This window comes from Faecalibacterium sp. IP-3-29 (genome assembly GCF_023347335.1).
Classification (GTDB): Bacteria; Bacillota; Clostridia; order Oscillospirales; family Ruminococcaceae; genus Faecalibacterium; species Faecalibacterium duncaniae.
Map to the genome: position 1 here is coordinate 975279 of NZ_CP094471.1, position 57671 is coordinate 1032949.

Below are 57671 nucleotides of genomic sequence, written 5' to 3' on the forward strand. Positions count from 1 at the left end.
TCCAGAAGCCCACGATGGTGCGGCTCTGGTCGTGGTAGTATTTCTCGAAGATCTCGCGGTAGAACAGGCTCTCCTTGGTAAAGGGCATACAGTGGGCCGAGTAGTTTGCCCGGCGGAGCTGGAACTCCTCATCGGTGTACAGGCTCTCGGCGTACTCCTTGATGTCGTCCACCATGCTGTGGCCCACGGCATGGCGTACTCCTTGATGTCGTCCACCATGCTGTGGCCCACGGCATCGGAGAAGGCGGCCTTTTCGCGCCAGAGGATCTCCGGGGGCAGCCAGTCGCCCTCAAAGGCCTTGCGCAGCAGGTACTTGCCCTTGCCGTAGCTGTTCAGCTTCTTTTCGGGGTCAATGGCCATGACGTAACGCACAAAATCCAGATCGCCAAAGGGCACGCGGGCCTCGATGCTGTTGGCGGAGATGCAGCGGTCGGCCCGGAGGACATCGTACATGTACAGCTCCCGGATGCGCTTCTGGCTCTCCTGCTGGAAGGCATCGGCGGTGGGGGCGTAGTCGGTGTACTTGTAACCGAACAGCTCATCGGAGATCTCGCCGGTCAGCAGCACGCGCACATCGGTCTGCTCGTGGATGGCCTTGCAGAGCAGGTACATGCCCATGCTGGCGCGGATGGTGGTGATATCCCAGGTGCCCAGCAGTCGGATGACCTCCTCCAGGCTCTGGATGACTATGTCCCGGTTGATGATGATCTCATGGTGTTCGCTGCCCAGATAATCGGCGGTCTGGCGGGCATATTTCAGGTCGATGGCATCGGTGTCCATGCCGATGGCAAAGGTGCGGATGGGCTTGCCCAGCTTCTTGGCTGCAATGGAGCAGACCAGCGAGGAATCCAGACCGCCCGAGAGCAGGAAGCCCACAGGGGCATCGGCATCCAGACGCTTTTCCACGCCTGCGATCAGCTTTTCGCGGATGTTCCGCAGGGTGGTCTCCATGTCATCCTCCATGGGGGCGGGCACGTCGGCAATGTCCTCATAGCGGACAAAGCGGCCATCGCAGTAGTAGCTGCCGATGGGGAAGGGGCGGATGTCGTCGCACCAGCCGATCAGGTTCTGCATCTCGGAGGCAAAGGCGATCTGGTGGCTGGACTTGGAATAACCGTAGAACAGCGGACGGATGCCGATGGGGTCGCGGGCTGCGATCAGCCGGTCCTTGCGGGAATCATATAGAATAAGCGCGAACTCGGAGTCCATGTGGCGGAACATATCCAGACCGTACTCGTAATACAGCGGCAGCAGGATCTCGCAGTCGCAGTCGGAGGCAAACTTGTAGCCCCGGCGCTTCAGGATCTCCTTCTCAAAGCGGAAGCCGTAGAGCTCACCGTTGCAGACTACGCAGTCGGCACCGCGGTAGAAGGGCTGCATCCCCTCCGGGGTCAGGCCCATGATGGCAAGGCGGCCAAAGCCCATCAGACCAAAAGGCCCTTCCACCACACGCTGGTCGTCCGGCCCGCGCATCACGGTGCGCAGCAGATACTCCTTGAATTTGGCGGCACTCAGGTCGTGCCCCGTGTAACCCATAACACAACACATATTTCTTACCCCTCTCTCTAAACCTCTCCGTCAATGCTTCGCATTGCCACCTCTCCTGATAGGAGAGGCAGGTTTCCCGGTGACTGAGAGGTTTTTGCAAATAAAAAAATACGGCAGCCTTCATCCCATTGCTAGGACGAATGCTGCCGTATCCGTGGTGCCACCTAAATTACCGGTGCGCGAACACACCAGTCACTTTTGTGTACTCTCCCCGTTGAAAGCACTGCCGCGATAACGAGCGGCTGCCGTCGGCCCCTACTAACTGCCCGAAGCAGGTTCAGGGGGAAGCTCACGGGGGTTCGTTCGGGGCTCATTCTCTGTGCGGCTTCCACCGGCCCGCACTCGCTGCAAAAGAACCTTGAGCACTTACTTTTCCCGATCAACGCTTTTCCTGCCTGCATTGTATCACGGCTCTTTGTCCGTGTCAACACAGTGTTCGCATTTTTGTGAGGTCTGCCCCGGTTGAGGAGGCTTTTGTGCGCAGCTGCGGCACAATCCGTACAAAACGCTGCCCTCGCACTGCAGGGTGAAGCCGTGCTCCGCCATCAGATGGGCACGCACCTCATCCATAAAGTGGCAGTCCAGGTGATAAATGCGCCCGCACTGCACGCACTTCAGGTGCAGGTGCTCGCGGCAGTGGCGGCCCTCGTCCACATACTGGAACACGGCCTTTTCGCCCTTATCGGCCACATATTTCATAATGCGCTGCTCGCCTGCCAGCTTGTCCAGATACCGGTACACCGTGGTGGGATTGGGGCTGGCCCCCTCCGCCTCCAGATGTTCCAGAATGTTGGATGCACTGACCGCGTGCTGGCGGTTGTTGATGAGATAATCCAGGATCAATTGCCGGGTTTTGGTGTTGTACCCCCCGCGACCTGCCATGGTATCAGCCTTCCTTTCTGGGTCAAGTGTACCACAATTTATCCTTCGATGCAAAACAAGAACGAAACACTGGCGACAAGCACAAAAAAACTGTTCAATTTATAGCAAAATAATGCATGACATCTGTTCAAAACGGAAAAGCTCCCAAAGTTTTCAAAAAAGCCTTGTAAACATTGTCCAGATATGTGATAATAATATTAATGATTACTTGGATTATTTAAGGGATACAAGCTGTCCGGCGGGCGACTGATTGCTGCCTGAATGGTCCTGCTTGCGAACTAGGAGATAGAACAATGAAAGAGATGGATTCCCAGTCAAAGACCAGCCTGAAGCTGCAGGCTTACCAGTACCTGAAAACGAAGATTCTGAACTGCGAGTACCGCCCCAACGAATTTCTGAACGAGCAGAAGCTCTGTGCCGAGATGGGCAACATCAGCCGCACCCCCATGCGTGACGCGCTGGGCCGCCTGGAGCAGGAGGGGCTGATCACCATCCTGCCCAAAAAGGGGCTGATGGTCTCCGGCATTACCGAAGAGGACGTGCACAGCATGTTCGAGATGCGCCTGCTGGTGGAGCCTTACGCCCTGCGCACCTACGGCAACCTGATCCCCCGGGAGCAGCTGGAGGCATACACTGAGCTGATGCACCACCCCGAGCGGATCGGTGACTTCTGCAAATCCGACGATGATTTCCATGAGCTGCTGATGAGCAGCCTGCCCAACAAATATCTGCGCTCTGGCTATGACCGCATCACCGGCCTGAACACCCGTTTCCGCATTATGACCGGCAAGGTGAGCATGATCAATCAGGATCAGACCTGTGAGGAGCATCTGGAAATTCTGAATGCCGCCCTGAGCGACAACTGGAACACCGCCGCCGATGCGCTGCAGCATCACCTTGAGCTGGCCCGCGATAAGGCCGAGGGAGTCATCAAGGTCATCCGGCTGTGGTAAATGAAACGATAAAAACGCTGTATCACTCCTTCCGGCATCGCTGATGCGATGCCACCTTCCTCTCAGAGGAAGGCTTTTGCGTTGGCCGCCGCGTTAAGGCTCCCTCCTGGAGGGAGCTGTCGAGCGAATGCGAGACTGAGGGAGTGGGACAGCGTTTTCTTTTGCTGGAAAGTGTAAAAAGTTCATAGAAATCAAAAGAAAAGTACATTGAATATTGTTTAACAATGTGGTATCCTTAACAACAGAGAGAGCCCGCTGGCAGGCGGGCAGAATGATTTTGGAGGAAAATAATTATGGCTGACCGCATTGTTCTGAATACCATTTCCTACCATGGCCACGGTGCCATTGAGAACATCGTTCCCGAGCTGACTGCCCGCGGCTACAAGAAGGCTTTTGTCTGCTCTGACCCCGACCTGATCAAGTTTGGCGTGACCAAGAAAGTCACCGACCTGCTGGATGCTGCAAACTTCGCCTACGCTGTTTACAGCGAGATCAAGCCCAACCCCACCATCGCCAACGTGCAGGACGGCGTGGCAGCCTTCAAGGCTGCTGAGGCAGACTGCATCGTGACCATCGGCGGCGGCTCCTCCATGGATACCGCAAAGGCCATCGGCATCATCATCAACAACCCCGAGTTCGCGGATGTGCGCTCTCTGGAAGGCGTGGCTCCCACCAAGAAGCACGCTGTGTTCACCATTGCCGTGCCCACCACCGCCGGTACTGCGGCCGAGGTCACCATCAACTACGTCATCACCGATGTGGAGAAGAAGCGCAAGTTCGTCTGCGTGGACACCAACGATATCCCCGAGATCGCTGTGGTCGATCCCGATATGATGTCCTCCATGCCCAAGGGCCTGACCGCCGCTACCGGTATGGATGCTCTGACCCACGCCATCGAGGGCTATATCACCAAGGGCCACTGCACCATCTCCGATATGTTCCATCTGGAAGCCATCAAGCTCATCAGCGAGAACCTGCGCGGTGCCGTGCAGAACACCCCGGAGGGCCGCGAGGGCATGGCTCTGGGCCAGTACATTGCCGGTATGGGCTTCTCCAATGTGGGTCTGGGCATCGTCCACTCCATGGCACACGGTCTGTCCGCTCTGTATGATACCCCCCACGGCGTGGCCTGCGCTATCCTGCTGCCGGTGGGTCTGGAGTACAACAAGACCGTTGCCGGGGAGCGCTACCGCGCGGTCGGCAAGGCCATGGGCGTGAAGGGCATCGACGAGATGAACGATGCCGAGGCCGCCGATGCCACCATCGCCGCTGTCAAGCAGCTGAGCGCAGATGTGGGCATCCCCGCAAACCTGCAGGGCATCCTGAAGGAGGAGGACATCCACTTCCTGGCTAAGTCTGCTTTTGCAGATGCCTGCTGCCCCGGCAACCCCCGCGATACCAGCGTGGAGGAGATCGAGGCACTGTATAAGAGCCAGCTGTAATTCGTAAACTGAACAAAGAGGGTCGGGAACGCCGCTTCCCGGCCCCTTTTTGTTCCGGGAAAGGAGCACTATGAACCTGAATTTCTATACTCTTTGTGTAATTTATCTGGTATATTCTTTTTTAGGCTGGGTAGGCGAGACCGTTGTTGCAACTGCAAAGGGCCGCCGGTTCACCAACCGCGGCGTAGCCTCCGGCCCCTTCTGCTTTGTGTACGGCACGGCAGGGGTGCTCATCACCATCGGCCTGAACGACCAGCGCGCCAGCCTGGCGGCACTGTTCTTCGGCAGCATGATCTATGCCACGGTGGTGGAGTGGCTGACCGCCAAACTGCTGGAACGGATCCACCACCGCCGCTGGTGGGACTACTCCGATAAAAAGTTCAATCTGGACGGCTATGTCTGCCTGCAATACTCCCTGCTGTGGGGTCTGCTGGGCATGGCGGCAGTCCGCTGGGGCAACGACCTGCTGTTCCGGCTCTGCGCCCACCTGCCGCCGCTGCTGTTCCACGCTGTGGTATGGGTTGGCATGGCGCTGGCCGTCCTTGACCAGATCTCTGCCATGGTGGCGGTCAGCCGGTATGCGAACCGCCACCCACGGCTCGAGCAGCTGAATCGGGAGCTGGGCAGGGGCTCGGAGAGGCTGCGGCAGAAAATTACCGCCAGCGTGGAAAAGCGGATCCAGCGGGCGTACCCTGCTGCGGCCCGTCCGGAGCCCACCACCAATGCCGAAAAGCAGCTCTCCCTTGCCGACCTGCTCTGGCTCTTTGTCATCGGGGCTTTCCTCGGAGATGTGGTGGAGACCATCTTCTGCCGCATCACCGCCGGGGTCTGGATGAGCCGTTCCAGCCTGGTCTGGGGCCCGTTCAGCGTGGTGTGGGGGCTGGCGCTGGTGCTGGCCGCCATCCTGCTGCGGGGCGGCGAACAGAAGAGCGAGAGCCGTATCTTCTGGTTCGGTGTGATCCTGGGCGGTGCGTATGAGTATGTGTGCAGCGCTGTGACAGAGCTGCTGTTCGGCACCGTGTTCTGGGATTACAGCGGCTTCAAGTTCAATCTGGGCGGGCGCATCAACCTGCTGTACTGCTTCTTCTGGGGCATTGCGGCCGTGACCTGGATCCGCTATGGCTACCCGCTGGTGGCAAAGGGGATGAAGGCGGTCAAGCGCAGGATCCGCCCCTGGATGACCGCTCTGCTGGCCGTGTTCATGGCCGTGAACCTTGTGACCAGTGCGTTGGCGCTGGCCCGCTACGATGCCCGCACCAGCGGCGCGGCTCCGGCCAATGCGGTGGATGTGCTGCTGGATGAGCATTTTGACAATGCCCGGATGGAGCGCATCTACCCCAACGCCAAAAAGGTGGAGAAGGCTGGGTAAAAATGCACGATTTTGCTTGCGTTTTGCAGGGAAAACAGGTATAATACTTTTTGGATTAAAAAGGAGAGATTTTATATGCTGATCCCTGTATTATTGTTTATCGTGGGCCTGCTCTGCCTCATCAAGGGCGGCGACTGGTTCGTGGACGGTGCAACCGGCATCGCCCGCCGCTTCAAGGTGCCGGAGCTGCTCATCGGTGCCACGGTGGTGTCCATCGGCACCACTCTGCCTGAGGTCATGGTCTCCACCACCTCGGCCATGACCGGCCACGGCGAGATCGCCTATGGCAACGCCATTGGCTCGGTCATCTGCAACGCGGCCCTGATCGCGGCCATCACCATTGCGGTCCGCCCGGGCAAGGTGGACCCCAAGAGCCTGCGGGTGCCGGTGCTGTTCTTCTTTGTGGCAGCGGCCCTGTATGCGGGCGTGGCCTACACCACCGGCTACTTCAGCCGCCCCATCGGCATTGTGCTGCTGGCAATGTTCGTGGCGTACATGGTCTGCAATGTGCTGGCTATGAAAAACGCCCCCGCCCCGGAAGATGATGAGGACGAGCCGGAAAAGGAAATGTCCTTTGCCAAGGAGATCGGCCTGCTCATCCTCGGCGCAGCCCTGATCGCTGTGGGCGCAAACCTGCTGGTGGACAACGGCACCCTGATTGCGCAGGCGCTGGGCGTGCCGGAATCCGTCATCGCCCTGACCTTTGTGGCGCTGGGCACCTCTCTGCCTGAGCTGGTCACGGCGATCACCTCGCTGGCAAAGGGCCACGGTTCCCTCTCGCTGGGCAATGTCATTGGTGCCAACGTGTTCAATCTGGTGCTGGTCAGCGGCATGTCCATCACGGTGTCGCCTTTCAGCATCCCGCAGAACTCCACCATCATGGGCATCAATTCCTCTCTGGTCATGGATCTGCCCGTGATGTTCGTGGTCATGCTCCTCCTGACTGTGCCCGCTCTGCTTAAGGGCAGGCTCTCCCGCTGGCAGGGCGTGCTGCTGCTCTGCATCTATGCAGCCTTCTGCGCCGTCCAGTTTGCAATGTAAGCCTCTGCGCCGGAGACCCGGCCCGGCTCCACGCCGGAGCGGGCGCTTTGGGGCAGAAAATCGTTTTGAGAAAGGCATCCTCGTTTGCGGGGATGCCTTTTTTTGTCCCCACAGCAGGGTCTGACCGGAAGAGGCGCTTTCTTAAGAAATCCTTAGAAAAATTTCATGGAAAATGCAGGAAACTGCTGTTATACTAGAACCGAGAACGACAAAAAGGGGAGAAGACCATGGCAGAGCAGACCATTCTGATCGCGGAGGACGATCCGGATATCCGGGACGGTGTGCTGGATGATGTGACCAACCTCATCAGCACCGCAGCCAGCTCCACCACGAACACCGGCTCTGGCTCGTCCACCTCCAACACCACCAGTTCCAGCACCTCTGACCTTGTGGCCGGTGCGGTGGAAAGCGTGATGCCCTCCACCAGCACCCTGCTGTATGGTTTGGTCGATGGCAGCATTGGCAGCACCCTGTGGGAGAGCGTGACCAGCAGCACCGCCAGCCTGGCAAGCTATCTGCTCAAGATCGGTGCCAACAGTACCACGGGCGTGGTCAGCTCGGTGCTGGATTACCTGAGCAGCGGCGCAAACTATGTCTGCTATGTCAACGGTGAGCAAACTACCTATAAGACCAGCGTGAAGTATCCCGTGCTGGCGGGCGGCATCTCGGTGCGCAAGACTGCTTCCGGCAGTGTGGGCACCATGGCCCAGCTGCTCCCGGTCACGGTGGATCAGCTGGGGGCCGCCTCCGTGCGGAGCGGCTCCACCCGTTATGAGACTGCCGATGACATGCAGGTGTATCTGTGGTACAAGGGCAAGTATTACGCCACCACCCTTTCCCAGATCAACGCCGAGGATTACAGCCTCATCGGCTGGTACGATGCCCACGGCAGCGCGGCGGGTGGAAAGATCCGCGTTCTTGTGGCCGTGAAAAAAGACTGACCGCGTCTCCGGCAGGCTGTGAAATGGGACGAAATCCGGTCATAAAAAGGCAGTTAGGCGACATTTTTCACGATTTATCCATTGAAATTCTCCCCCGGGGATGATATGATAGACCTGTTCCTGCGCGGCAAAAGTCCGGGAACGAAATCTGAAGTGGGAGAATTTTGTACCAGATGCAGAAAAAGAAGCTTTATCAGCTGGCTGCGGCCATCGTTTTTGTGGTGGCCGTGGCAGCTGCTTTGATCCTGACAGGGATGCGGAAAAGCACCCCTGTGTCCGAGGCGCAGGTCAGCTCTGTGCCGTCCTCCGCTCTGCCCGGCGGGGAAGCTGAGGGGCCCTCCAGCGCCGCAGCCTCCAGCGAGAGCGCCGTCAGCAGTGAGGTGACGGAAGAATCCCCGGTTTCGTCCTTTTTGGAACAGCTGGAAGAGGAACTTGGCATTTCCTCTTCGGAGACAGCTTCGTCCAGTGAAGCCTCCTCTGCCGCCAGCGCAGGCAAGGCGGACAGCGTGAGCTCCGCAGTGTCCGGTTCCAGTGCCGCACACTCGGTGCCTGCGTCCTCTGCGGCTTCCGGCAGCCATGCGGCCAGCAGTCAGGCCCCCGGCAGCAGCCATGCCTCCAGCAGCTCCGCTGCTTCGGAGAATGAGGTGGATGCCAAGATCGACAGCTACATCCGCCAGCTGCAGAACCTGAAGAGGCAGACGGAATCCAAGCTCTACGGCGTGATCTACGAGGCCTACAATGAGTATATCTCCCACCCGGTGGAGGAGCGCAATCTGGGGATGAAGGTCTCCATCGTGGTGTCCAAAACCGCCAAGCTGACCAGTGTTCAGGGCGAGTGTGACAAGGAGTTCAACGCCATCCTGAAAGAGCTGCGCCAGTACCTGCGGGACAATGGCCGTGACCAGAGCGTTGCGGATCAGGCAGAGCAGGAGTACAAAAAGATGAAGTCCGACCTGACCAGTGAGCTGACCGGCATTGTCTATAACAGTGCGGTGGGCAGCGGTGATGGCGGCAAATGGATCCAGGAACACATTGAGCATAAGCGCTGAAATAGATAAGAGCCGTGCAGTTCAAACGCTGCACGGCTCTGCTTTTTATGTTACTGCACACGCTTTAACGCTGTGTTGATGAGATCGGCAAACTGCTCCAGACGCTCCCGGAGCTGGACAATGGAATCGATGTCGCTGTCGGAAATGACACTGACGGGAGCCGAAAGGCTGTTGACACCGGCTTCCAGCGTGCCGCTCAGGGCTGCGTTGACACCGTGGGCGGGAATCTCCACATGCACATCCACGGGGATGGTGTCATCGAAGAGCAGGGACTTCAGCGGCAGGCCCACCACAAGGACAGCAGCGTCCTCCCCCTCAGACGGGAACTGATAGTAGGTGTAGTCCTTCTTGGCATAATCGGGGTGGACGATGCACTGGCGGCTGAGGGTCATGGTATAGCCGGACATCTCCTGCATGGCCACCTGCGTGTTGGGTACGCCAAGGACCTTTGCCAGCTGGGACTGCGTGATGTAGTTGGGCAGAGACCACTCCGGCAGGAACGCACCCACCAGCGGCGCGCTGTCCACGATGGAATCCCGCAGGGTGCGGTAGAGCCGCCCGGCATCGAAGTAGGTATCGTTGGCATCGATATAGAGGTCGGTGAAAAAGTCGGTGCCGCCGGTCTCCGCGCGGGTAAGCCCGCCGGAGGGGTACAGGTACAATTGCAGCTGCCCCGGCGAATACAGCCCGGCCACATCGCCGGAAGTTGCACCCACCTGTTTCAGAATATTGTACAGGGCCGGGGTACTGGCACTGTCCTGTGCGGTGATGTTATAGCTGAGCTCAAAGGCCGCCCCCTTTTGTAAGGCACGGACTTTGCTGTTGACCAGACTGAAAAGGACCAGCACAGCCACCAGACACACCGCCAGAATGCAGGCCACCACCGTGACCACGGCGCGGGAACGCTTTTTGGAAGATTTCATGGCAGAACCTCCTGTTCTCTTTATAAGGAATACGATCCAGAGCTTAAAAATCGTTCAAGATGGCTCTGATTTTTTTATAATTTATTTGCAGGCCGCCACAAAGGCATCAAAGATCCCCTGCATGGCGGGGTCGGCAGCGCTGAGCCATTCAGGGTGCCACTGCACGCCCAGGCAGAACTTCGCGTCCGGTTTCTCAATGCCCTCTACGATGCCGTCCTCGCTCAGGGCCGACAGCACAAGGCCGGGGGCGACCTTGTCCACCGCCTGATGGTGCTGGCTGTTGACCAGAACGGTATCATGCCCCAGAATGCGAGAGAGCAGGGTATCCCGCCGCACGGTGACGGTGTGGATCTTGCCCCAATGGTCGTTGTGGGGGACGTGCTCAAAGGGTTTGATGTCCTGATACAGATCGCCGCCCAGCGCAACATTCATCAGCTGGATGCCTCGGCAGATGGCCAGCACCGGCTTGTCGGCGGCAAGGAAGGCGCGCAGCAGCAGCGGTTCGGCGGTATCCCGCAGAACGTTGGGCTCGCCGCAGGCGGGGATGCGCTCCTGCCCGTAGAATTTTGGGTCGATGTCGCCGCCGCCCGGCAGCAGCAGGCCGTCACAGGCCAGTGCATCCTGCACGGCCTTTTCGGGGTCGTCCAGCTCGATCCAGCGCATCTCTGCCCCGGCCCGGGCAAGGCTTTCGGGATATTTTGCGTGGGCCTCTGCCAGCAGCTGGTTCGGCACCATGCGCGGCATTGCAATCGTAATAGCAGCAGACATTGTAGAAACTCCTTTTTACGTCAACAGAAAAACCCCGGAACATTCGTTCCGGGGTTTCTGGCGGAAAGATGGGGATTCGAACCCCAGAACGCTTTTGACACGTTACACGATTTCCAGTCGTGCGCCTTAGACCAACTCAGCCATCTTTCCACATCTTCAGTTTTCAGCGTTTCGGGCCGTGGCCCTCAGCGCTCCACTATAATACCTGAAAGGATGACTTTTGTCAAGGATTTTTTTGAAAAAATTTGAAAAATCTAAAAATCAACGGTTCTGCGCCATACGTTTTTTCGTTTAAAAAAGCAGAACCTGATAATCCCCTTGACGAACCCATAAAAACGGACTATGATGTGGGCAGAGAACGGTTGGAATTTGCAGGTTCCGCTCGAAAAAGAGAGCCTGAACAGGAGGATGCGATATGAATTACGCTGATGTTTTGAACAATGCCCGCCAGTGCATCGGGCAGTACTGCAAGGCCTGCCCCGTGTGCAACGGTGTGGCCTGCAAAAACCAGATCCCCGGCCCCGGTGCCAAGGGCGTGGGCGATACGGCCATCCGCAATTATAATAAGTGGGCGGAGATCCGGGTGAACATGGACACCCTGTGCGAGAACGGCACCCCCGACACCGGTGTGGAACTGTTTGGCAAAACCTTCAAGTATCCCTTCTTTGCAGGCCCTGTGGGTGCGGTGAACCTCCACTATTCCGACACCTACACCGATATGACCTACAATGACGTGCTGGTGCGCGCCTGTGCCGAAAACGGCATTGCCGCCTTTACGGGTGACGGCACCAACCCCGACGTGATGACTATGGCCACCAAGGCCATTGGTGCAGCAGGCGGCTGCGGCGTGCCCACCATCAAGCCCTGGAACATCGACACTGTCAAGGCCAAGATGGAGCAGGCCAAGGCCAGCGGCTGCTTTGCCGTGGCCATGGACGTGGATGCCGCCGGTCTGCCCTTCCTGAAGAATATGACCCCGCCCGCCGGCAGCAAGAGTGTCGCCGAGCTGGCCGAGATCGTCAAGCTGGCCGAGCGCCCCTTCATCGTCAAGGGTGTGATGACCGTCAAGGGTGCCCTCAAGGCCAAGGAGGCCGGTGCTGCTGCCATCGTGGTCTCCAACCACGGCGGCCGTGTGCTGGATCAGTGCCCCGCCACCGCCGAGGTCCTGCCGGAGATCGCTGAGGCCCTCAAGGGCAGCGGTGTGAAGATTCTGGTGGATGGCGGCATCCGCTCCGGCGTGGATGTGTTCAAGGCGTTGGCTCTGGGTGCTGACGCTGTGCTCATCTGCCGCCCCTTTGTCACCGCAGTCTATGGCGGCGGCGAGGAAGGCGTGAAGTGCTACATCGACAAGATCGCCGCCGAGCTGGCCGATACCATGCAGATGTGCGGCGCGCACTCTCTGGCCGAGATCACCCGGGATATGGTGAGGATCTGATGAACTAGCATAAGAAAAGCGGCATCTTTCCGTTTGCACGGAGAGGTGCCGCTTTTTGCTGCATATCAAGAAATTACTTCAACGTTCCATCCAGCACCTGCTGGTAATACCAGGGCTTCGGAGCGCGGAAGACTTTGCCGGAAAGGTCGACGAAGTCGGGGGAGGTGAAGCGGGGGAGGACCAGCTCCCAGGCGCAGAGAGCCTGATACTTGAGCTTGAGTTCCCGGTTGGCGGTGTTGTTGCCGTACTTGCTGTCGCCCAGGATGGGGCAGCCGATGCTTGCCATGTGGGCACGGATCTGGTGGGTGCGGCCGGTGATGAGCCGGACCTTGAGCAGGGCCAGACGGCCGGAGACGGCAACGGTCTCGTACTGGGTCTCCACGTCCTTGGCACCGGGCTGCTTGTCGGGCACGATCTTCACGATGCCGCGGTCTGCATCCTTGAGCAGGTAGCCGCCCAGGGTGCCGTCCGGCGGGGTGGGGCGGCCAAAGGTGACGCAGAGGTAGGTCTTTTTGACCTCGCGGTTCTTGATGACCTCAAGGAACAGCTGCTCGGCCTCGGGGGTCTTGGCAATGAGGACCAAGCCGCTGGTGCCGGTGTCCAGCCGGTGGCAGAGGGTCGGGGTGTACAGATCGTTCTCCTTGTACTCGCCCTGCTGGTTGAGGTAGAGCAGAGCACGGTTGAGCAGGGTGTCGTCCTCGGGGCCGTCCACGGCAAGGCCAGCAGGCTTGTTCACCACCAGGATCTGCGGGCAGTCGTAGATGACCTGTGCCGGGCCGCGGGCGTTCTTCCACGCCGGGCCTTCCACCCGCTTGCCGGCATCCAGCACCTCGTCCAGAATGAACAGCTTGATCTCGTCGCCCGCCATCACGCGGGTGGAAAGGGGCTGCTTTTTGCCGTTCAGCTTGATCTTGTTCTCCCGCAGAGCCTTGTTCAGGCGGCCCGGGTTCAGTGCCGGGAACTGCTGCATCAGATAGTTGTCGAGCCGGGTGGGGGCCAGACATTTTACTTTTAAGATTTTCACGGAAATTTTCCTCTCTATCTTGAAATAGAATGTGTCTTTGAATCGTTTTTATTGTAGCGGAACGGAAACGTTCCGTCAAGCAAGAGAAAGAAGGTTTTCGTATGAGATGGAACCATAAAATAGGAACATTTACGGTGCTTTTGGCGCTTGGGATCACCATGGCGGGCTGTGGGGCCTCCAGTTCCACGGCGGGAAGCACAGCGGCTTCCACGCCAAGCACGACCTCTTCGGAGGCGCAGGAGGCGCAAAAAACGGAAGTACAGCCCATGCAAGGCGTTTTACTGAGCGACCCCCTTTCGGATGGCACCTATCACATCAGCTTTGAAAGCGATAAAGTATGGGTCGGTGAACGCAAGAATACCATCAACGACGCGGTCGTATACGACTATGACCGGTACACAGCCCCAGAGATAGAAGCATTGAGCGAAGGCGATACCATTGTAACACATCTAAACGGGACAGAGGAAACTACAGCCCTGACCGTGGAGAGCATCGAGCGGGAAAACAACTATGTGACCATCAACGGCGGAATAGAAGAAGGCGGCATCGACTTATGCAAAGAGGAGGACCATTACCGGACTCTGACATGGGATGATTTTCCCGCTTATTATGAAGTTGGTGTGGTGAAGCAGCTTGTTATGGCAGACGATATCGAACTATCGGACGGCGCAGCAGACTTTGGAGCCGACCCAGTGATGGTCAAGGGAGACCGGGCGGTTTGCGATGCAATGAGCAGCGAAGAAGATGTTTATGGGTGGAATGCGGGAAACACGACCGTGACCATCCAAAACGGCGAGATGACCCATGTAGACCGCATCTGGGTGCCGTAAAATTTGTGGAAAACCCGTTGACAAACGCAGAGCCCATGCTATAATTTAAGTGTACGCAAGGGGCGAATATGCGCCTTTGCGGCAAAACGTGAATTATGACAGATGGCAATGATGGGGTCAGAAATGCACACCGCCGCCCAGAGAGAGCGCTCCCAGCTGCAAGGCGCTCCGGCAGGTCTCGTTTCGTGCCGCCCCGGAGCTTCCGGCGAAACAAGTCGGACGCAGCGCAGCGTTACCGCGCCGAAAGCGGCAGGGGACAAGCAGTTTTATCCTTTGCAATTTGGGTGGTACCACGGAGCAGTTTTACACAGCCTCGTCCCTTTTGGGATGGGGCTGTTTTTGTTTTTGCGCCTGCCCGCCCCTCTGCCATAACATCATAAAAACTGACGTGCAAACGCCAAGGACAATTGAGGAGAGAAAACCTATGCAATGGACCGGTTTGAATGAACTGCGTGAAAAGTACCTGAGCTTCTTTGAGAGCAAGGGCCACCTGCGTCTGGACAGCTTCCCGCTGGTGCCGAAGAACGACCCCAGCCTGCTGCTGATCAACAGCGGCATGGCCCCCATGAAAAAGTGGTTCCTGGCGCAGGAAGAGCCTCCCCGCCATCGTGTGACCACCTGCCAGAAGTGCATCCGTACTCCGGATATCGAGCGCGTGGGCATCACCGCCCGCCACGGCACCTTCTTTGAGATGCTGGGCAACTTCTCCTTCCAGGACTACTTCAAGGAAGAGGTCATTCCCTGGGCATGGGAGTTCCTGACCAGCGACGAGTGGATGGCTATCCCCAAGGATAAGCTGCACATCTCCGTCTACGAAGAGGACGACGAGGCTTACGATATCTGGACCAAGAAGGTGGGCATTGCTCCGGATCACATGGTGCGTCTGGGCAAGGAGGACAACTTCTGGGAGCACGGCTCCGGTCCCTGCGGCCCCTGCTCTGAGATCTACTTTGACCGCGGCCCCGAGTACGGCTGCGGCAAGCCGACCTGCGGCGTGGGCTGTGACTGCGACCGCTATATGGAGATCTGGAACCTGGTGTTCAGCCAGTTTGATGCCGACGGCAAGGGCCACTACGAGCGTCTGGCACGCCCCAACATCGATACTGGCATGGGCCTGGAGCGTCTGGCCTGCGTGATGCAGGGCGTGGGCAACCTGTTTGAGGTCGATACCGTTCAGAGCGTGCTGCACCATGTGGAGCACATTGCCGGTAAGACCTACGGTGAGAACGCCAAGGATGACATCTCCATCCGTGTCATCACCGACCACATCCGCAGCTGCACCTTCATGGTGTCTGACGGCATCCTGCCCTCCAACGAGGGCCGCGGCTACGTTCTGCGCCGTCTGCTCCGCCGCGCTGCCCGCCATGGCCGGATGCTGGGCATCTCCCGCCCCTTCCTGGTGGAACTGGTGGAGACGGTCATCCAGTCCAGCGAGAGCGCTTACCCCGAGCTGCGTGAGCACGATGCCTATATCAAGAAGGTCATCGGCACCGAGGAGGCAAACTTTGCCCGCACCATCGATGCCGGTATGAACATCCTGAACAACATGATCGACGGCCTGGAAAAGGCACACCAGCACCTGCTCAAGGGTCTGGACGTGTTCAAGCTGAACGATACCTTCGGCTTCCCCCTCGACCTGACCAAGGAGATCGCTGCCGAGCAGGGCATTGAGATCGACGAGGACGGCTTCCATGCTGAGATGAAGAAGCAGAAGGAGCGCGCCCGTGCCGAGCGCCTGAAGAAGAACATCTCCGGCTGGAGCGAGGACCTGTTCGGCGGCCTGACCGTTGAGCCCACTGTCTTTACCGGCTATGAGACCCTGAACGACACCGGCGTTGTGGTTGCCCTGAGCGACGAGGAGAACCTGACCGATGCCATTGCCACCGATGAGGAGGCAAAGGACGGCGTGCTGGTGGTTCTGGACAAGACCCCGTTCTACGCTGAGATGGGCGGTCAGGTGGCGGACAACGGCCTGCTGACCGGCCCCGAGTGCAGCCTGCGTGTGCTGGACGTGAAAAAGACCCCCAAGGGCTACTACGTCCACACCTGCGTGCTGGAGAGCGGCATCGTCAAGGTGGGCGACCACCTGAACGCTCAGGTGGACAAGGAATACCGGATGTCCGTCTGCCGCAATCACACCGCGACCCACCTGCTGCAGGCTGCCCTGCGCGAGGTGCTGGGCGACCATGTGCATCAGGCAGGCTCCTATCAGGACGCTTCCATCACCCACTTCGACTTTACCCACTTCAGCGCCGTCACGCCTGAGGAGCTGGCCCGGGTGCAGAAGATCGTGAACGATAAGATCTTCGACTCCATGAACGTTACCGTGCAGGAGATGCCGGTGGAAGAGGCCAAGAAGCTGGGCGCAATGGCTCTGTTTGGCGAAAAGTACGGCAAGGTGGTCCGCGTGGTGGATATCGAGGGCTGGTCTACCGAGTTCTGCGGCGGCACCCACGTCAAGAACACCGCCCAGATCGGCGGCTTCAAGATCGTCAGCGAGAGCTCTGTGGCTGCAGGCATCCGCCGCATCGAGGCTGTTACCGGCCGCAACCTGCTGATTCGTGCAAACCTGCAGGAGGCTATGCTGCATGATGTGGCAAACACCCTGAAGGCCAACAACGTCACCTCTCTGCCTGTTCGTGCTGAGGCTGTGATGGCTGAGAACAAGGCCATGAGCCGCGAGCTGGAGGAGCTGAAGGCTAAGATCGCCGCCTCCAAGGTGGACAGCCTGTTTGACAACGCCGAGGAAGCAGACGGCGTGAAGATCGCCTCTGCCTACTTCACCGGCACCACCGGCGAAACCCTGCGCGGCATGTGCGACAGCATCCGCGACAAGGCTGTGAACCCCGTGGTGGCTGTTCTGGTGGGCAAGGCTGAGGATAAGATCACCATGGCCGTTACCGTGAATAAGCTGGCACAGGAAAAGGGCCTCAAGGCTGGCGTGCTGGTCAAGGAGATCAGCGCCATTGCAGGCGGCAAGGGCGGCGGCAAGCCCGACTTTGCAATGGCCGGCCTGAAGGACGAGACCAAGATCGACGAGGCTCTGGCCGCTGTCAAGGGCATCGTTGAGAAGCAGCTGGGCTGAGTGAAAGGAGCAATTCCCATGGAAGATTGTCTGTTTTGCATGATCGCCGAGGGCAAGATCCCCTCTAAAAAGCTGTATGAGGACGATCAGGTCGTGGCGTTTTACGATATCAACCCTCAGGCCAAGGTGCACTTTCTTGTTGTGCCCAAAAAGCACATCCAGAGTGCCGCTGCCCTGACGGAGGAGGACGGTGCCCTGCTGGGCCATATCTTTGCCGTGATCGCCAAGCTGGCCAAGGAAGTCGGCCTGGACAACGGCTACCGCGTGATCTCCAATGTCGGCGAGGATGCCGGCCAGACCGTGAAGCACCTGCATTTCCATGTGCTGGGCGGCGAGAAGCTGCCTGTCTGAGCCGCGCGTAAAAATAACGGATCGAACAAAAGGAAGGGAATTGTTATGGCAAAGACCTATACCCTGAATGTTGCGGGCCTGACCCGTGAACTGACCATCTGCAAGGTGAACGACCACATGGACATTGCGGCCTTCATCATGCTGGGCGATGCAGAGCTGACCGTGGTTGCTGCCACCGAGCTGCTGAAAAAGTGCCCCGAGTTTGATATCCTGCTGACCGCTGAGGCCAAGGGCATCCCTCTGGCACACGAGATGAGCCGCCAGAGCGGCAAGCCCTACATCTGCGCACGCAAGGGCGAAAAGCTCTATATGGCCGACCCTGTCGTGGTGGAGGATCAGTCCATCACCACCGCAGGCAAGCAGAAGCTGGTTATCGACCGCAAGGAGCTGGACAAGATGAGCGGCAAGCGTGTGCTTGTGGTGGATGATGTCATCTCCACCGGCGGCTCCCTGAAGGCGCTGGACGCACTGGCAGAAAAGACCCAGTGCACCATCGTGGGCCAGGCCGCTGTTCTGGCCGAGGGCGATGCAGCCGAGCGCAAGGATATCATTTTCCTTGAGCCGCTGCCCCTGTTCTTCCACTAAGTAAGATGCGCCGCCCGCTCTGTGTTTTCTGCGCAGGAACGCTGGGGCTGGAGTTGGTGTGCGCCTTTTTGCCGCAAACGGGACGTTTTGTGCCGTTTGCGGCATTTTTTATTGCCGGTCTGCTGTGGGCGCTGGCGGGCCGTTTGCGCAAAAGTCCGGCCTGGGGCTATGGCATCTGCCTGATCCTGGGGGCCGCGCTGGGCCTTGTGCTGACCGGCTCCACGCAGGCAAAATGGGAAAAGCTCCAGAACGCTTACGATGGCCGCAGTGTCCTGCTGGAGGCGGAGGTGGAGAGCACAACCTCTTCCTATTTCCCCGGCAGGGTGTGGGCGGTCCTGCAGGTGAAAATGGTGGACCGGGAGGCGGCCTCCCTCCGGGTGGAGTGCACCAGCCTGCCCGCCTGCAGCCCCGGCGACCGGGTCAAGGGCCGCTTTGCGCTGGAATTGTCCGATGACACCGCCCGCCTGAATGCCCTGGCCGATGGCATTGCCCTGAACGCTGCTTATGAGAAAGGCTTTGCGCTGCTGGGGCAGAGCACCTCCTTCCGTGCCCGGACGGCCCGGCTCCAGAAGCGGCTGAGCGCCGCCCTGCGGCAGGGGATGGCCTCCGGCCCGGCGGGCGTGCTGGCCGCCATGGTTACAGGCGACCGCACCCATCTCTCGAAGGAGCTGCGCACAGCCTACCGGGGCGCGGGGCTTTCCCATGTGCTGGTGGTCAGCGGAATGCACGTTTCGATCCTGTGCGGCGATGTGCTGGGCAGGCTGCTGCCCAGCCGCAAAAAGCGACTGCGCGGCTATACCGGCCGCCGGGTCAGGGCGCTGTTCAGTGCGGTGCTGGCATTGCTGCTGGTGGGAGTGACGGGCTTTACGCCCTCTGTTCTGCGCGCGGCGGGGGCCGTCTGGCTCAGTGCGCTGGGGGTCTGGGTCTACGGCCCGCCGGATGCCCTGACCTCGCTGGGCGTAGCCGGTGTTCTGATGACGGCGGGCAACAGCTGCGCCGTCTGTGACGTGGGCTTTCAGCTCTCCTTTGCGGCGGTGGTGGGCACCCTGGCCGGTGGGGCCGTGGTGCGCCGCAGTCAGGAAGCCTGGGAAAAACAGCAGGCAAAGAAAAAGCACCCCCGCCTCCGGTTCTGGAAGCGGAAAGCGCTTGGACTTGCGGGAAGTCTGTGGGAAACGGTCTGCATCTCGGCCTGCGCCTCCATGGCCACCTTCCCGGTGCTGGTGCTGCGGGGGATGAGCACCAGCCTGTACGCGCTGGTGTCCGGCGCGGCGGTGCTCTGGCTGGTGGAACCCATCCTACTCACCGGTCTGGGGGCGGCCCTGCTGGGGCTGGTGCCTGCATTGGCCCCGGCCCAGCGGGTGTGCTCGTGCTGCGCGGAATTACTGGCAGAGGTGCTGGACCGCTGGGCGCTCTGGGTGTCCGGCTGGCCCGGGGCACAGATCTGGTTCGACACCGCCTATGCCGCTTTGGTCTGCCTGCTGCTGGCCGGGCTCTGCTGGCTGGCGTTCCATAACAGGGTGCGTCTGCGGGTGGCCCTGCCTGCCCTTCTGCTGACGGCGGGGCTTGCTGTTTTCACCGGCAATGCCCTGAACCGGGATGTTGTCCGGGTGGAGCTGGTGGGCAGCCGGAATGCCCCGGCGGTGGTCATCAGCCGGAACGAGAGCGCCGTCATCCTCTTCCGCGGCGGCGACGTGACCCGGTGCGCCGTGGAGACCACGCTGGAACGCCGGAATATCCGGACCGTGGAGTGCCTGATCGACCTGCGGCTCAGGCCCCGGAGCGCCCAGCGGATGGGGGCGGAACAGCGCATTGCCGTTGACCGGATGGCGCTCTATGCCACCCGCCGTGTCCGCTGCGGCCCGGCAGAGGTGGAGGTGCTCCGCACCCGGAACGGCTGTGTGGCCCGCATCCAGGCCGCCGGGCAGACCTTTGTTACCCTGAGCGGCAGTGCTGCGCTTGCGGCCCCTGTGCAGGCGGATACCCTGCTGGCCTCGCCTGCCCGGCCGGACTGCGTGAAGTATGATGCGATCCTGAGCCTGAGCAGCGATTATCGGTGGATGCCGGAGGCTCTTTCTTCGGGGCAGCTCTGCCACAGTTTTTCAAGGGCAGAGTAGGCTTTGAGAGAAAAAATTGGCTTTTTGTCAGGAGCTGTTATATAATAGGAGATATCAAAGTAAAATCCGGAAAGGAATCAAGAAATTTATGGGCATCGTAGTCATCGGCGCAGTGTTTGTGGACATCAAGGGATATCCGCTTTCTACCTATATCCCCGGCGGGCGCAACGCAGGCAGAATGGAGCAGGTCCACGGCGGCGTGAGCCGCAACGTGGCAGAGGATATCGCCAACGTGGAGCTCCGGCCCACCTTCGTGAGCCTTGTCGATGACAGCGGCATGGGTCAGGATGTCATTGACAAGCTGGAGAACCACAAGGTCAACACCCGGTTCATCAAAAAGGTACCGGACGGCATGGGCACCTGGCTGGCCATCTTTGACAACAGGGGTGATGTGACTGCCGCCATCTCCAAGCGGCCGGATACCACGCCGCTCATCGGCTTGCTGGCCGAGCAGGGGGATGAGATCTTTGCCGACTGCGACAGCATCGCGCTGGAGCTGGACCTTGAAAAGGAGACGGTCAAGCAGACCCTGAAATACGCCAAAAAGTACGGCAAAAAAGTGTATGCGGCCGTTTCCAACATGAGCATCGCCATGGAGCGCCGGGACTTTTTGCAGCAGATCGATTGCTTTGTCTGCAACCAGCAGGAGGCTGGGCTGCTCTTCTCGGACAATTACGACCATCTCGAGCCTGAGGAGATGTGCAGGGTGCTGGCGGGCAATGTGCACAGCGCCAACATCCCCTGCATGGTGGTGACCATGGGCAGCAAGGGGGCTGTGTTCGCCCGCGCCAACGGCGAGTGCGGCATCGTGCCCGCCAAAAAGGTGGATGTCATCGATACCACCGGCGCGGGGGATGCCTTCTTTGCCGGAACCGTCATCGGCCTGACCTACGGCAAGACTCTGGCTGAATCCTGCGAGATCGGCAGCCGCCTGGCCGCTTCGGTCATCTGCATCACAGAAAATGTCTGCCCCCGCTTCCGCCCCCTTGAGTTCGGGCTGGATATCCCGGTGGTGGATTGAGAGAACAAGTAAAAAGGGACGGCGTGGAGCACACGCCGTCCCTTTTGTGGTGTCAGGAAAATGGATGATCTTCAGCTTTGCTGTTCCAGTGTCTGGATCGCATCCGGAGATCAGATCGTGAAATGTGAGGATGAGAAACATTGACGCTGCGGTAAAATGGCGGGTCAGAACGTCTCCACCTTTTCCTGCGCGCGGTACTGCAATGCTTCCAGCAGGGCCTCTTCATCCAGCAGCTGTTTGCCTGCCAGGTCAGCCACGGTGCGGGCCACCCGGAGGATGCGGTCATGGGCGCGGGCGGAAAGGCCCAGTGTGTCGTAGGAGGCGCGGAGGAGCCGCTCGGCGGCGGGGGTCATCCGGCAGACACGCCGCACCTGCCCGGCTGTGAGCTGGGCATTGCAGCGCACGCCCTCATATCCGGGGGCGGCATAGCGCTTGGCCTGCACGGCCCGGGCGGCAAGCACCTGCTTGCGCAGGTCTGCACTGCTCTCGGCGGGGGTGCTGGTGTGAAGCTCGTCAAAGGCAACGGGGTCCATCTCCACACAGAGGTCGATGCGGTCCAGCAGGGGGCCGGATACCCGGCTGCGGTACTGCCGCACCGCACTGGGCGAACAGGTGCAGGGACGGGTGGGGTGGCCGTAGTAGCCGCACTTGCAGGGGTTCATGGCGGCCACCAGCTGGAACCGGCTGGGGTAGGTGGCACTGCCTGCCGCACGGCTCACGGTGATCTGGCCGTCCTCCAGCGGCTGGCGCAGAACTTCCAGACTGTCCCGGGAAAACTCCGGCAGCTCGTCCAGAAACAGCACGCCGCAGTCGGCAAGGCTGCACTCGCCGGGCCGGAAGGTGGTGCCGCCGCCCGCCAGCGCCGCCGCGCTGGCCGAGTGGTGCGGGCTGCGGAAGGGCCGGGCAGAGATCAGGCCCCGCCCCTTGGGCAGCTGGCCCGCAATGGAATAGATCTTGGTGGTCTCCACAGCTTCCTCCCGGGTCAGGGGCGGCAGGATGCCGGGCAGGCGCTTGGCCAGCATGGATTTGCCGGTGCCGGGCGCGCCGATGAGCAGTACGTTGTGCCCACCGGCTGCTGCCAGCACCATGGCCCGGCGGGCCAGCGGCTGGCCCATCACGTCCGCAAAATCCGGGGCGGCATTCCAGCCGGAAGCGGGGTCAAAGGGGATGGGGGCGGCAGGGGAAAGGGGCACAAGGCCCCGCAGCGCATCCACGACCTCCCGGGCTGTGCGGGCGGGATAGACCTGCATCGCGTCGCCGCCCGCCTCGGCGGCTTCGGCGGCGTTTTCGGCGGGCACATACAGGCTGCGGATGCCGTCTGCTGCCGCCGCCAGCGCCATGGGCAGTACGCCAGAAACCGGGCGCAGGCTGCCGTCCAGTGCCAGCTCCCCCAGAAAGGCCGCGTCGGCAGGCGGTTCTTCCATCTGGCCGGAGGATGCCAGCACCGCCAGCAGCAGGGGCAGGTCATACACCGGGCCGCTCTTGCGGATGTCCGCCGGGGCAAGGTTGACCGTGATGTGGCGGTCGGGCCATTTGTAGCCCAGATTCTTCATGGCAGAGCGGACACGGTCGCCGCTTTCCCGCACGGCGGAATCCGGCAGGCCCACCAGCGAAAAGGCAGGCAGGCCGCCGGAGACATCGGCTTCCACGGCCACGGCAAAGCCGTTCAGGCCGTTCAGACCATAGCTTTTCAGAACGGAATACATGGGGGCCTCCTCACGCCGCATCTGCGGCCCGACGGGAAAATGACCGGGAAAATGTCCGGCCTCGGCAAAATATTCTATTGTTCCAATTATAGTGTCGGGCAGGGGGCTTGTCAATGCGCGGGCACTGCCGCAGGCCCTGCAGACAGCCCGAAAGCCCCAAATGATGGAAAAGGCTGAACTCTTTGTGGCATTTGTATGATTTGCGGAGCAAAAATTCTTACATAATATGGAATTGACACAGTGCCGGGGAAAGGTTTATAGTATAAATAGGTTTGGAAAAACTATCCCTGTGCGAAATACGAATTAAAGGTAAGGTGTGCAATATGTATCTGGATGAGTATAAGCGCTGGCTGGCAGCGGATCTGGAGGACGCGGATCTGAAACCGGAGCTGAGCAGGATCGAGGGTAATGACGAGGAAATCAAGGACCGCTTTGCCGTGGCCCTGAAGTTTGGCACCGCCGGTCTGCGCGGTGTGCTGGGTGCCGGTACCAACCGCATGAACATCTATGTTGTCCGTCAGGCTACCCAGGGTCTGGCAAACTGGGTCAAGACCCAGGGTGGCAGCCAGACTGTCGCCATCAGCTACGACAGCCGCCTGAAGAGCGATGTCTTTGCCAAGACTGCCGCCGGTGTTCTGGCCGCCAACGGCATCAAGGTGCGCATCTATGATGCCCTGATGCCCGTGCCTGCCCTGAGCTTTGCCACCCGCTACTACGAGTGCAATGCCGGTATCATGGTCACCGCTTCCCACAACCCCGCCAAGTACAACGGCTACAAGGCCTACGGCCCGGATGGCTGCCAGATGACCGATGATGCCGCCGCCATCGTCTATGATGAGATCCAGAAGACCGATGTTCTGACCGGCGCAAAGTACATCTCCTTTGCCGAGGGCGTGGAGCAGGGCCTGATCCGCTTTGTGGGCGATGACTGCAAAAAGGCCCTGTACGATGCCATCGAGGCACGTCAGGTGCGCCCCGGCCTGTGCCGGACTGCCGGCCTGAAGCTGGTGTACAGCCCCCTGAACGGTTCCGGTCTGGTGCCCGTGACCCATGTGCTGAACGATATGGGCATCACCGATATCACCATCGTGCCTGAGCAGGAGTACCCCAACGGCTACTTTACCACCTGCTCCTACCCCAACCCTGAGATCTTTGAGGCCCTGAAGCTGGGTCTGGAGCTGGCCACCAAGACCGGTGCTGACCTGATGCTGGCCACCGACCCCGATGCAGACCGCGTGGGCATTGCCATGAAGTGTCCGGACGGCAGCTATGAGCTGGTCTCCGGCAATGAAATGGGCGTTCTGCTGCTGGATTACATCTGCGCCGGACGCATTGAAAAGGGCACCATGCCCGCAAACCCCGTGGCGGTCAAGTCCATCGTTTCCACCCCGCTGGCCGACGCTGTGGCAAAGCACTACGGCGTGGAGATGCGCAACGTTCTGACCGGCTTCAAGTGGATCGGCGATCAGATCGCCAATCTGGAAGCTGCCGGTGAAGTGGACCGCTTCATCTTCGGCTTTGAGGAGAGCTATGGCTACCTGGCAGGCCCTTATGTCCGCGATAAGGATGCCGTCATCGGCTCCATGCTGATCTGCGAGATGGCCGCTTACTACCGCAGCATCGGTTCCTCCATCAAGCAGCGTCTGGAAGAGATCTACGCACAGTACGGCCGCTACCTGAACAAGGTGGACAGCTTTGAGTTCCCCGGCCTGACCGGCATGGAGAAGATGGCTTCCATCATGCAGAAGCTGCGTGACGAGCCCCTGACCGAGATCGGCGGCCACAAGGTCGTCAAGGTCACGGACTACAAGAAGCCCGAGGAGACCGGCCTGCCCGCCGCCAATGTCCTGATCTACACGCTGGAAAATGGCGCGACCGTTGTGGTGCGCCCCTCCGGCACCGAGCCCAAGATCAAGACCTACTTCACCACCCTGGGCAAGACCCTGGAGGAAGCACAGGCACAGAAGGACGCTCTGGCTGCCGCCATTGAGCCCATCCTGAAATAATCTCCCCCAAGAAGCGTTTTTGCCCCTCTGCCCTGCCGCAGAGGGGCGTTTTTGCTGTATAAAATCGGTTGCAGTTTGCCGGGCGATACGGTATAATAAAACATGGTTTATTCTATCTGTGCCCCGGGTGGTATTTCCCGGGAGAATAAGAGCAGGGCAGGTGCAGAAATTGGAAAAGAAAGTATCAGCCGTTCTGGTGGCGGCAGGGTCTTCCACCCGCATGGGGTTTGACAAGCTCAGCTTTGATCTGGGCGGGGAGACCGTGGTGCAGCGGAGCATCCGCGCCTTTGCGGAGTGTCCGCTGGTCAGCGAGATCGTTCTGGTGGCCGGGAAGAACCGGGCATTTCTGGAACAGCAGGCTGCGGCCTGCACAAAGCCGGTGCAGGTGGTGCAGGGCGGCGCGACCCGCGCCGAGAGCGCGAAGAACGGCGTACTGGCCGCCCACGGAGAGCTGGTGGCTGTCCACGATGCCGCCCGTCCCTTTGTCAGTCAGGCTGTCATCACGGCGGCGCTGGAGGCAGCCGCTGCCTGCGGTGCTGCCGCCCCCGCCGTGCCGGTAAAGGATACCGTCAAGCGGGCTGTGCGGGGCGACGGCAAGACCGTGCCGGAGCATTGCATGGTCACTGATACCCCTGACCGCAGCACCCTGTATGCGGTGCAGACCCCCCAGTGCTTCGACCGTGCGGCGTATCTGGCCGCGCTGGACGAGCTGGATGCGGAAAAAGCCCGCCTGGTCACCGATGACTGCAGCCTGTTTGAACTGACCGGCCGCCCGGTGCAGCTGACCCAGGGGGATTACGCCAATCTGAAGATCACAACGCGGGAGGATCTGCCCCGCGCCGAACAGAAAGAAGGAAATGATATGCGCATTGGTCATGGTTATGATGTTCACCGTCTGGTCGAGGACCGCAAGCTGATCCTGGGCGGTGTGGAGGTGCCTTTTGAAAAGGGTCTGCTGGGCCACTCGGATGCCGATGTGCTGGCCCACGCCGTGATGGACGCTGTGCTGGGTGCCGCCGCGCTGGGCGACATCGGCAAGCACTTCCCGGATACCGACCCCGCCTACGCCGGTGCCGACAGCCTGCAGCTGGCGCAGCATGTGGCACGCATCATGCGGGAGAAGGGCTGGAAGATCGTGAACATCGATTCCACCCTGCTCTGCCAGAAGCCCAAGCTGGCCCCCTACATCCCCGCCATGCGGGAAAATCTGGCCGCAGCCTTCGGGATGCCGGTGGATGCTGTGAGCGTCAAGGCCACCACCGAGGAGCATCTGGGCTTTACCGGCGAGGGCCTGGGCATTGCCGCCCATGCTGTCGCCTTGATCGAGAAGCTGTAACGGGAGAGACACTCTGATGACTCTGAATTCGATCATCGCCAATTTCCAAACCTTCAAGCTGGCCGATCTGCTGGATATCGTCATCATTGCTTTCCTGATCTACCAGCTGCTGGGCATCATCAACCGCACCCGCGCCGGGCAGCTGGCCAAGGGCGCACTGCTGGTGCTGGCGGTCTATCTGGTGGCCAACGTGCTGAACATGCGCACCGTCACCTGGCTGCTGAACTCGCTGCTGCAGGTCGGCCTGCTGACGCTGGTGGTCCTGTTCCAGCCGGAGATCCGCCGCGCATTGGAGCGGATGGGCCAGACCGACCAGTGGGCGGGCAAGCTCTTCAACATCAAGGGACGCTATAACGACCCCAGCTTCAAGGGGGCCTGGCGCAGCGCCATCATTGCCATCTGCGATGCCGCCGAGCGCTTTTCCGAGACCAAGACCGGTGCCCTGATCGTGCTGGAGCGCAACACCAACCTCTCTGAGATCGTGCGCACCGGCACGCCTGTGAACAGTGCCGTCAATCTGGAGGTGCTGGGCACCATCTTCTATGAGGGTACCCCCCTGCACGACGGTGCCGCCATCATTGAGAATGGCCGCATCAAGGCGGCGGGCTGTGTGCTGCCCCTGTCCAACAACCTGGATCTGGGCAAGGATATGGGCACCCGCCACCGCGCCTGCCTGGGCATTGCGGAGAATTCGGATGCCATTGCCGTTGTGGTCAGTGAGGAGACCGGCATCATCTCCATGGCAAAGAACGGTGTGCTGATCCGCCACTTTGACCGCCAGACCCTGTACACCCGGCTGGTGGATGAGATGATCCCCAAGGAGACCGCCAGCGAAAAGGCAGCTGCCGACGGCTGGCGCGGCAAGGTCAAGAGCCTGCTGAACTGGATGAACCAGAAAGAGGAGGATGAGCAGCAGTGAGCAGCAATCGTACCAACGGCACAAAGCCTGCCATCCAGCACACCAAGAGCATTCTGGACGACCGCCGCATCCGGCTGCTGCTGGCCATCGTGGGTGCCATTGTGGCATGGATGGTGGTCACCATCGTCGTCCAGCCCGGCACCACCCGCACCATCAACAACGTGCCGGTGGATTTCACCTATGATTCCGCCGCGTACACCTCCCGGGGCCTGAGCATCGTCAGCGCGCCGGAAAAGTATGTCAGCCTGAAGCTCTCGGGCGATGGCTACACCATCGGCAGCCTGACTTCCTCTGATTTCGTGGTCTACCCGGACTGGTCCGGCGTGCGGGACAGCGGCGAAAAGACCCTGCATCTGCAGGTGCGGGGCGTGAATACCCTGCTCAATGGCGTGTCCGTTTCCATTGAGGGCGGCGACAACAGCGTGGACGTGGTGTTTGATGTGGTGGAGGAGAAAACGGTGCCCATCACCGTGACCACCAACTACCTGACCATTGCGGACGGCTATATCCTCTATGACACCGAGCTCTCCAAGGAGACGGTGACCCTCTCCGGCCCCAGCACCGAGATCGATAAGGTGGAGACCTGCACCGCCGAGGTGACCCACAAGGGGGAGCTCACCGATTCTGTCACGCTGGACACCGCCCTGCGCTTTTATACCAAGAGCGGCAGTGAGGTCAAGTTTGAATACACGAATCTGGAGGAGTCCAGCGTGGAGGTCACGCTGGAGGTCTACAAGATGGCCACCCTGCCCGTGTCGGTCAGCTTTATCAACGCGCCCCGGAATTTTGATCCCTCGGTGCTGGTCTACTCCCTGAGCAAGCAGACCCTGAATGTCGCCGGGCCCGAGAGCCAGATCGAAAAGCTCTCCACCCTGTCTGTTGGCACCATCGATCTTTCCACCTTTGCGCCGAACAAGGTGTATGAGCTGCCCATCGAGCTGCCGGGCAACATCCGCCTGCTGGACAACATTTCCAGCATCACGGTCAGCTTCGACAGCTCCAGGCTCGAGACCAAGACCATGAACCTGCCCGCCAGCTGCGTGCAGGTGGTCAATCTGCCCTCCACCTATACCCTGACCGTGCAGACCGAGCGGCTGATGAATGTGACCCTCTGCGGCCCGGCGGGTCTGCTGGATACGCTGGTGCCCGAGCAGGTGGTCATTGAGATCGATGCGGATGATTTCTATGTGGCCGCAGGGCAGCAGAACATTGCCTGCCGCCTGTACGTGCCCTCCAATGGCAGAATCTTTGCGCTGGGGAGCTATGTTATCCAGTGCAAGATAGAAAGTAACTGAGCTGGCTCACCCTCTCAGTCTCGCTTCGCTCGCCAGCTCTCCCGAAGGGAGAGCCCTTGGCATAAAGATGAAGTTTGCAAATATTGCCAAGGCCTCCCACTTTGGGGGAGGTGGCATTGCGTTAGCAATGACGGAGAGGGTGAGGAGGCTGAAAATAGAAAGCGAAACTTGATAGATGATATTAGTGCGTGATATCCGCCTGCCGCTCTCCGCCGGGGAGCCGCAGGCATTCGAGAAAGCGCTGCATCTGGCGCGCATCCCCCGCAGCAAGGCGGCCCATCTGGGCGTGGCCAGGCTGTCGGTGGATGCCCGTCACGGGCAGCCAAAGCTGGTGTATACCATAGCGGTAACGCTCAAGGACGAGGGTGAGGAATCTGCGTATGCAGGGGCCTCGCCCTGCGTTGCTATCCGCGGCAAAACGGATCTCAGCGTTCAGAACGGCACCCAGCGCCTGCCCCACCGGCCTGTGGTCTGCGGGCTGGGCCCGGCGGGCCTGTTTGCGGCGCTGTTGCTGGCCCGGCAGGGCTATAAGCCCATCGTGCTGGAGCGCGGCCCCGCGCTGGACGAGCGTGTGAAGGCGGTGGAGCACTTCTCTGCCACCGGTGAGCTGGACCCCAACGCCAACATCCAGTTTGGCGAGGGCGGCGCGGGTACCTTTTCGGACGGCAAGCTGACCACCCGCATCGGGGATGAGCTCTGCGGCTTTGTCACCGAGGTGTTTCTGCAGCACGGTGCTCCGGCGGAGATCGCCTGGAAGCAGAAGCCCCATGTGGGCACCGACTTGCTCCGGGGCGTTATCACCTCCATCCGCAGGGAGATCGAGGCTCTGGGCGGCGAGGTGCACTTCAACACGGCCCTCACCGGTTTTGAGCAGAAGAACGGACGGCTGACCGGCATCTTTACCACCGGCGGGACCTTCCCCTGTGAAGCGCTGGTGTTTGCCGTGGGCCACTCGGCCCGGGATACCTTCGGGATGCTGATGGACAGCGGTTTTGTGCTGGAGTGCAAGCCCTTCAGCGTGGGCTTCCGGGCAGAGCACTTGCAGAGTGAGATCGAGAAGAGCCTGTACCACGAGGCTGCCGGGCATCCGGCCCTGCCGCGCGGGGAGTATCAGCTCTCCCAGCATGTGGGAGACCGGTGCGTGTACACCTTCTGCATGTGCCCCGGCGGTCAGGTGGTGGCTTCGGCCAGTGAGACCGGCCATGTGGTCACCAACGGCATGAGCTACCACGCCCGGGACGGCAAAAATGCCAACGCGGCGGTGGTGGTCAGCGTGGGAGCTGAGGATTTTGCGGGCGACCCGCGCAGGGCCATCGCTTTCCAGCGGGAGCTGGAGGCCAAAGCCTACGCTGCAGGCTGCCGGGGCGGGGCGTATGCGGCTCCGGCTGAGAACGTGCAGAGCTTTCTGGAGGGCAAAGGCCAGCTGAACATCGGCCGGGTGGAGCCTACCTATGACCGGGGCGTTGTGGCTGCGGATCTGGGAGCTTTGCTGCCCGGGGAGCTGGCCGATACCCTGCGGGCGGGCCTGCGCGCCTACGAGCGCAAGATTGCGGGCTACACCGCACCGGAAGCCATCCTCACGGGCCTTGAGACCCGCACCAGCAGCCCCGTGCGGCTGAAACGGGAGGAGACCTTGGAATCGGCCCAGCTGGCGGGGTTGTACCCCTGCGGCGAGGGGGCCGGATATGCGGGCGGCATTATGAGCGCCGCCGTGGACGGCCTGCGGGTCGCCCGTGCGATCATCGGCCGGTATGCACCGGCAGAAGGGTGAGAAATATTGATGAATCATCGTGAAAACGATACAACACAAGAAAACGAGGGAAAACAGGTGCAGCAGGAGCTGGAAGAGCAGCTGCGCGCCTTTGGCGACACCATGTCCGATGCCTTTGCCCATGGCTTTGAGGGTCGGGGCATGGACATCGGCGACCGGGCCTTTGATGTGGGCAAGGCCGCTGTTCATGCGGCCAATTACGGCATCTCGGAGGCGGGCAAGGCCATGCGGCAGGCCCGGGACAGCTACTACCAGAGCCAGCGGCAGGCCCATGCCAACGGCGGCACGGCAGAGCAGTACGCCGGGATGCCCCAGTGGGCCAGAAATTTCTTTGCATCGCGCCCGGAGCTGACCCCGGTGGAAAAGCTGCGGAAATGCGCCAAGGAGCGTTACAGCTCGGGCGTGGCTCTGCTGGCCGTGGGCATCATCTTTGCGGTGCTTTTCGGGCTGGGCGCAGTGGGCTGCCTCATCGGGCTGGGCATTATTTCACCGGCTGCTTTGGGCGACGTTGTGGTGTCGACTGCTGAGGGCGGCGGCATCCTGATGACGGGCACGGACTACGCTATGAACACCGTCTACAACGTGCTTGGCATCGTCAGCAGCGTGCTGGGCCTTGCCACGGCGGGCTTTGGCTGGATGGCGGCCTGCGGCGTTTCCCAGAGGGAAGCGGGCAGGCAGATGGGCCAGCTGGCCGACCTTGCCGACAGCATGGACAGCGGCAAGGGCCTGCCGGTGGAGATGCTGGCCGACTTGACCCACCAGAAAAAGAAAAAAACGCTCAAGCGGCTGAAAAAAAGCATCCGCAAGGGCTGGCTGAATGCATGGCTGGATGAGAAAACGGAGACTGTGTACCTGACGGCGGAGGATTACCGCGCCGCGCAGGAGGCCCTCGCCGCAGAGCACGCCCGCCCGGCTCCGCAGCCGGAGCAGGAGGCCGCGCCGGAAACGCCCCTCAACCTCGAAACGGCCCGCCGCTTTGCCAAGGTGCTGGAGCAGGAGCAGCAGCTCATGCAGGACGCGCAGGGCCGGGAAGAGCTGGAAACGATGCAAAAGACCACCACCGCCATCTGCGAGTGGCTGGAAGCGCACCCGGAAAGCCTGCCCAAGGCCCGCCGCTTTGCGGAATACTATATCCCCACCACCCTCAAGCTGCTGCACACCTACAACGATGTGCAGGGCCAGCAGGGCGAAAATGCAGAGACCATCCGCCGGGACATCGCGGGCATCCTGCACACCCTGAATCAGGCGTACAGCAACCTGTATGATAACCTGCTTTCTGACGTTGCCATGGATGTTTCCAGCGAGATCGCCGCGCTGCAGGGAATGCTGGCCAATGACGGCCTGACCGGGGAGGGATTGTTATGACGACCTACCGGGCCTGGAACCTGAAGCCGCTGGACCGCTCTGCCCTGAAGGAGCTGACCGCGGCCATTGCCCAGCAGAGCACTGAGGAGCTGGAAAACCGCGCCATGGAAACGATGGATGGGGAGCCGTGGAGCGAGGAAAAATATCAGATGACGCTGGCCGCCCAGCAGAAGGAGGTGGGCCTGCTGGCAGGCATTCTGGCCGCACGCGGCATCACCGACCCCGCCGAGGCCCTGACCCTGCTGTCGGGCGAGGAAGAACTGACCGACCCCATGCTCCTGACCGACATGGACAAGGCCTGTGCCCGTATCCTCGATGCCATCGACCGGGAAGAGACCATTGTTGTCTTTGGCGACTACGATGTGGACGGCGTGACCGCCACCGCCCTGCTCTACCAGCACCTCAAGGGGATGGGAGCCAACGTCAAGTGCATGCTGCCCAGCCGTGAAGGCGATGGCTACGGCCTTTCCAAAAATGCCATCCAGTCCATCCACGATAAGGGCTGCCAGCTCATCGTGACGGTGGACAACGGCATCTCCGCGCTGGAGGAAGCCGAGTATGCGGCTTCACTGGGGGTGGACCTGATCGTCACCGATCACCATCTGCCCCATGATACTCTGCCTAAGGCCGTTGCCGTGGTGGACCCCCGCCGCGCCGATGATACCAGCCCCTTCAAGGGCTTGTGCGGCGCAGGTGTGGCTTTCAAGCTCTGTGCCGCGCTGGACGGCTGTCCGCCCGAGGAGATGCTGGACTACTGCGGCGACCTTGCCGCCGTGGGCACCGTGGCGGACGTGATGCCCCTGACCGGCGAGAACCGCACCCTGGTCAAGGCGGGCCTGCACCTGCTGCAGCACTCCGACCGGCCCGGCCTTCTGGCCCTGCTGGATGAGGTGGGGCTGGGCGGCAAGCCCGTGACCGCCGAGAATGTCAGCTATGCCATTGCCCCCCGCATCAACGCGGCGGGCCGGATGGACAGCGCTGTGACCGCCCTGCAGCTGGTGCTGTGTGAGGATGAGGAACGCGCTGCCGAGCTGGCACATAAACTGAACGAGATCAACGCCGCCCGGCAGGAGACCGAGGGCGAGATCGCCAAGGCCGCGCAGGCCCAGCTGGAGGCCGAGCCCGCCATTCTGGAGGACCGGGTCATCCTGATCTGGGGCCGGGACTGGCACCCCGGTGTCATTGGCATCGTGGCATCCCGGCTGGTGGAAAAGACCGGCCGCCCCGTCATCGTGGTGTCCATTGATGAGCACGGCGAGGGCAAGGGCAGCGGCCGCAGTGTGCAGGGCTTCAACCTGCACGCCTGCATTGCCTCCTGTGAGGATCTTCTCCTCCGCTTCGGCGGCCACGCCATGGCGGCGGGCCTTTCGGTACGGGAGGAGAATTTGCCGGAGCTGCGCCGCCGCCTGAACGAGTGGGCCGCCCGGGAGTGCCCGGTGCTGGTGACCCCGCCGCTGGAATGCGACCTGTCCATCCATCTCGACCGCATCACGGTGGAATCCGTCCGGCGGCTGGACCAGCTGGCTCCCTACGGTGCCGAGAACCCCGCCCCGGTGTTCCTGCTGGAAAAGGCCGTGGTGGAGGGAGTCTACCCTGTCTCGGAGGGGCGGCACTGCCGCCTGCGCCTGCGGCAGGGCAATGCCTGCATCTATGCGGTCTGGTTCGGGATGCACCCGGAGCAGCTGCCCTATGCCACCGGCGATGTGGTGGACGCGGCCCTGAGCCTCTCGGTTTACGAGGCTGCCCGGGGCGCGCAGCTTTCGGGACGCATTCTGGAGCTGCACCCGGCGGGCTTTGGCAACGCCGCCGCTCAGCAGTCCGCGCTGGTGCAGGCTTTGCGCCGCGGCAGCCCGCTGACTGCCCAGCAGCGCGCCCTGATCGCACCGGAGCGCAGTGATATCATTACCGTTTACCGGGAACTGCAGGCCCGGCGCTGGCACGCCGAGGATATGCAGCCCCTGTTTGCAAAGCTGGGGGAGGAGCACACCGGCAAAACGCTGGTGGCCCTGACGGCCCTGGAACAGGTGGGCCTGATCGCCGCCGTGGAGCGCGGCGGGGCAAAGTTCTGGGAGCTGGTTCCCACGGCAGGCAAGAAGAACCTGGCCGATGCCCCCATCCTGAAATGTCTGGAGGAATAAAAATATGCCAGAGGGAAAGAAACCGGCGGAGGATCTTTACTCCGCAAAAACGCATCTGCATCAGCCGGTGCCGGAGGTGTCTACCGTGAACGCTACGGCCCTGCCGGCCGATGCGCCCGAGGGTGCTCTGCCCAGCGAGGTGCGGCCTGAGATCGTTACCTGGGAGAAGCTCTGCGAGGCCATCAAGGCCAGCGGCAAGGCCTACAACATGGAGATGATCACCAAGGCCTACGACCTTGCCAACAAGGCGCACAACGGGGTCTGCCGCCGCAGCGGCGAGCCCTACATCTGCCACCCGCTGGCCGTGGCCCGCCTGGTGCTGGATCTGGGCATGGATTCGGAGAGCATTGCCGCCGCCCTGCTCCATGACGTGGTGGAGGATACCCCCACCACGCTGGAGGACCTGACCGCCGCCTTTGGCGAGGAAGTGGCCCTGCTGGTGGACGGCGTGACCAAGCTGACCAAGATCCAGTTCTCCAACATCGAGGAGCTGCAGGCCGAGAACCTGCGCAAGATGCTGCTGGCCATGAGCCGGGATGTCCGCGTGATGATCATCAAGCTCTGCGACCGGCTCCACAATATGCGCACCGGCGATGCCTGGCCTGAGCAGAAGCGCCGCGACAAGGCCCGTGAGACGATGGAGGTCTATGCCCCCATCGCCAACCGTCTGGGCATCCTGAACGTCAAGGAGGAGCTGGAGGACCGCAGCCTGCACTACCTTGACCCTGTGGGCTACGAGGAGATCAGCAAGATGCTGAGCGAGCGTGCAGGGGAGGAGTTCCTTGCCAGAGTGTCCGGTGTCATCGAGCAGCGGCTGAAGGAGAGCGGCATCGAGGGTGCCACCATCAAGCGCCGGGTCAAGAGCATCTACGGCATCTACCGCAAGACCATCATGCAGAACAAGTCCTTCGATGAGATCTACGATATCTATGCCGTCCGTGTCATTCTGGATACGCTGGCCGAGTGTTACAGCACCCTGGGCCTCATCCACGATATGTACCACCCGCTGCCCAACCGCTTCAAGGATTATATCTCCACCCCCAAGCCCAACGGCTACCAGAGCCTGCACACCACCGTCATCGGCCACGAGGGCATCCCCTTTGAAGTGCAGATCCGCACCCGCAAGATGGATGAACAGGCAGAGTACGGCGTTGCCGCCCACTGGAAGTACAAGGAAGGGCTGGATGGACACGATAAGCTGGACGAGCGCCTGGCCTGGGTCAGCCAGCTGCTGGAAAACCAGCGCGTCAGCGAGGACTCCGGCAACCTGCTCCATGACCTGAAGAGCGACCTGCTGCCCGAGGAGGTCTTTGCCTTTACCCCCAAGGGCGATGTCATCAACCTGCCCACGGGTGCCACCTGCATCGACTTTGCCTATGCCATCCACTCCGCCGTCGGCAACCGGATGGTGGGCTGCAAGGTCAACAACCGGATGGTGCCCATTGACCACGTTGTTTCCACCGGCGAGATCATTGAAGTCATCCTCGGCCCGGCGGACAAGGGCCCCAGCCGCGACTGGTTGAAGATCGTGCGTACCAGCGAGGCCAAGAGCAAAATCCGCAACTGGTTCAAGAAGATGCGCCGGGAGGAGAATATCCAGGAGGGCCGCGACACGCTGGCCCGGGAGCTGCGCCGGGAGATGATCTTCATCCCCGACGACGAGCTGGATGAATTTATTGGCAGCTGCTGCCGCCGCCTGCGCCAGAACAACGCCGAGGAGCTGTATGCCGCCATCGGCTACGGCGGCATCACCGTTGCCAACTGCCTGCCCAAGCTGAAGGAAGAGTGGCAGAAGCGGAAGAGCGAGGAGGGCAAGAACGAGCAGTTGGCCAAGGTGGATCTGAGCAGGGTCCACGCCACCGACGGTGTGGTGGTGGAGGGCTTCGACAACACCCCCATCAAGTTTGCCAAGTGCTGCAGCCCGCTGCCCGGCGACCCCATCGTGGGCTTTATCACCCGCGGTTTTGGCGTGTCCATCCACAAGCAGAGCTGTGTCAATGCCATCTCCAGCATGAAGGACCCCACCAACGCCCCCCGCTGGGTCAAGGCTTACTGGGCCGACAGCGTCAAGGACAGCTACAAGGCCGGCCTTGAGATCGTGGCGCTGGACCGCAACGAGCTGCTGCGGGATGTGCTGAGCGCTCTGGCCGATATCCGGGTGCCCATCTACACCATGAACGCCCGTCAGGTGGAAAACAACTGCGCCGTGGTCAGCCTGACCATCGGCATCAACAATACCGAGCACCTGAACCGTGTGGTGGCGCGTCTGTCCAAGGTCAAGGATGTGCTCAAAGTGACAAGGAGTTAAACCATGCGTGCAGTCATTCAGGCAGTGTCCTCCGCTTCTGTCCGGGTCAACGGCGGGGAGCCACGCTCCATCGGCCCCGGCCTGGTCATCCTGCTGGGTGTCCGGGATACCGATACGCTGGACATCGTGCCCAAGCTGGCGGATAAGTGTGCGGGCCTGCGCATCTTCAAGGACGAAAACGACAAGCTGAACCTCAGTGCAAAGGACCTGGGCTATTCGGCACTGGTGGTCAGCCAGTTCACGCTTTACGGCGACACGAAAAAGGGCTACCGCCCCAGCTTTATCAAAGCGGCCCGGGCCCCGCTTGCGGTGGATGCCTACGAGCTGTTCCTTGCCGAGATGAACCGGCAGGGCCTCAGGGACGTGCAGCACGGCGAGTTCGGCGCGGATATGCAGGTGTCTCTGGTGAACGAGGGGCCCTGCACCATTGTCATCGACACGGACGAGTGGGCGCACCACTCGTAACGGCCCGCCCCCGGCAAAGCCGGAACATCTGAACAGTTAGAAGGATATAGGATATGAAAGCATTTCATCTTCTCGGCGCTGCGCCGCTTTATACCAACAGCTTTGTCCTGATCTCCGATGCGGGCCATGCAGTGGTCATTGACCCTGCCGCCGAAGTGCAGGAGTACGATAAAATTTTTAAAGAGAACAACGCAACGCTCACCACCATCCTCTGTACCCACGGCCACTATGACCATGTGGGCAGTGCGGGGGTGCTGAGCCGGGAGTGGAAGGCCAGGATCTACTGTGAGCCTGCCGACTGCAGGGGCAGCCAGCTCTTTCCCCTGAAAAGCGCGGACAGCGGCTATCAGGAGGGGGAAAAGCTCACCGTGGATGAGCTGACCTTTACCGTCTGGCACACCCCCGGCCATACCGAGGGCGGTGTGGTGCTGCTGTGCGGGGACTATCTCTTTGTGGGCGATACCGTGTTCCAGGGCAGCATTGGCCGCACCGATCTGGAGGGCGGCAGTATGCAGAAAATGGATGCCAGCCTGCGCAAGCTGGCGGGCCTGCCCATCCCCAAAGAGACCCAGCTGCTGCCCGGCCACGGGGATTTTTCTACCCTTGGCGAGGAACTGGCGAACAATTTCTATATCCGCAGCGCCCTGCGCGGCGGGAATGCGGATTTTTAAGGATAAAGAGAGAAAAACATGAAGATTTATATTACCGGCCTGCCCTCCGGCTACGAGGTGGAGCATCTGGTGCGCCTGTTTTACCCCATGGCTCCGCTCACCCTTACCCCGCCGGAAGAGGGCGAGGACTGTGTCTGGGCCGAGAAAAAAGAGGATAGTCTGTACGCCATGGTGCGGGAGCAGGGCCAGAGCAGGGATGCGGCGGCTCCATTGCCCCGCCCCGTGGAAGCAGGCGGCGAGACGGTGGAGTTCACCCTTGCCAGCCTGACCTATGACCTGCTGCGGAGCTGGACCGGCATCCGCCCGCCCTGGGGCAAGATGACCGGCGTGCGCCCGGTGCGGCTCATCCACGACAAGCGGGCCGCGGGCTGGACCAAAGCCGACATCGACCGGTTCTTTCTGGAGCGTTTTGACTGCTCCCGGCAGAAGTACGACATGGCCAAGGCCATCGCCGACCTGCAGGAGCCCATCCTGAAGCTGGGCAGCGCCCCAAAAACGTACAGCCTGTATCTCGGCATCCCGTTCTGCCCCTCCCGGTGCAGCTACTGCAGCTTTGTCAGCTGCAACCTTGACCGGGACCGCAAGCTGGTGCAGCCCTATGTGGACTGCCTGTGCAGAGAGGTGGAGGCCATCCGGGAGCAGGCCGACAAGGCAGGACTGAAGCTGTGCAGCATCTATATCGGCGGCGGCACCCCCACCAGCCTGTCCGCTGACCAGCTCCGCCAGCTCATGGGTACGGTGCGGGAAAACTTCGACCTTTCCAAGGTGATGGAGTACACGGTGGAGGCGGGCCGCCCCGACTGCACCGATGCCGAAAAGCTGGCTGTCATCAAAGAGTATGGTGCCACCCGCATTTCCATCAACCCCCAGACCTTCTCGGACGAGGTGCTGGCGGGCATTGGCCGCAGGCACTCGGCGCAGGATATTCTGGACTGCTATGCCGATGCCCGGAGGGCGGGCCATGAGGACATCAACATGGACCTCATCGCGGGCCTGCCCGGCGATACGGTCGCGGGCTTTGAGCACAGCCTGCGGCAGGCCATCGCGCTGGACCCTGAGAACATCACCGTTCACACCCTGACCCTCAAGCGGGCCTCCCGCATCGTCATCGAGGACCAGAAGGAGAACGACTACGCAGACGTGGCGGCCATGCTGGAAAAATGCCAGCTGCTGGCCGATGCAGGATATCGCCCCTATTACCTCTACCGCCAAAAGAACACCCTGCAGAATCTGGAAAATGTGGGCTGGTGCAAGCCGGGCCACGAGGGGTACTATAATATCTATATCATGGAGGAAGTCCAGACCATCCTTTCGGCCGGAGCAGGCGGCAGCACCAAGCTGGTGGCCGACGGCGGCCGACGGATGCAGCGCATCTTCAATTTCAAGTATCCGACAGAGTATATCCAGCGCTTTGCGGAGGTACTGGAGCGCAAAAAAGGAGTGGCTGATTTTTATGATCACGATTTGGGTCCCGAAACGTCTGGTTGAAGTCGGGCTGTACAACGTTGCCGCCCGCAGTCCGCAGGAACTTGCCGCCCTGAGTGAGCAGAGCTACCGCGACCGCGTGAAGTACGCCGCCGAAAAGGTGCGCCTTTCCGGCACCAAGATCGTCATGCTCACCGGCCCGTCGGCCAGCGGCAAGACCACCAGCGCCCACAAGCTGGCCGAGGAGCTGATCCGGCAGGGAACATACGCCCATGTGGTCAGCCTGGATAATTTTTTCCGTGGGGCGGAGTTCTACCCCCGCCTGCCAGACGGCACCCTGGATTACGAAAATCCCGATACCATGGACCTGCCCCTTGTCCGGCAGTGCCTGCATGAGCTGAGCGAGACGGGCCGGACCACCCTGCCGATCTATGATTTTGCCAACGAGCGGCGCTCCGACGAGACCGAGGCCGTGGACCTGCAGGGCGGTGTCTGCATCGTGGAGGGTATCCATGCCCTGAATCCGGAGCTCACCGGCCTTGTGCCTGCGGAGGATGTCTACCGCATCTACGCCGGCCTGCGGGAGGAATATGCCATCGACGGCCGCCGGGTCATCAACACCCAGGACATCCGCCTGTGCCGCCGCACCCTGCGGGACGCTGCCGCCCGGGGCCGCAGCCCCGAAAAGACCCTTGCCATGTGGGACCGGGTGCTGGACGGCGAGACCCGGTATATCAAGGGCTTCAAGACCACGGCGGATTTTCTGCTGGACACCTCCTTTACCTATGAGCTTGGCCTGATCTCCAGGCTGCTGGGCATCGTGCGCCGCCAGTTCACGCTGGAGGGCCACAACGCCGAGCTCTGGGACGAGACTGCCCGCCGCTTTGAGCACGTGGTCCCGCTGGATCTGGAGCTTCTGCCCGCCGACAGCATGCTGCGGGAGTTCTACGGCAGTGCCGTAAAATAAAATCGCGCTCTGCGGGGAAAATGTTCCATTCTCTTGTCCAAATGCGAAAAAACTGTTTCCAAATCCGCACGAAACTGTAAAAGTTGCGGTGGATTCGTTGCAATCAGTGCCTGAGTGCGCTATAATGAAACCATCATCTGACAGCACACACAGGGCCAATGCCCGTAAGAGAGGTGTCATTATGGATTTCAATAAGATCAAGGAAATGGGTCTGGAATACGCGGAAAAGGGCCGCAATGCCGCCATGGATCTGGCAGAGCGCGGCAGAACGCAGGCAAAGATCGTCTCGGAGCAGACCAAGCTTGCCCGGGCACAGCGTCAGCTGGGTGCGCTGGTCTACAGCCTGGCCAAGGGCAACGAGGAGAACCAGCCCCTTGTGGATAAGTATATCGAGATGATCGGCAGCATCGAGGCCAACCTGAACGCCCTCAGAGAGAGCCTTGGCCCCGCTGCCGAGGTCATCACCCACGATCTGGACGAGGAGCCCGCCGAGGGCAGCGGCATCACCATTGAGCTGACCGTGGAAAAGGACAAAAAGCCTGACACGGACAAAAAGACCTGCCCCCAGTGCGGTGCGCCGGTCTCTGAGGATGCGCTGTTCTGCAACAAGTGCGGCGCACAGCTGTAACCCCAAAAGCCTTGAAAGGGCGGTGTCCCCGTAGGGGGATGCCGCCCTTTCTGCACAGAAACAGGGTAAAGTGTGAAAATTCTGGAAACAATTGAAATGAAAAGCCGGAAAATGCGCTTGTCCCCTTGAAAAATCGCAGATTCTGCGGTACAATCGAGCTCAGGTTTTTGAGCAGAGGAAAGGGGAGTGCACCCATGCAGGACTGGCCCGAACGGGAACGCTACACGGCGGAGGATCTGCTGCAGATCATCCGCATTCTGCGTGACAGAGAAAACGGCTGCCCCTGGGATAAGGTGCAGACCCACGCATCCATCCGGAAGAACTTTCTGGAGGAGACCTGCGAGGCGCTGGAAGCCATTGATGCCGACGACGCAGCCATGATGCGCGAGGAGCTGGGCGACGTGCTGATGCAGGTGGCGTTCCATACCGTCATTGAGGAAGAGCGGGGCCGGTTCGATTTCGAGCAGGTCTGCCGGGAGGTGTGCGAGAAGCTGGTGTTCCGGCACCCGAACATCTTTGCCTCTTCGGCGGCTGAAAATGCCGGTATAAACAGCTGGGATGCGCTCAAAAATAAGGAAAAGGGCCGCACCACGCTGGCGGATGAGCTGAACACGGTTCCGGCCACCCTGCCCGCCCTGATGTATGCCCAGAAGATGCAGAAGCGTGCCGCCCGCAAGGGCGCGTTTGCGCAGACGGCAGAGGATGCCGCCGCTGCCCTGAAGGCTGCCGAGCGCGGCTGGGAGGAAGCGGTGCCGGAAAATGCCGCCGAGCGGGCCGGGGCGCTGCTGTTTGCAGCGGCCAATGCCATGCGGCTGGCCGGTGTGGACGCGGAAGAGGCCCTGACCTTTGCATCCGGGCGGTTCCGTCTGGAGCTGCTGCAAAAGACCGAAGATTCAGACGGGCAGGAACGCCCTGCCACTGTCTGATAGAAAAAGCTGAGTAAAATTTTGTGGAGGTACCCCATTATGACCAAGACCGATCTGATCGCACAGGTTGCAGCAAACACCGAGATGAGCAAGAAGAGCGCCGAGCTGGCTGTCAACGCCGCTTTCGATGCACTGAGCAAGGCAATGGCCGAGGGTGAGAAGATCACCATCTCCGGCTTTGGCACTTTTGAGATCCGTGAGCGCGCAGAGCGCCAGGGCATCAACCCCCGCACCCGTGAGCCCATCACCATCGCTGCTTCCAAGAGCATTGTCTTTAAGCCGGGCAAGGCTCTGAAGGATACCCTGTAAGTTTGATTTTTGCCGCCGGGGCCGCAGTGGTTCCGGCGGTTTTTTTGTAAAACCTCTCAGGCACATTGCGTCGGCTCTCCTGTCCGGAGGCGCGGCGGCGGGCAAAGCGCAATGACAGAGAGGTTCTGCTTTTCTGGAGGATCATAACATGAGACTGGATAAATACCTGAAAGTTTCGCGGCTCATCAAGCGCCGCACCGTGGCAAACGAGGTGGCCGATGCGGGCCGCATCCTCATCAATGGCAAGATCGCCAAGGCCAGCCAGGCGGTCAAGGAAGGAGACATCATCGAGGTCACCTTCGGCAACCGGCCCATCAAGGTAAAGGTGCTCTCTGACGTGGAGCCCCGCACCAAGGATGTGGCCCGGGAGATGTACGAGATCATTTCGGAATAACCTCTCAGGCGCTTTGCACCAGCTCCCCTAATAGGGAAGCCAGGTTTATGCTGCTGCATTCTTGCCTCGCCTATTAGAGAGATAGCAGCCCGAAGGGCTGACGGAGAGGTTCTATCCCGGAAGCTGTTTGCATAACCTTCACCAGAAGGGGGAGAGGTGCATGGCAGAGCAGGCGGGGAACAGCGACCTCATCCTGGAGAACCGGGAAAAGCTGACGGTAACAGGAGTCAGGCGGGTGCTGCAGTGCAACGCGGAGAGCGCCGCCATTGAAACAGCCCGGGGCGTGCTGCAGCTGGCCGGGGCACAGCTCAACGTGACCAGCCTTGACCTCGACAGCGGGGAAGTGAAGCTGACGGGCCGCATCGACACGGTGGAGTACACCGCCGCGCGCACCCCGGGCGGCTTTCTGTCCCGGCTGCTCCGCTGATGGCACCGGCTCTTGCGCCCGCGCTCATCGGGCAGGAGGCGGCTGCCTGCGCTCTGCTGGGCCTTGTGCTGGGCAGCGTGCGCGCGGTGTTTCCGGTCAGGGGGCGGGCGGCGTTCCTGCCGGATATGGCCCTTGTGGGGGCTGTCCTGCTGGGGCTGCAGAGCTATGCCGCCGCCCTGAGCGCCGGGGGCGTGCTGCGGTGGTACATGCCGGGCAGCGCCTTTCTCTGCGCCTTTGGGGCCGAACGGCTTCTGCGGCCTGCCCTGCGGGCGTTGGAACAGGGGCTGTTCTGGCTGGCAGCGGGGCCGCTCCGGCTGGCCCGGCGGGCATTGCAGCCGCTGGCAGCAGCCCGCAAAAAACGGGCGGAGCAGGTCAGAGCGCGCCGCACGCAAAAAAGAAGCGCAAAAAAACCGAAAAAGAACTTGCCAAGCACACGGCGGTTGTTGTATAATTCTAACGTATCAAAGTAAGAGTACAGGCGTTTCGGGCCTGCTGAGCACAGGAGGCGCTGAAAAATGGCAAATACCACCCGGAAAAAGCGCAGACGCAGCCCGTTTGTGCGGACGATCCTTCGTCTTTTCTTCATTCTGCTGCTGCTGAGTATGCTGGTGGCCTACATCTCCAATCAGGTGTCCATCAGCTCCCGGCGTGCGGAATTGCAGACGCTGAGCGAGCAGATCGAACAGCAAAAGACCCAGAACGAGGAGATGAAGCGCATCCTCAGCGGCGATGCTGACGATGTGACCGAGTGGGTCGCCCGGGATTCTTACAACTACGCAGCCCCCAACGAGCGCATCTTTGTGGATGTGACCGGCAACTGAGGGCACACCCCGCCGGGCAGCTCTGCGGACAGACCCGGTGCCCCCACAAAAAGAGAGCAAGGAGTATTGAGTTTTGGCAATTGAGGTAGGGAACGTACTGGAAGGCCGTGTGACCGGCGTAAAGCCCTTTGGTGCATTTGTTGCGCTGCCTGAGGGCAAATCGGGCATGGTCCACATTTCCGAGGTGTCCAATGAATATGTGCAGGATATCAACACGGTGCTGCACGACGGCGATGCTGTGAAGGTGCAGGTCATCAACATTGCACCGGACGGCAAGATCGCGCTGTCCATCAAGCGGCTGCTGCCGCCGGCACCCCGTCAGCCGCGCAGTGACCGTGGGCCCCGGCCCGGCGGCCCGCGCCAGAACGGCCCCCGCGAGGGCGGCCATTTCGGCAATTCCCGCGGCGGCGGACGGCCCCCTCGTGAGGGCGGGCGCGGCCCTGCCCGGGACGCTGCACCCCGTGTGTGGCAGCCCAAGGCCCCGGCCAAGAGCGATAACCTGAGCTTTGAGGATATGATGAGCCGCTTCAAGAGCCAGAGCGAGGAGAAGATGGCCGACCTCGACCACGAGACCAACAACCGCCGCGGCGGCGGTTATGCACCGCGCTCCCGCCGCGGCCGCTGAGCCATAGAACGAACCGGGCCTGCCCCAGCGGGGCGGGCCTGTTTTTTGGTGGTGCGGCAACGCCCACGGACAAGAAAGGAACCAGAATGCCTGCAAAATTTGAACTGATCGCGCCCTGCTTCTTTGGCTGCGAGGCAACTGCGAAATTTGAGCTGACCCGCATCGGGGCCGAGAACATCCGGGTAGGGGATGGCCGCCTGACCTTTGCGGGCGGGCCGGAGATGATCGCTGCCGCCAACCTGAACCTGCGCACGGTGGAGCGCGTGATGCTGCTCCTCAACACCTACCCCGCTTCCACCTTCGATGAGCTGTTTGATGGCGTGTACAGCATCCCCTGGGAAGAGCTGCTGCCCGCCGATGCCGCCTTCCCTGTGACCGGCTCTTCCCTGAACAGCCAGCTCACCAGCGTGCCTGCCTGCCAGAGCATCATCAAAAAGGCTGTGGTCAAGCGCCTGATGAACAAGCATCATACCTCTGTTCTGCCCGAGACCGGCGCGGAGTACAAGATCCGCTTCATGCTGCGCAAGAATGTCTGCGAGATCATGCTGGATACCACCGGTGAGGGCCTGCACAAGCGCGGCTACCGCCGCAACGCCATGGAAGCTCCCATCCGTGAGACGCTGGCCGCGACCATTGCCGACCTGGGCCGTGTCCGCCGCGACAGTCTGGTGGAAGATCCCTTCTGCGGCAGCGGTACTCTGCTGATCGAAGCCGCCCAGAAGGCCATGAACATTGCCCCCGGCCTCAAGCGCCGTTTTGCCGCCGAGCGTTACAGCTTTGTGCCTGCTTCCCTCTGGGCCGAGCAGCGTCAGAAAGCGCTGGCAGAGTCCAAGCTGGATGTGGGCTTTGAAGCCTTTGGCTATGATATCGACCCCGCCGCCGTGGCACTGGCCAATGCCAACGCAAAGCTGGCCGGTGTGGAAAAGCGCTGCCATTTTGAGGTGGCCGATGTCGCTGACTTTGCGGCAAAGCCTGAAGCCATCGTTCTGACCAATCCCCCGTACGGCGAGCGGATGAGCACCATCGAGGGTGCCGCCAAGCTGGCCCGCACCCTGGGCCAGCAGATGGCTGAGCATCCCTGCGCGGGCCTGTACGCCATCACTGCCGATATGGAGTTTGAGAGCCACTACGGCAAGCGCGCCAACAAGCGCCGCAAGATGTACAACGGTATGATCCCCTGCCAGCTGTATATGTACTACGAGGCCCCCAAGTTTGAGCACAAGGCAAAGCCGATGCCCAAGCAGGGCTTTGACGGAAAGCGTACCGTCGAGTTCAAGAAAAAGTAAACAGGAGAACAAAAAGACATGGACGGTCCGATGCGGCCTTATCTTCCGGAGCTTACCATCCGGGATTATAATATCTACCAGTGGTATCTGCGGGGCGTGCAGTATCAGCTGAACACGACCTACGGGCTCTACTCGTGCAGTCTGCTGCAGCACAACGGGGTTCTGTTCGCACTGCTGTCAGACAGCCTGGCCGGGCGGGAGGCGACCTGCAAAAAGGTGCGCCTGCCCTGGACGCTCTGCTGGAGGCCGATGATGTGCCAGACCCAGGGCATCCGGCTGGCCGCGCAGGTGGAGGTGCTGCTGGGCTGGCATAAGCTGCAGGACCGCCGCTGTGACGAGCTGCCCTTCCAACAGCGGGTGAAGCGCACCATCGACCGCATCCTGCTCCGCCGCGCCTATGAAAAGGCCGTGCAGGAGAACCCCGCGCTGGAGCGGCTGTTTGAACAGGAGCAGGAGCAGGCGATCGTTCAGATGAACCTGAACGCCAAGAACTACACCGAGGTTGCCGAGCCTATGAGCAACATCTACGGCGCGCTCTACTCCACGCTTGCCACCGATGAGAACAGCCAGCGCAAGAGTATGCGCTATATCGGCAGCTGCATCGGGCGGGTGTTCTACCTGCTGGATAAGGCGGGCCGTGTGGCCGGTGACAAGCGGGCCGGGCGGTACAATGTGTATCTGGTCAATGGTGTCGAGGACCCCGGTGCTGCACTGGAAAATGCCCGGCGGCAGTCGCTGGCTGCGGCAAACGATCTGGTGCGCGCCTACGGGATGCTGGATGTCAAGCTGAACAAGAGCCTGATCGACAATATTATGATCCTGGGCCTGCGCCATGCGGTGGAGCCGCTGGACCCGGAGAACCAGCCCGTGCGCTGGGAGCTGCCGTGAAGGCCCGCAAAAGCTGGGCGATGGCCTACTGCGGCATGGCGGCTGCCCTGAGCGTGGCCCTGATGCTGCTGGGGGCCGTGGTGCCGGTGCTGATGTTCATTGCCCCGGCGGTGGCCAGTTTGCTTATCGCCACGGTCTGCGTGGAGTGCGGCAGGACCATGGCCCTGACAGCCTACGGCGCGGTGAGCCTGCTCAGCCTGCTCTTTGTGCCGGATAAGGAGGTGGCGCTGGTCTTTGTGTTCCTGCTGGGATATTACCCGCTGGTCAAGCCCCGGTTTGAGCGCATTCGTCTGCCGCTGGTGCGGGTGCTGTGCAAGCTGCTGCTCTGCAACGGTGCCGTGCTGGCCATGTACGGGCTGGTGCTGCTGCTGGTGCCTGCGGGCAGCATTTCGCAGGAGCTGAAGACCACCGCGCTGGTGGTCTCGCTGGCCACCCTTGCCATGGGCAACGTTGCCTTTCTGCTGTATGACCGGGCGCTCCACAACCTGCTGCAGGTGTATCAGCTGGTGTGGCGGCCGAAACTGCATAAGATGTTGGGAAAAAGATAATGGGTCAAACCCCTCAGGCGGGCTTACGCCCGCCAGCCCCCCTAATAGTGGGGCCCTTGGCATTTCGTAAAGTTTCCCTATATACACAAACTGTATTGCTCTGCCAAGGCCGCCCCTAGTAGGGGCGGTGTCATCCCGAAGGGATGACGGTGGGGTTTAATAGCAGGGCTTTGTCTAAGAGGATTCTAATTGAGAGGAGTGATGTCTACCACCAGTTGACACAAAGCGCCGGGCCACACGGGTGACAGCCGTGAGGGTGACGAGGAGAGGAATCATCGAAAATTTCGGCGGATGTTTCTCCGGCTGACCATGGGCTATACCAGCCGCAGAGAGGGGCAAAAATCGGCAGTGATACCGTAACAGATCCCCTCAAAGAAAGCCATACAAGAACATAAACTGTTACAGGAGGCTGACAGCTGTGCTGCGCGCGTTTTTTGCGCCGGGCTGTCGGCATGGAGGTGTTTTGTATGTGTGGCATTGTTGGTTATGTTGGAAAACGGAATGCACAGGATGTTTTGCTGGATGGTCTGGAAAAGCTGGAGTACCGCGGCTATGATTCCGCCGGTGTGGCCCTGGCTTTGGAGGGCGGCATCCGGGTGGTCAAGAGCAAGGGTCGTCTGGCGGAGCTGCGCAAGCGGCTGGCGGTGGAGGCCCTGGCCCGGAGCGGCTGCGGCATCGGCCACACCCGGTGGGCGACCCACGGGGAGCCCAGCGATGTGAACAGCCATCCGCATTCCACGCCCCGGGTGAGCATCGTCCACAACGGCATCATCGAGAACTATGGTGTGCTGAAGGAGCGGCTCATGGCCAAGGGCTATACCTTTGAGAGCGAGACCGACACCGAGGTCCTGGTCAAGCTCATCGACAGCTGCTATGAGGGCGAGCCTCTCAAAGCCCTGCGCGCCGCCCTGGCCATGGTGCGGGGCAGCTATGCGCTGGCTGTCCTGTTCCGGGATTTCCCGGATACCCTGTTCGCGGTCAAGCGGGAGAGCCCGCTCATCGTGGGCTGGGGCGAAGAGGAAAACTTTATTGCGTCGGATATCCCGGCGCTGCTGAAATATACCCGCCGGTACAGCGTGCTGGAAGAGGGGGACATGGCGGTGGTGAACGCCGACGGCATCCGCTTCTACAATGAGTTCGCGGAGCCGGTGGAGCGGGAAGTTCTGACCGCCAACTGGGATCAGGAAGCTGCTGAAAAGGGCGGCTACCCGCACTTCATGCTGAAGGAGATCAACGAACAGCCTGCGGCCATCACGGCCACAGTGAGCCCCCGTGTGGAGAACGGTCTGCCCGACCTGCGCGTTCCTGAGCTGACGGATGAGCGGCTGCGCCGCATCGGCACGGTGCATCTGGTGGGCTGCGGCACGGCCATGCACGCGGGCATGGTGGGCAAGGCTGCCATTGAGGCGCTGGCCCGAGTGCCCGCACAGGTGGAGATCGCCAGCGAGTTCCGCTACCGGAACCCCATCCTGCGGCCGGAGGATCTGGTCATCATCATCAGCCAGTCGGGCGAGACCAGCGATACGTTGGCAGCCCTCAAGCTGGCCAAGAGCCGGGGCGTGCCGGTGCTGGCCATTGTGAACGTGGTGGGCAGCAGCATTGCCCGCGCGGCGGATTATGTCATGTACACCTATGCCGGCCCTGAGATCGCCGTGGCCTCCACCAAGGCCTACATGGTGCAGATGTGCGTGCTCTACCTGTTCGCCCTGCGGCTGGCTTACGCCCGGGGAATGCAGACCGATGCCGAGATCCGCCGCCTGACGGCAGAGCTGCTCCGGGCCGGGGAAGTCATCAAGCCCCGTCTGGCTGATTGTGAGCAGATCAAGTATCTGGCCAGCCGTTTCGTCAATACCCAGAGCTGCTTCTTCATCGGCCGCGGGTTCGACTATTCGCTCTCGCTGGAGGGCAGCCTGAAGCTGAAGGAGATCAGCTATGTCCACTCGGATGCCTATGCGGCAGGCGAGCTCAAGCATGGCACCATCAGTCTGGTAACAGACGGCGTGCCGGTGATCGCCCTTGCCACCCAGAAGCAGGTCTACGAAAAGACCATCTCCAACGCCAAGGAGACCAAGAGCCGCGGCGCAAAAGTCCTGCTCTTCACCACCCGGGATGCTGTGGTGCCCGATGGCGTGGCCGACTATGTGGTGCGTCTGGATGACTACGATGACCTGCTGATGCCCCTGCAGCTCATCGTTCCACTGCAGCTGTTTGCCTACTATATGGCTGTTCTGCGCGGCTGTGATGTGGATAAGCCACGCAATCTCGCCAAGAGCGTGACCGTGGAATAACCGTAGAATCAGAAATCAAGCCTTGCCAAACCCGCCCGCTGGTGGTATACTATTTAGGTAACCGATGCTGGTGTGGCGCAATGGCAGCGCAACTGATTTGTAATCAGTGGGTTGCAGGTTCAACTCCTGTCACCAGCTCCAAAAAGACCTCAAAACGGAAAACGTTTTGGGGTCTTTTGCTGTTATAGGAAGTGCTTTTATTGCGGTAAAACGCAGGAAAATAGAGAACGACAGAAAAAGAGAAAATCCGTGGAAAAAGTAGTTGACAAATGCCACTTCAGATGATAAAATATACAGGCAGTCAGCGATGACTGCAAATAGGATATGGGCGTGTTCCCGAGTGGCCAATGGGGACAGACTGTAAATCTGCTGCTTTTCAGCTTCGGTGGTTCGAATCCACCCGCGCCCACCAAACAAGAAAAATCCGAACCTATTTCCGATTGGAGAAGGGTTCGGATTTTTCGTTTTCTTCGGGTTTGAGAATGAAGGCTCCCGTGGACGGCGTAAAACTCCGATACCTTGTCATAGACCGTAAGCCAATAACAAGATTTGGAGGGTATGATTATGAAGTACGATGAAAGAGCCTGCAAGTTTAATATGGACACTGGCTGCGTGGAATTGCTGCTCCGGGATGGAAGAATGATCTCCATTGACTGCACCGGGGTCGAGGATGCACTGGACGTGACCATGGCGCAGAGGTCGGAGTTGGATTACCTCATCTATAATGACCCGCTGGGATATGCGGATTTGATTTTGAATGGTGACCCGGAGGAATATTTGAAAAATGTAGCCGGGAGCCATGGGTTAGAAGATTAAGGGCAAAAAAATAAGAGGTGTGCCCAACTGGACACACCTCGGTGAGATACATCTATATAAGGCAGGGCGTTCCCTTTACTGGGAGCGTCCTGCTGTTTTTATGCTGCAACAGGCAAGGCTTGTAGAACTTCCTGCTCTTTCAGCCATTCCTCATATTCACGCTGGCCTTCCTCGCTGTTGAAAAACTCAACTATGGAGGGATAAAAGCAACGTGCAAGGGTCTTGATTGCTTCATCCGGGTAGCCGGATTTGTTCGACTTCTTCTTTTTGTTCAAATGGTATCCTCCGAAAATCAAAGTTCCATATCCTGCCCACGCTTACGGTTTTGCTGCGGCACATTCATGGTGCGCTCCTGCTTGGGGGCAAGAATCTTTTCCAGAAAGCCGCGCACCAGTTCCGGCGCACGGTGGAGAGCATCCAGATAGGGTTTCACGTCGTACCACAGGTCGTGGTACTTGTTGCTCCAACGAACGGCCTCCTTCTTGGCGGTGGAAAGTTCTTCTTTCAAGCGGCGGTTCTCCACGTCCATCATATAGCCGTGGTCGGCTTGCTTTTTCAGTTTGGAGAATTCTTCTTCGGTCAGTGAGTAGTTACCGAGAAAGGTGCGCTTGCCGATATAATCCAGATCGCGCGCATGAATGAGGGCTTCTTTCGTGAGCGTGGTCTTTTTCTGCACAGCGGCAAGCTCCTTCTCTTTTTTGGAGAGAGTCTGACAGGTTTTGGCAAGCGCCTGTGCTTGTTCATCGGCTTGTGCGGTCAGGCTGTCCAGACGCTCCTGCTCCCGCTGGACTTTGAACTGAGTGACAGTCAGGTGCTCTTCGGTGCTGCCGCGCTCACCGCGCTCCACATCCGTGTACCCGGCGTTGCGCATATAGTTGAAGAAATCGTCTTGCAGGACGCTGTACGACTTCTTCAGGACTGGCTTGCCGTTCTTTTGCAGCACAGGCTTTCCGGCATCGTCCAGCAGGGGCTTGGATGCCCACTTCTTGCTTCGGCTGACCTGCATGACGGTCTCCTTGACGGTGCCGACCAGTGCCTTGTCCTTGCAGCGTTTCGACCAGAGGATTTGCTTTTTCACCACAGGCACATAGACCACATGAAGATGGTAGTGGTAGACCTCCCGGCCTAATGCTTCGGTCATGGCGAGGTTGATCTCATCGGCGTGCATGACTGCCGAGAGGATATACTGCTCACCACCTACGATTTGGATAGCAGCTTTGTAGGCATCTGCATAGAACTGCTTGGCGAACTCGTAGTCGCCGTGGTTGTCAAAGTAGGCCGAGTTGACATCAAAGATCAGCTCACAGTAGTGGGTGGCATCCGGCTTCAGGCCGCGCGTGGAAATGGTTCCGGCGGCTTCCAGTTGGGCGAATAGGTCGGTGTAGCTGGCGGTTGGCTTTTTGAAGTGGACGTTCCATGAGGTGCGCTGGGGGATAATGTCGGGGTTTCGATAGCTGTCCTTTTCGCGTTCATTGTGCTGCTGGGTGTTACCAACTGCCTTGTCCGAAACAGCGAGATTTCGGACACTGGTGCGGTCAACGCCATCGTTTCTTGCCAAAGGGCATCCCTCCTTTCAAAGTTCATCGAGAGGTGACGGGGACGGAGATGCACTTCCCCGGAAGTGTAATAACCCACTATGACACTTTCATCCCTATGGGCTGCAAAGTGTAGTGGGCTCTTCGAGGACTCTCCGAGGGGGAACGTCTCCTGCGGGAGAGCTACGATCAAGTTCGCACAATGCGAACTTGATTGCTCCGTACGCATCTGAAAAATTGCGTACGGACTTCAAATAACCTGTACGGTCTGTACGGCGTACAGAAATCTGAAATACAAACGATAACACGTTTGAATTTGCTTCAATTTGCCGTACGGGTGCGTACAAGTACAGACCGTACAGGTTGTACGAACTTCTTCCGTGAAAAAATGCACTTTTTATGGACAGGGGTGGACAAGCGGCTCGATGCCCACAAAGCCCCGCACCCTGCGGCCACCGGGCAGGGCGATGTTATGTACTGCACCAGAGACCCCAAAGTGGGAACTCTGGTATTTTTTGTCTTGTGCCTGAATATACGGAGAATTTTGCAGAAAGAGCAAAAAAGCGGCAAAACTGCAACGGAAAAAGAAAAAAGCCCTTACTGGTTGCAGGACTGCAACAGCAAGGGCGGAGAGGTAACCGTATATTGAACAAAACGGCAGAGCGTATTATAATGAGGAAAAAGATCAAAAAGGAGGGCCGACCACATGGCACAGGAATATCTGCCCGCACCATCCAACGTCCGTCTTGCGGACTTGATGAAAGAGCACAACATAAGCCAACCGGAGCTTGCCAAGGAAATCGGCTGCTCCAAAAGCACCATCAGCCGCTTCATCAGCGGTGCAAAAGGGACGCTGACCCATGAGCAGGTGCTGAAGATCGCAAGGCTGTTCAACGTATCTACGGATTTCCTGCTGGGAGAAACCAACATCCCCGACCGCAAAAATTACGACATTGCCGAACTGGGCTTGTCCGTAGAAGCTACAAAGAACCTCTACACAGGGCGTGTCAATACAGAGGTGGTCAATCTGCTGCTGGAAAACGCCCGCTTTGCAGAGCTTACTTACCGCATAGCGCAGTATTTTGATGACACAGAACGCCATGCTCACGACATTGAGCACCCTGCTGCGCACAAAGGTCAAGACCCCGGAAGCAGCCAAAGCCGCAAAGGACATCAGTCTCCGAAGAAAGCCAGTGTACCAAGGCGACCTTGATGACATTGAAATGTACTTCATGACAGCGGTCAAGGAAATCAAAAAGGGCATCGGGAGCCATTACGCCAAACAGGAAGCCATGAGCAAGAAAGTGGCAGAGAAGATGTTCACCGAATTAACCAAAGGGCAGGATGTGCAGCACCCAACGATTACGGCAGAGCAGCTGACAGACGCAATGTTGGGTAGCGTTTCGGGCATGGAGGGAGCTACGCCGGAAGCACTGGAACAGCTGCGGAACGGTCTGCTGGGAATCTTGCAGTCTGCCGCAGAGCAGGAAAACGCCCATGAAGCAGACGAATGAACGGCTTTGTGCGCTGGCACAGAAAGGCGATGCAACTGCGCTGGACAGCCTGATCGACAACAACAAGTCCTTTATCGGCAAGGTGGCGAATGACTTTTTTCGCAGCATGAATCTAGCACAGGCTGGCCTGAACCTTGACACGGACGATTTGAAACAGGCTGGCAATCTGGGCTTATGGAAAGCTGTGCCGAAGTTCGATGCAGCGCGCGGCATGAAGTTCCTGACCTACGCAGCTCCGGCCATCCGCAACGCCATGATGGACATGGTGCGGGATGCCTTTACTGCTTTTGAGCAGCGGATGTTGACGGAGGGCAAGGACGGCGTCTGTTACCAACGTGTTTCGCTGGATGATGTTCTGCCGGGAGAAGAGCAGCTGCGGCGCATCGAAGCCATAGCTGACCCTTACGCCATGCAGCCGCAGAGCATTATGGAGGAGCAGGAATCGCGCCGGGAACTGTACGATGGCCTGAAACGGCTGACCCAGCGAGAGCAGACCTATCTGCTGTACCGCTATGGCTTCACCGATGGCGAGGAACATCCGCTGATCGGCACGGCGATATACTTTCACCTGACGAAAGGCCGCGCCCAAAAGACCGAGGAACAGGCTATGGATAACCTGTGGCTGGAATTGCCGTGGTGGTTTATCTGAGTGAAAAGAAAAATCGTGATTGTGCTACAAGTTTTCTGGAAATTTATGTGCAGCTATACGATTTTGAGAAATTTTGTAGACGGATGAAACAAAATAGGATTAAATCTAAATATCTAAGGAACGTTGATTTCACGAAGCTGCTGATTACCGACTGTAGGATTTGAGGAGGATGCCGTTTTATGAAAATTACACGAGATAAAATGTTTTTTTCAAAAGATCTTATTCATACACTGGCATATGTCGGAATGTTCGTGGCGGCAATTATATCGGTTGGAGCGTGTAAGTCTGGTATTTGGGTGGCTGCGATATTAGCATGGATTGTAGCAGGTATAATTATCGGATTGGCGATTATTTCCGACTATAAAAAGGCAGAACTTTTGAAAAATGGAACAAGAATCATCGGAAAGGTTACAGCAACAAAACGAGTACATATAAAATTTCATATGAGTACCTACCACCTTGCCGATGAAGATGTAATCTATCCATATGTGGTACATTATCAGTATAAAGTTAAAGGTGAAACCTATAATGGAAAGTCGCAGTGGTTTTGGTTCAATCCATGTATTCCGAAAGGGGCACCAATAAAAATTTTAGTAGACCCAAAGAATCCGGCCCGAAGTACAGTTCTCAAACCAGAAAGCTAAAGATGGCTTTCAATCGAGGTAAAACAAAAAGTTTATCCTTATAGCGTGTTTATTTAAAAGAAGATTGCGATTGTGCTACAAATTTTCAGGAAGTTTATGTGCATCTATACGATTTTGAAAAATTTTGTGGACAAACGAAATAAATCAGGCTTAAATTTCGTTATCTAAACAAAAAAGCAAGGCGGGAAGGTTTGATGATTTGTAAAAAATGAGGGCATAAAAATAAAGTAGGCGTTTGATATTTCCAGCAATGTGGGCAGTAGTGAAAGAAGGTATAGAAAATGAAGAAAGCATACTATGGTCTTCTTACATTTGCAATAATGAGCTTATCTTACGATTTATATTATTGGAAAATGAGAAGTGCTGTGGGCGTTCTAAGGGGAGAAGATAAATTTCTTTGCTTATCAAGTGGAAGCATTTGCGTTCTCATAATAGTTTTTGTTGTTATAAAAAATATCAAAGACCATAAATAATCCAATCTGAAAAACTGAGATATGGACAATAAAGAGAAATTTATTGCGTATAGTACTTTTCGGATGGTTTGTACTTTTGTGGGTGGTTATGATGATTAACCCGGACATTTTATCAACGAAAGCATTTGGGCTGGTTTTGTCGATTTCAGTTGTAGGGGAGATGATTCTCTCTCTCTTGTTAAGAAAGAGCAATTTCAAAAAGAGGAGTTCTCTCCTAAGATCAAAATCACGGCAGGAATTATGATCGTGCTATTATTGGCACACTTGATTTTTTGAAGTGATTACCGTTATAAAGGGGTCCTATATGGAAAATACTGATATTCCCCAATTTCGTACTTATCGTGGTGAAATTGAACTTGAAGGGGTAGTAATACAGGTTGATATTTTTGTTGACAATGAAATGCTTGAAGACAGAAACAGCTTTTTAATAAGTTTTTTGTGCAAATCTAATACGATATATGAAATGATTTGCAGAAATATTTCAAAAAGCAAAGAATATTATGTGATTCTAAAATTCAACGGTGTAAAATCGAAACTTCGCATCCTTTCAGTATCACAAAGCTTTATTGGTAGTAATTCAGAAACATATAGAATCGGCCTTATGTGTTCTAATGATTTGCACATCTAAATTGGTTATGTGCAGCTATACGATTTTGAAAAAATTCGTAGGCGGCTGAAATAAAGCAAGCTTAAATTTCGTTGTTCTAATAAATATTTGTAAGAACATCATTTAGAGCGTATATAGGAGGCCTTTTTATGTTCGAGCAATTTTTCAAATCACAAGTTGCAGCTGTTTCTGACCCCTACCAGTGCAATCGCATCACGGATGCACTGGCAGCTGCTGGAATCAAATTCTATTGCAAAACCAAAGATGTCAATCGGCGGAATACGTTCGATCAGGCAAGAATTGGATCTTTAGGCATAAAACCGAAGTATGTCACAGAGATATTCGTGGACAAAGAAAATGCGGACATGGCACTACATATTGTACATAGCCTATGACATGGTATTGGTATGAAGTAAAGTTTTAGATGTCGGAGAATCTGAAATCATGTATGACAATAGACAAAATAACCGATTTAGCATATTCATCGGTGCTATTGTAGTAAGCCTACTTGTTCTTATCACAGGATGCTCATCTGCCCAAAAGGAAATCAATACAGACGAGCCAATCACAGAGGATAGCTCAAATCCAGTTACGTTAACAGTCTACCTTACGGCTCACTATGCAAATCCTGATACACATTGTCCTATCTATGAAAAACTGCTAGATTATCAAAAAGAGAACCCGAATATCACAATACAGTTCGTATCGCCCAAAGAGGGTGATACCGCAGAGCGTGAGGCAGAGATTCATCAGCTAAATACGGAAATCCTTTCAGGCAAGGGTCCCGACCTTTTTATTATGGAAGGAAACCGATTGACAAATGTTAATCTATTTCCAGATATCGAAAAGAGTATAATGAATGGAGCTTTTCTCGATCTCACCGATGTAATGGATTCAAACGGATTCACCGCAGAGAATTTTTATATGCCTCTTTTAGATGCTGGAAAACTAAAAGGAAAACAGTATATTTTACCTTTGTGCTTTTCAGTTCCAACTCTGACAAGTGCAGAAAGCGTTCTGAAAGACAGCAGATTTGATATGCAAGCCGCATCAAAAAGCCTTGCTGCCACGATGGATGAACTGCTGCGCATCTATAAGGAAAAACCAATGCTGGTTGTGACGGACTTTAGCATGACAAGCGCGTTATCGCAGCCGATCATCGATTACAAGAATCACATTATTAACTTGGACACAGCTAGTTGTCGGCAAACATTAGCATACGAGAAAGAATTCCGTACGGGTGAAATTTCTTATGAGATGCAAAATGGTTTGTTTGACAGTTTCAATCCAGAAGTAGTCCAAGATTATTTTGCAAACGGTGAACCTTTTGCTAGTCTTGACCCAAGCTATATGACGGTGGGACTTCTTCGGCAGTGTGCAGCTCTTGGAATCAAAACCGTAACACTTCCCATTCCCAATGAGCTAGGCGGTGTTACTGCTGAAATCGGTTCTTACGCAATGGGAAATCGAAACACAAAGCATCCAACAGAGGTAAAAGCACTTTTAGCTTATCTTCTTAGTGAAGAATGCCAGTCGAGTTCGGCGTTTGCAGATAAAGATATGTTTCCTGTCCGACGTGGATGTCTTAAAAAATGTATGGAAGCACAATATCAATTCAGTGTCTATGATGCATCCCATGAAAAAATAGGGCAAGAAGATATTGAAAACCGAAAAGAGATGTATGGTGACAATTTGACTGATGCACAGCTAGATCAACTTGAAACAATATGTGACAAGATCAATGCAGCGCAATATCACACAATTTGGTACCGTGCCTTGCAGCTTGATCAAAGTGAGGATGGCGGAAATCTTCTAAGCGAAACGATGGTTCAGTATTGGAATGATGAAATTACCCTTGATGAGCTTGTTGATCGACTTACTCCGCGGCTCAAATTGTACCTTGATGAATAAAATGAAAAAGAATCTTCAGAGCAATATCCTTCTTCTGCCGGCACTTATTGCCGGATTTTTTTGCTATCTGTTTCCAATCTTGATTGCTTTTTGGAAAAGTCTCTTTCTTGGAACAGGAACTGATTTTGTCGGCATACAAAATTATGTGGATCTTTTTGAAAATGAGGCATTTTCACTTGCCGTTAGAAATCTGTTTCATTTGTGGGCTATTATTATACCCGTCAATTTGGTTATTGGCATTTTCATTGCGGAAGTTTATATAAAGTTCCGACAAGAAAAACTTTGTCTGTTCTTCCTTGTTCCTTCAATACTTCCGGCAGCTTGTGTTGTGACAATCGCATCAAGCATCTTACGAAAATCTCCTAGCCAGTGGGGTGAAACACCATTTGCATTTTATGTGTTCCTTGTAATTGTGTTATGGAAAACGCTGGGATTCTCAATTTTAATTTTTATGGTTGCTATGAAATCCATTGAATCTGAGATCATAGATGCCGCCATGCTGGATGGAGTCAACCCTTTACAATGTTTTTGGTACATAAAGCTTCCAATAATAAAGAGTTCTTTATTGATTTGTGGAATCTTGACGATTTACAATAGCTTTCGATGTTTCCGTGAAGCCTATTTGATTGGAGGAAGTCATCCGAATGAA

54 protein-coding genes, 3 tRNA genes, 1 pseudogene and 1 other annotated feature (2 of these 59 cut by a window edge) are annotated in these 57671 nt (G+C 58.5%); of the genes and pseudogenes, 49 read left to right on the top strand and 9 right to left on the bottom strand.

The window, feature by feature from the left end; all coding sequences use genetic code 11:
* A pseudogene (gene asnB, locus MTP40_RS04650) lies at positions 1-1548 on the bottom strand (asparagine synthase B) (it extends 83 nt beyond the left edge of the window).
* A 129-nt stretch (positions 1549-1677) separates the two neighbouring features.
* Positions 1678-1940, bottom strand: a binding site (T-box leader).
* Between the two features lie 13 nt (positions 1941-1953).
* On the bottom strand, positions 1954-2430 hold the full coding sequence (locus MTP40_RS04655; protein WP_249259899.1) for a Fur family transcriptional regulator: 477 nt from the start codon (positions 2428-2430) through the stop codon (positions 1954-1956).
* 293 nt (positions 2431-2723) lie between these two features.
* On the opposite strand from MTP40_RS04655, the gene MTP40_RS04660 reads away from it, so the two are divergent.
* From MTP40_RS04660 to MTP40_RS04685, 6 genes are all read left to right on the top strand, one after another.
* A complete protein-coding gene (locus MTP40_RS04660; protein WP_097772519.1) occupies positions 2724-3383 on the top strand; it encodes a GntR family transcriptional regulator in 660 nt (219 codons plus the stop codon).
* Between the two features lie 293 nt (positions 3384-3676).
* Entirely contained in the window at positions 3677-4825 is a 1149-nt protein-coding gene (gene fucO / locus MTP40_RS04665) for a lactaldehyde reductase (protein ID WP_249259900.1), read from the top strand.
* A gap of 70 nt (positions 4826-4895) precedes the next feature.
* Entirely contained in the window at positions 4896-6194 is a 1299-nt protein-coding gene (locus tag MTP40_RS04670; RefSeq protein ID WP_249259901.1) for a putative ABC transporter permease, read from the top strand.
* 75 nt (positions 6195-6269) lie between these two features.
* A complete protein-coding gene (locus MTP40_RS04675; RefSeq protein ID WP_249259902.1) occupies positions 6270-7235 on the top strand; it encodes a calcium/sodium antiporter in 966 nt (321 codons plus the stop codon).
* A gap of 227 nt (positions 7236-7462) precedes the next feature.
* A complete protein-coding gene (locus MTP40_RS04680; protein WP_249259903.1) occupies positions 7463-8176 on the top strand; it encodes a hypothetical protein in 714 nt (237 codons plus the stop codon).
* A 173-nt stretch (positions 8177-8349) separates the two neighbouring features.
* Positions 8350-9225 (top strand): hypothetical protein, encoded by an 876-nt coding sequence (locus MTP40_RS04685; RefSeq protein ID WP_249259904.1) that lies wholly within the window; start codon positions 8350-8352, stop codon positions 9223-9225.
* Between the two features lie 50 nt (positions 9226-9275).
* Here the strand turns inward: MTP40_RS04685 and MTP40_RS04690 are convergent, their stop codons facing one another.
* The 3 genes from MTP40_RS04690 to MTP40_RS04700 all read right to left on the bottom strand — a co-directional run bounded on the left by MTP40_RS04690 (position 9276) and on the right by MTP40_RS04700 (position 11066).
* A complete protein-coding gene (locus MTP40_RS04690) occupies positions 9276-10148 on the bottom strand; it encodes a hypothetical protein (RefSeq protein ID WP_249259905.1) in 873 nt (290 codons plus the stop codon).
* 81 nt (positions 10149-10229) lie between these two features.
* The gene (locus MTP40_RS04695) at positions 10230-10916 is read right to left on the bottom strand and encodes a gamma-glutamyl-gamma-aminobutyrate hydrolase family protein (RefSeq protein WP_249259906.1); all 687 of its coding nucleotides are present in this window, start codon (positions 10914-10916) and stop codon (positions 10230-10232) included.
* Positions 10917-10974: 58 nt separating this feature from the next.
* A tRNA-Ser gene (locus tag MTP40_RS04700) sits at positions 10975-11066 on the bottom strand.
* Between the two features lie 265 nt (positions 11067-11331).
* On the opposite strand from MTP40_RS04700, the gene MTP40_RS04705 reads away from it, so the two are divergent.
* Positions 11332-12351: an alpha-hydroxy-acid oxidizing protein gene (locus MTP40_RS04705; protein ID WP_117533581.1), complete on the top strand. Its 1020-nt coding sequence runs from the start codon at positions 11332-11334 to the stop codon at positions 12349-12351.
* A 73-nt stretch (positions 12352-12424) separates the two neighbouring features.
* Here the strand turns inward: MTP40_RS04705 and MTP40_RS04710 are convergent, their stop codons facing one another.
* Entirely contained in the window at positions 12425-13375 is a 951-nt protein-coding gene (locus MTP40_RS04710; RefSeq protein WP_249259907.1) for an RluA family pseudouridine synthase, read from the bottom strand.
* 266 nt (positions 13376-13641) lie between these two features.
* Between MTP40_RS04710 and MTP40_RS04715 the strand changes: the two genes are divergently transcribed.
* The 6 genes from MTP40_RS04715 (at position 13642) to MTP40_RS04740 (ending at position 21361) form a co-directional block, all read left to right on the top strand.
* Positions 13642-14205, top strand: a complete 564-nt coding sequence (locus MTP40_RS04715) for a hypothetical protein (protein ID WP_097772716.1) — start codon at positions 13642-13644, stop codon at positions 14203-14205.
* Between the two features lie 424 nt (positions 14206-14629).
* On the top strand, positions 14630-17290 hold the full coding sequence (gene alaS, locus MTP40_RS04720; protein ID WP_249259908.1) for an alanine--tRNA ligase: 2661 nt from the start codon (positions 14630-14632) through the stop codon (positions 17288-17290).
* Positions 17291-17308: 18 nt separating this feature from the next.
* Positions 17309-17641, top strand: a complete 333-nt coding sequence (locus MTP40_RS04725; RefSeq protein ID WP_117476993.1) for a histidine triad nucleotide-binding protein — start codon at positions 17309-17311, stop codon at positions 17639-17641.
* A gap of 45 nt (positions 17642-17686) precedes the next feature.
* Positions 17687-18226 carry a phosphoribosyltransferase family protein gene (locus MTP40_RS04730; protein WP_249259909.1) on the top strand — a complete coding sequence of 180 codons (540 nt, stop codon included), beginning with the start codon at positions 17687-17689 and terminating at the stop codon, positions 18224-18226.
* A 68-nt stretch (positions 18227-18294) separates the two neighbouring features.
* Positions 18295-20340, top strand: a complete 2046-nt coding sequence (locus MTP40_RS04735) for a ComEC/Rec2 family competence protein (protein ID WP_249259910.1) — start codon at positions 18295-18297, stop codon at positions 20338-20340.
* Positions 20341-20428: 88 nt separating this feature from the next.
* Entirely contained in the window at positions 20429-21361 is a 933-nt protein-coding gene (locus MTP40_RS04740) for a carbohydrate kinase family protein (RefSeq protein WP_249259911.1), read from the top strand.
* Positions 21362-21525: 164 nt separating this feature from the next.
* Here MTP40_RS04740 and MTP40_RS04745 read toward each other — a convergent pair whose 3' ends face one another.
* On the bottom strand, positions 21526-23067 hold the full coding sequence (locus tag MTP40_RS04745; RefSeq protein WP_223385036.1) for a YifB family Mg chelatase-like AAA ATPase: 1542 nt from the start codon (positions 23065-23067) through the stop codon (positions 21526-21528).
* A gap of 323 nt (positions 23068-23390) precedes the next feature.
* Here MTP40_RS04745 and MTP40_RS04750 point away from each other — a divergent pair, with 323 nt between their 5' ends.
* The 27 genes from MTP40_RS04750 (at position 23391) to MTP40_RS04880 (ending at position 49689) form a co-directional block, all read left to right on the top strand.
* Complete coding sequence (locus MTP40_RS04750; protein ID WP_249259912.1) at positions 23391-25073, top strand: phospho-sugar mutase; 1683 nt, start codon at positions 23391-23393, stop codon at positions 25071-25073.
* A 169-nt stretch (positions 25074-25242) separates the two neighbouring features.
* The gene (gene ispF / locus MTP40_RS04755) at positions 25243-26409 is read left to right on the top strand and encodes a 2-C-methyl-D-erythritol 2,4-cyclodiphosphate synthase (RefSeq protein ID WP_227611689.1); all 1167 of its coding nucleotides are present in this window, start codon (positions 25243-25245) and stop codon (positions 26407-26409) included.
* Between the two features lie 16 nt (positions 26410-26425).
* On the top strand, positions 26426-27328 hold the full coding sequence (gene cdaA, locus MTP40_RS04760; RefSeq protein WP_005933418.1) for a diadenylate cyclase CdaA: 903 nt from the start codon (positions 26426-26428) through the stop codon (positions 27326-27328).
* Complete coding sequence (locus MTP40_RS04765; RefSeq protein WP_249259913.1) at positions 27325-28623, top strand: CdaR family protein; 1299 nt, start codon at positions 27325-27327, stop codon at positions 28621-28623. The genes cdaA and MTP40_RS04765 overlap by 4 nt, the downstream gene beginning before the upstream one ends.
* Positions 28624-28798: 175 nt before the next feature.
* Positions 28799-30394 carry an NAD(P)/FAD-dependent oxidoreductase gene (locus MTP40_RS04770; protein ID WP_249259914.1) on the top strand — a complete coding sequence of 532 codons (1596 nt, stop codon included), beginning with the start codon at positions 28799-28801 and terminating at the stop codon, positions 30392-30394.
* A 9-nt stretch (positions 30395-30403) separates the two neighbouring features.
* On the top strand, positions 30404-31759 hold the full coding sequence (locus MTP40_RS04775) for a 5-bromo-4-chloroindolyl phosphate hydrolysis family protein (protein ID WP_249259915.1): 1356 nt from the start codon (positions 30404-30406) through the stop codon (positions 31757-31759).
* Positions 31756-33897, top strand: a complete 2142-nt coding sequence (gene recJ / locus MTP40_RS04780) for a single-stranded-DNA-specific exonuclease RecJ (protein ID WP_249259916.1) — start codon at positions 31756-31758, stop codon at positions 33895-33897. The genes MTP40_RS04775 and recJ overlap by 4 nt, the downstream gene beginning before the upstream one ends.
* Positions 33898-33901: 4 nt before the next feature.
* Positions 33902-36205 (top strand): RelA/SpoT family protein, encoded by a 2304-nt coding sequence (locus MTP40_RS04785; RefSeq protein WP_249259917.1) that lies wholly within the window; start codon positions 33902-33904, stop codon positions 36203-36205.
* 3 nt (positions 36206-36208) lie between these two features.
* On the top strand, positions 36209-36670 hold the full coding sequence (gene dtd / locus MTP40_RS04790; protein WP_097771014.1) for a D-aminoacyl-tRNA deacylase: 462 nt from the start codon (positions 36209-36211) through the stop codon (positions 36668-36670).
* 53 nt (positions 36671-36723) lie between these two features.
* A complete protein-coding gene (locus MTP40_RS04795; protein WP_097771015.1) occupies positions 36724-37341 on the top strand; it encodes an MBL fold metallo-hydrolase in 618 nt (205 codons plus the stop codon).
* An 18-nt stretch (positions 37342-37359) separates the two neighbouring features.
* Entirely contained in the window at positions 37360-38829 is a 1470-nt protein-coding gene (gene hemZ / locus MTP40_RS04800; RefSeq protein ID WP_249259918.1) for a coproporphyrinogen dehydrogenase HemZ, read from the top strand.
* The gene (locus MTP40_RS04805) at positions 38795-39733 is read left to right on the top strand and encodes a uridine kinase family protein (RefSeq protein ID WP_005933447.1); all 939 of its coding nucleotides are present in this window, start codon (positions 38795-38797) and stop codon (positions 39731-39733) included. The genes hemZ and MTP40_RS04805 overlap by 35 nt, the downstream gene beginning before the upstream one ends.
* A 181-nt stretch (positions 39734-39914) precedes the next feature.
* Positions 39915-40361 carry a zinc ribbon domain-containing protein gene (locus MTP40_RS04810; protein WP_097771017.1) on the top strand — a complete coding sequence of 149 codons (447 nt, stop codon included), beginning with the start codon at positions 39915-39917 and terminating at the stop codon, positions 40359-40361.
* Positions 40362-40555: 194 nt separating this feature from the next.
* Positions 40556-41287, top strand: coding sequence for a MazG family protein (locus tag MTP40_RS04815; RefSeq protein WP_249259919.1), 732 nt, complete (start codon positions 40556-40558; stop codon positions 41285-41287).
* A 39-nt stretch (positions 41288-41326) separates the two neighbouring features.
* Positions 41327-41596 carry an HU family DNA-binding protein gene (locus tag MTP40_RS04820; protein WP_005933459.1) on the top strand — a complete coding sequence of 90 codons (270 nt, stop codon included), beginning with the start codon at positions 41327-41329 and terminating at the stop codon, positions 41594-41596.
* A 148-nt stretch (positions 41597-41744) separates the two neighbouring features.
* Complete coding sequence (locus MTP40_RS04825) at positions 41745-41990, top strand: RNA-binding S4 domain-containing protein (protein WP_005933461.1); 246 nt, start codon at positions 41745-41747, stop codon at positions 41988-41990.
* Between the two features lie 160 nt (positions 41991-42150).
* Positions 42151-42417, top strand: a complete 267-nt coding sequence (locus MTP40_RS04830; protein WP_005933464.1) for a YabP/YqfC family sporulation protein — start codon at positions 42151-42153, stop codon at positions 42415-42417.
* The gene (locus MTP40_RS04835) at positions 42417-42887 is read left to right on the top strand and encodes a hypothetical protein (RefSeq protein WP_097771019.1); all 471 of its coding nucleotides are present in this window, start codon (positions 42417-42419) and stop codon (positions 42885-42887) included. The genes MTP40_RS04830 and MTP40_RS04835 overlap by 1 nt, the downstream gene beginning before the upstream one ends.
* Positions 42888-42932: 45 nt before the next feature.
* Positions 42933-43238 (top strand): septum formation initiator family protein, encoded by a 306-nt coding sequence (locus MTP40_RS04840; protein ID WP_035393978.1) that lies wholly within the window; start codon positions 42933-42935, stop codon positions 43236-43238.
* 73 nt (positions 43239-43311) lie between these two features.
* Positions 43312-43863 (top strand): S1 RNA-binding domain-containing protein, encoded by a 552-nt coding sequence (locus tag MTP40_RS04845; RefSeq protein ID WP_097772496.1) that lies wholly within the window; start codon positions 43312-43314, stop codon positions 43861-43863.
* An 86-nt stretch (positions 43864-43949) separates the two neighbouring features.
* Positions 43950-45149, top strand: a complete 1200-nt coding sequence (locus MTP40_RS04850) for a THUMP domain-containing class I SAM-dependent RNA methyltransferase (RefSeq protein ID WP_097771022.1) — start codon at positions 43950-43952, stop codon at positions 45147-45149.
* An 18-nt stretch (positions 45150-45167) separates the two neighbouring features.
* Positions 45168-46037 carry a DUF5685 family protein gene (locus MTP40_RS04855; RefSeq protein WP_156069014.1) on the top strand — a complete coding sequence of 290 codons (870 nt, stop codon included), beginning with the start codon at positions 45168-45170 and terminating at the stop codon, positions 46035-46037.
* Entirely contained in the window at positions 46034-46585 is a 552-nt protein-coding gene (locus tag MTP40_RS04860) for a hypothetical protein (RefSeq protein WP_005932121.1), read from the top strand. Before MTP40_RS04855 ends, MTP40_RS04860 begins: the two co-directional genes overlap by 4 nt.
* Before the next feature lie 467 nt (positions 46586-47052).
* Positions 47053-48873 (top strand): glutamine--fructose-6-phosphate transaminase (isomerizing), encoded by a 1821-nt coding sequence (glmS, locus tag MTP40_RS04865; protein WP_173016437.1) that lies wholly within the window; start codon positions 47053-47055, stop codon positions 48871-48873.
* A 66-nt stretch (positions 48874-48939) separates the two neighbouring features.
* Positions 48940-49014: transfer RNA gene (locus MTP40_RS04870), tRNA-Thr, on the top strand.
* Positions 49015-49199: 185 nt separating this feature from the next.
* Positions 49200-49285 (top strand) — tRNA-Tyr (locus MTP40_RS04875).
* A 152-nt stretch (positions 49286-49437) separates the two neighbouring features.
* The gene (locus MTP40_RS04880) at positions 49438-49689 is read left to right on the top strand and encodes a DUF6061 family protein (protein ID WP_249259920.1); all 252 of its coding nucleotides are present in this window, start codon (positions 49438-49440) and stop codon (positions 49687-49689) included.
* A gap of 98 nt (positions 49690-49787) precedes the next feature.
* Here MTP40_RS04880 and MTP40_RS04885 read toward each other — a convergent pair whose 3' ends face one another.
* The gene (locus tag MTP40_RS04885; RefSeq protein WP_249259921.1) at positions 49788-49964 is read right to left on the bottom strand and encodes a hypothetical protein; all 177 of its coding nucleotides are present in this window, start codon (positions 49962-49964) and stop codon (positions 49788-49790) included.
* A 17-nt stretch (positions 49965-49981) separates the two neighbouring features.
* A complete protein-coding gene (locus MTP40_RS04890; protein WP_249259922.1) occupies positions 49982-51247 on the bottom strand; it encodes a plasmid recombination protein in 1266 nt (421 codons plus the stop codon).
* 287 nt (positions 51248-51534) lie between these two features.
* On the opposite strand from MTP40_RS04890, the gene MTP40_RS04895 reads away from it, so the two are divergent.
* From MTP40_RS04895 to MTP40_RS04935, 9 genes are all read left to right on the top strand, one after another.
* On the top strand, positions 51535-51873 hold the full coding sequence (locus MTP40_RS04895) for a hypothetical protein (RefSeq protein WP_249259923.1): 339 nt from the start codon (positions 51535-51537) through the stop codon (positions 51871-51873).
* A gap of 57 nt (positions 51874-51930) precedes the next feature.
* Positions 51931-52437, top strand: a complete 507-nt coding sequence (locus tag MTP40_RS04900) for a helix-turn-helix domain-containing protein (protein ID WP_249259924.1) — start codon at positions 51931-51933, stop codon at positions 52435-52437.
* Positions 52438-52447: 10 nt separating this feature from the next.
* On the top strand, positions 52448-52738 hold the full coding sequence (locus tag MTP40_RS04905) for a hypothetical protein (RefSeq protein WP_249259925.1): 291 nt from the start codon (positions 52448-52450) through the stop codon (positions 52736-52738).
* Entirely contained in the window at positions 52722-53387 is a 666-nt protein-coding gene (locus tag MTP40_RS04910) for a sigma-70 family RNA polymerase sigma factor (RefSeq protein WP_249259926.1), read from the top strand. The genes MTP40_RS04905 and MTP40_RS04910 overlap by 17 nt, the downstream gene beginning before the upstream one ends.
* Before the next feature lie 179 nt (positions 53388-53566).
* Positions 53567-54031 carry a DUF3592 domain-containing protein gene (locus MTP40_RS04915; RefSeq protein WP_005929423.1) on the top strand — a complete coding sequence of 155 codons (465 nt, stop codon included), beginning with the start codon at positions 53567-53569 and terminating at the stop codon, positions 54029-54031.
* A 777-nt stretch (positions 54032-54808) separates the two neighbouring features.
* Positions 54809-55132: a hypothetical protein gene (locus MTP40_RS04920; RefSeq protein ID WP_249259927.1), complete on the top strand. Its 324-nt coding sequence runs from the start codon at positions 54809-54811 to the stop codon at positions 55130-55132.
* A 128-nt stretch (positions 55133-55260) separates the two neighbouring features.
* Positions 55261-55506, top strand: a complete 246-nt coding sequence (locus MTP40_RS04925) for a hypothetical protein (RefSeq protein WP_158400135.1) — start codon at positions 55261-55263, stop codon at positions 55504-55506.
* A gap of 49 nt (positions 55507-55555) precedes the next feature.
* Entirely contained in the window at positions 55556-57022 is a 1467-nt protein-coding gene (locus MTP40_RS04930) for an ABC transporter substrate-binding protein (RefSeq protein ID WP_249259928.1), read from the top strand.
* A gap of 1 nt (position 57023) precedes the next feature.
* Positions 57024-57671, top strand: partial view of a carbohydrate ABC transporter permease gene (locus MTP40_RS04935; RefSeq protein ID WP_157774374.1) — the 5' portion only. Its footprint extends 150 nt past the window's final position; only the first 648 of its 798 coding nucleotides appear in the window; it begins with the start codon at positions 57024-57026; its stop codon lies beyond the right edge, outside the window.

Bases quoted from the DNA above. Each gene is read 5' to 3' on its own strand.
- MTP40_RS04820 (WP_005933459.1), top strand. From the start codon at position 41,327: ATGACCAAGACCGATCTGATCGCACAGGTTGCAGCAAACACCGAGATG.
- fucO (WP_249259900.1), top strand. From the start codon at position 3,677: ATGGCTGACCGCATTGTTCTGAATACCATTTCCTACCATGGCCACGGT.
- MTP40_RS04805 (WP_005933447.1), top strand. From the start codon at position 38,795: ATGATCACGATTTGGGTCCCGAAACGTCTGGTTGAAGTCGGGCTGTAC.
- alaS (WP_249259908.1), top strand. From the start codon at position 14,630: ATGCAATGGACCGGTTTGAATGAACTGCGTGAAAAGTACCTGAGCTTC.
- MTP40_RS04660 (WP_097772519.1), top strand. From the start codon at position 2,724: ATGAAAGAGATGGATTCCCAGTCAAAGACCAGCCTGAAGCTGCAGGCT.
- MTP40_RS04725 (WP_117476993.1), top strand. From the start codon at position 17,309: ATGGAAGATTGTCTGTTTTGCATGATCGCCGAGGGCAAGATCCCCTCT.
- MTP40_RS04880 (WP_249259920.1), top strand. From the start codon at position 49,438: ATGAAGTACGATGAAAGAGCCTGCAAGTTTAATATGGACACTGGCTGC.
- MTP40_RS04925 (WP_158400135.1), top strand. From the start codon at position 55,261: ATGTTCGAGCAATTTTTCAAATCACAAGTTGCAGCTGTTTCTGACCCC.
- MTP40_RS04680 (WP_249259903.1), top strand. From the start codon at position 7,463: ATGGCAGAGCAGACCATTCTGATCGCGGAGGACGATCCGGATATCCGG.
- MTP40_RS04930 (WP_249259928.1), top strand. From the start codon at position 55,556: ATGTATGACAATAGACAAAATAACCGATTTAGCATATTCATCGGTGCT.
- hemZ (WP_249259918.1), top strand. From the start codon at position 37,360: ATGAAGATTTATATTACCGGCCTGCCCTCCGGCTACGAGGTGGAGCAT.
- MTP40_RS04910 (WP_249259926.1), top strand. From the start codon at position 52,722: ATGAAGCAGACGAATGAACGGCTTTGTGCGCTGGCACAGAAAGGCGAT.
- MTP40_RS04675 (WP_249259902.1), top strand. From the start codon at position 6,270: ATGCTGATCCCTGTATTATTGTTTATCGTGGGCCTGCTCTGCCTCATC.
- MTP40_RS04685 (WP_249259904.1), top strand. From the start codon at position 8,350: ATGCAGAAAAAGAAGCTTTATCAGCTGGCTGCGGCCATCGTTTTTGTG.
- MTP40_RS04815 (WP_249259919.1), top strand. From the start codon at position 40,556: ATGCAGGACTGGCCCGAACGGGAACGCTACACGGCGGAGGATCTGCTG.
- glmS (WP_173016437.1), top strand. From the start codon at position 47,053: ATGTGTGGCATTGTTGGTTATGTTGGAAAACGGAATGCACAGGATGTT.
- MTP40_RS04810 (WP_097771017.1), top strand. From the start codon at position 39,915: ATGGATTTCAATAAGATCAAGGAAATGGGTCTGGAATACGCGGAAAAG.
- MTP40_RS04670 (WP_249259901.1), top strand. From the start codon at position 4,896: ATGAACCTGAATTTCTATACTCTTTGTGTAATTTATCTGGTATATTCT.
- MTP40_RS04905 (WP_249259925.1), top strand. From the start codon at position 52,448: ATGTACTTCATGACAGCGGTCAAGGAAATCAAAAAGGGCATCGGGAGC.
- MTP40_RS04770 (WP_249259914.1), top strand. From the start codon at position 28,799: ATGATATTAGTGCGTGATATCCGCCTGCCGCTCTCCGCCGGGGAGCCG.
- MTP40_RS04920 (WP_249259927.1), top strand. From the start codon at position 54,809: ATGGAAAATACTGATATTCCCCAATTTCGTACTTATCGTGGTGAAATT.
- MTP40_RS04795 (WP_097771015.1), top strand. From the start codon at position 36,724: ATGAAAGCATTTCATCTTCTCGGCGCTGCGCCGCTTTATACCAACAGC.
- MTP40_RS04775 (WP_249259915.1), top strand. From the start codon at position 30,404: ATGAATCATCGTGAAAACGATACAACACAAGAAAACGAGGGAAAACAG.
- cdaA (WP_005933418.1), top strand. From the start codon at position 26,426: ATGACTCTGAATTCGATCATCGCCAATTTCCAAACCTTCAAGCTGGCC.
- MTP40_RS04730 (WP_249259909.1), top strand. From the start codon at position 17,687: ATGGCAAAGACCTATACCCTGAATGTTGCGGGCCTGACCCGTGAACTG.
- MTP40_RS04835 (WP_097771019.1), top strand. From the start codon at position 42,417: ATGGCACCGGCTCTTGCGCCCGCGCTCATCGGGCAGGAGGCGGCTGCC.
- MTP40_RS04830 (WP_005933464.1), top strand. From the start codon at position 42,151: ATGGCAGAGCAGGCGGGGAACAGCGACCTCATCCTGGAGAACCGGGAA.
- MTP40_RS04850 (WP_097771022.1), top strand. From the start codon at position 43,950: ATGCCTGCAAAATTTGAACTGATCGCGCCCTGCTTCTTTGGCTGCGAG.
- MTP40_RS04825 (WP_005933461.1), top strand. From the start codon at position 41,745: ATGAGACTGGATAAATACCTGAAAGTTTCGCGGCTCATCAAGCGCCGC.
- MTP40_RS04900 (WP_249259924.1), top strand. From the start codon at position 51,931: ATGGCACAGGAATATCTGCCCGCACCATCCAACGTCCGTCTTGCGGAC.
- MTP40_RS04745 (WP_223385036.1), bottom strand. From the start codon at position 23,067: ATGTATTCCGTTCTGAAAAGCTATGGTCTGAACGGCCTGAACGGCTTT.
- recJ (WP_249259916.1), top strand. From the start codon at position 31,756: ATGACGACCTACCGGGCCTGGAACCTGAAGCCGCTGGACCGCTCTGCC.
- dtd (WP_097771014.1), top strand. From the start codon at position 36,209: ATGCGTGCAGTCATTCAGGCAGTGTCCTCCGCTTCTGTCCGGGTCAAC.
- MTP40_RS04740 (WP_249259911.1), top strand. From the start codon at position 20,429: ATGGGCATCGTAGTCATCGGCGCAGTGTTTGTGGACATCAAGGGATAT.
- MTP40_RS04855 (WP_156069014.1), top strand. From the start codon at position 45,168: ATGGACGGTCCGATGCGGCCTTATCTTCCGGAGCTTACCATCCGGGAT.
- MTP40_RS04715 (WP_097772716.1), top strand. From the start codon at position 13,642: ATGCAAGGCGTTTTACTGAGCGACCCCCTTTCGGATGGCACCTATCAC.
- MTP40_RS04705 (WP_117533581.1), top strand. From the start codon at position 11,332: ATGAATTACGCTGATGTTTTGAACAATGCCCGCCAGTGCATCGGGCAG.
- MTP40_RS04785 (WP_249259917.1), top strand. From the start codon at position 33,902: ATGCCAGAGGGAAAGAAACCGGCGGAGGATCTTTACTCCGCAAAAACG.
- MTP40_RS04690 (WP_249259905.1), bottom strand. From the start codon at position 10,148: ATGAAATCTTCCAAAAAGCGTTCCCGCGCCGTGGTCACGGTGGTGGCC.
- MTP40_RS04695 (WP_249259906.1), bottom strand. From the start codon at position 10,916: ATGTCTGCTGCTATTACGATTGCAATGCCGCGCATGGTGCCGAACCAG.
- MTP40_RS04655 (WP_249259899.1), bottom strand. From the start codon at position 2,430: ATGGCAGGTCGCGGGGGGTACAACACCAAAACCCGGCAATTGATCCTG.
- MTP40_RS04750 (WP_249259912.1), top strand. From the start codon at position 23,391: ATGTATCTGGATGAGTATAAGCGCTGGCTGGCAGCGGATCTGGAGGAC.
- MTP40_RS04840 (WP_035393978.1), top strand. From the start codon at position 42,933: ATGGCAAATACCACCCGGAAAAAGCGCAGACGCAGCCCGTTTGTGCGG.
- MTP40_RS04915 (WP_005929423.1), top strand. From the start codon at position 53,567: ATGAAAATTACACGAGATAAAATGTTTTTTTCAAAAGATCTTATTCAT.